Source organism: Phyllobacterium brassicacearum, assembly GCF_003010955.1.
Lineage (GTDB): Bacteria > Pseudomonadota > Alphaproteobacteria > Rhizobiales > Rhizobiaceae > Phyllobacterium > Phyllobacterium brassicacearum.
The window spans coordinates 1-44933 of record NZ_PGGO01000032.1 but is presented as its reverse complement, the minus strand read 5'-3'; the positions used below and the strand labels follow the sequence as shown (position 1 = coordinate 44933).

General features: G+C 57.2%; 39 protein-coding genes and 4 pseudogenes. 21 read left to right on the top strand and 22 right to left on the bottom strand.

Annotated elements, in window-relative coordinates; all coding sequences use genetic code 11:
• Positions 1-177: 177 nt before the first annotated feature.
• From aroQ to CU102_RS26135, 7 genes are all read right to left on the bottom strand, one after another.
• Positions 178-627 carry a type II 3-dehydroquinate dehydratase gene (aroQ, locus tag CU102_RS26165; RefSeq protein WP_106713992.1) on the bottom strand — a complete coding sequence of 150 codons (450 nt, stop codon included), beginning with the start codon at positions 625-627 and terminating at the stop codon, positions 178-180.
• Between the two features lies 1 nt (position 628).
• A complete protein-coding gene (locus CU102_RS26160; protein WP_106714002.1) occupies positions 629-1723 on the bottom strand; it encodes a Gfo/Idh/MocA family protein in 1095 nt (364 codons plus the stop codon).
• Between the two features lie 23 nt (positions 1724-1746).
• Complete coding sequence (locus CU102_RS26155) at positions 1747-2553, bottom strand: sugar phosphate isomerase/epimerase family protein (RefSeq protein ID WP_166648576.1); 807 nt, start codon at positions 2551-2553, stop codon at positions 1747-1749.
• 10 nt (positions 2554-2563) lie between these two features.
• Positions 2564-3280 carry an amino acid ABC transporter ATP-binding protein gene (locus CU102_RS26150; RefSeq protein ID WP_106714001.1) on the bottom strand — a complete coding sequence of 239 codons (717 nt, stop codon included), beginning with the start codon at positions 3278-3280 and terminating at the stop codon, positions 2564-2566.
• A gap of 70 nt (positions 3281-3350) precedes the next feature.
• Positions 3351-4187, bottom strand: a complete 837-nt coding sequence (locus CU102_RS26145) for a transporter substrate-binding domain-containing protein (protein WP_106713990.1) — start codon at positions 4185-4187, stop codon at positions 3351-3353.
• 41 nt (positions 4188-4228) lie between these two features.
• Positions 4229-4879 carry an amino acid ABC transporter permease gene (locus CU102_RS26140; RefSeq protein ID WP_106713989.1) on the bottom strand — a complete coding sequence of 217 codons (651 nt, stop codon included), beginning with the start codon at positions 4877-4879 and terminating at the stop codon, positions 4229-4231.
• 4 nt (positions 4880-4883) lie between these two features.
• The gene (locus tag CU102_RS26135) at positions 4884-5552 is read right to left on the bottom strand and encodes an amino acid ABC transporter permease (RefSeq protein WP_106714000.1); all 669 of its coding nucleotides are present in this window, start codon (positions 5550-5552) and stop codon (positions 4884-4886) included.
• Between the two features lie 378 nt (positions 5553-5930).
• On the opposite strand from CU102_RS26135, the gene CU102_RS26130 reads away from it, so the two are divergent.
• The 13 genes and pseudogenes from CU102_RS26130 (at position 5931) to CU102_RS26070 (ending at position 16111) form a co-directional block, all read left to right on the top strand.
• A complete protein-coding gene (locus tag CU102_RS26130) occupies positions 5931-6632 on the top strand; it encodes a TetR/AcrR family transcriptional regulator (protein ID WP_106713988.1) in 702 nt (233 codons plus the stop codon).
• A 279-nt stretch (positions 6633-6911) separates the two neighbouring features.
• A complete protein-coding gene (locus tag CU102_RS26125) occupies positions 6912-7133 on the top strand; it encodes a hypothetical protein (protein WP_133624700.1) in 222 nt (73 codons plus the stop codon).
• Between the two features lie 33 nt (positions 7134-7166).
• Positions 7167-7883, top strand: coding sequence for a GntR family transcriptional regulator (locus tag CU102_RS26120; protein WP_106713986.1), 717 nt, complete (start codon positions 7167-7169; stop codon positions 7881-7883).
• 240 nt (positions 7884-8123) lie between these two features.
• Positions 8124-9233, top strand: coding sequence for a sugar ABC transporter substrate-binding protein (locus CU102_RS26115; RefSeq protein ID WP_106713999.1), 1110 nt, complete (start codon positions 8124-8126; stop codon positions 9231-9233).
• 58 nt (positions 9234-9291) lie between these two features.
• Positions 9292-10818, top strand: a complete 1527-nt coding sequence (locus CU102_RS26110) for a sugar ABC transporter ATP-binding protein (protein ID WP_245425575.1) — start codon at positions 9292-9294, stop codon at positions 10816-10818.
• A complete protein-coding gene (locus CU102_RS26105) occupies positions 10815-11795 on the top strand; it encodes an ABC transporter permease (protein ID WP_106713985.1) in 981 nt (326 codons plus the stop codon). The genes CU102_RS26110 and CU102_RS26105 overlap by 4 nt, the downstream gene beginning before the upstream one ends.
• Positions 11792-12778 (top strand): ABC transporter permease, encoded by a 987-nt coding sequence (locus CU102_RS26100; RefSeq protein ID WP_106713984.1) that lies wholly within the window; start codon positions 11792-11794, stop codon positions 12776-12778. Before CU102_RS26105 ends, CU102_RS26100 begins: the two co-directional genes overlap by 4 nt.
• 166 nt (positions 12779-12944) lie before the next feature.
• The gene (locus CU102_RS26095) at positions 12945-13250 is read left to right on the top strand and encodes a hypothetical protein (protein ID WP_133624698.1); all 306 of its coding nucleotides are present in this window, start codon (positions 12945-12947) and stop codon (positions 13248-13250) included.
• A 386-nt stretch (positions 13251-13636) separates the two neighbouring features.
• Positions 13637-13978: an ArsR/SmtB family transcription factor gene (locus CU102_RS26090; RefSeq protein WP_106713982.1), complete on the top strand. Its 342-nt coding sequence runs from the start codon at positions 13637-13639 to the stop codon at positions 13976-13978.
• Positions 13975-14901, top strand: a complete 927-nt coding sequence (locus CU102_RS26085) for an SRPBCC family protein (protein WP_106713981.1) — start codon at positions 13975-13977, stop codon at positions 14899-14901. Before CU102_RS26090 ends, CU102_RS26085 begins: the two co-directional genes overlap by 4 nt.
• Positions 14902-14934: 33 nt before the next feature.
• Positions 14935-15090 (top strand): annotated as a pseudogene (locus CU102_RS26080) (dihydrofolate reductase family protein); the annotation flags it as partial.
• Between the two features lie 41 nt (positions 15091-15131).
• Positions 15132-15533, top strand: a pseudogene (locus CU102_RS26075) (dihydrofolate reductase family protein); the annotation flags it as partial.
• Positions 15534-15673: 140 nt separating this feature from the next.
• Positions 15674-16111, top strand: coding sequence for a hypothetical protein (locus CU102_RS26070; RefSeq protein ID WP_133624697.1), 438 nt, complete (start codon positions 15674-15676; stop codon positions 16109-16111).
• Positions 16112-16272: 161 nt separating this feature from the next.
• Here CU102_RS26070 and CU102_RS26065 read toward each other — a convergent pair.
• Positions 16273-16353: pseudogene (locus CU102_RS26065) on the bottom strand (IS6 family transposase); the annotation flags it as partial.
• A 139-nt stretch (positions 16354-16492) separates the two neighbouring features.
• Here CU102_RS26065 and CU102_RS26060 point away from each other — a divergent pair.
• From CU102_RS26060 to CU102_RS26050, 3 genes are read left to right on the top strand one after another with little or no spacing between them, the layout of a single operon-like run.
• The gene (locus tag CU102_RS26060; RefSeq protein ID WP_106713978.1) at positions 16493-17524 is read left to right on the top strand and encodes an NAD-dependent epimerase/dehydratase family protein; all 1032 of its coding nucleotides are present in this window, start codon (positions 16493-16495) and stop codon (positions 17522-17524) included.
• Complete coding sequence (locus tag CU102_RS26055) at positions 17525-19573, top strand: glycosyltransferase family 2 protein (protein ID WP_106713977.1); 2049 nt, start codon at positions 17525-17527, stop codon at positions 19571-19573.
• The gene (locus CU102_RS26050; protein ID WP_106713976.1) at positions 19573-21096 is read left to right on the top strand and encodes a DUF6212 domain-containing protein; all 1524 of its coding nucleotides are present in this window, start codon (positions 19573-19575) and stop codon (positions 21094-21096) included. The genes CU102_RS26055 and CU102_RS26050 overlap by 1 nt, the downstream gene beginning before the upstream one ends.
• A 624-nt stretch (positions 21097-21720) precedes the next feature.
• Here the strand turns inward: CU102_RS26050 and CU102_RS30000 are convergent.
• Complete coding sequence (locus CU102_RS30000; protein WP_166648574.1) at positions 21721-21867, bottom strand: hypothetical protein; 147 nt, start codon at positions 21865-21867, stop codon at positions 21721-21723.
• Positions 21868-22133: 266 nt separating this feature from the next.
• On the opposite strand from CU102_RS30000, the gene CU102_RS26040 reads away from it, so the two are divergent.
• Positions 22134-24083: an ABC transporter ATP-binding protein/permease gene (locus CU102_RS26040; RefSeq protein ID WP_425351607.1), complete on the top strand. Its 1950-nt coding sequence runs from the start codon at positions 22134-22136 to the stop codon at positions 24081-24083.
• Between the two features lie 49 nt (positions 24084-24132).
• Here CU102_RS26040 and CU102_RS26035 read toward each other — a convergent pair whose 3' ends face one another.
• Entirely contained in the window at positions 24133-26217 is a 2085-nt protein-coding gene (locus tag CU102_RS26035) for an adenylate/guanylate cyclase domain-containing protein (RefSeq protein WP_106713996.1), read from the bottom strand.
• A 148-nt stretch (positions 26218-26365) separates the two neighbouring features.
• Positions 26366-26539 (bottom strand): hypothetical protein, encoded by a 174-nt coding sequence (locus CU102_RS29995; protein ID WP_166648573.1) that lies wholly within the window; start codon positions 26537-26539, stop codon positions 26366-26368.
• A gap of 536 nt (positions 26540-27075) precedes the next feature.
• Between CU102_RS29995 and CU102_RS26030 the strand changes: the two genes are divergently transcribed.
• On the top strand, positions 27076-28071 hold the full coding sequence (locus CU102_RS26030) for an MBL fold metallo-hydrolase (protein ID WP_245425571.1): 996 nt from the start codon (positions 27076-27078) through the stop codon (positions 28069-28071).
• An 80-nt stretch (positions 28072-28151) separates the two neighbouring features.
• Here the strand turns inward: CU102_RS26030 and CU102_RS26025 are convergent, their stop codons facing one another.
• From CU102_RS26025 to CU102_RS25995, 6 genes and pseudogenes are all read right to left on the bottom strand, one after another.
• The gene (locus CU102_RS26025) at positions 28152-31538 is read right to left on the bottom strand and encodes an AAA family ATPase (protein ID WP_245425569.1); all 3387 of its coding nucleotides are present in this window, start codon (positions 31536-31538) and stop codon (positions 28152-28154) included.
• Between the two features lie 141 nt (positions 31539-31679).
• Positions 31680-33101 carry an FAD-binding oxidoreductase gene (locus tag CU102_RS26020; protein WP_106713995.1) on the bottom strand — a complete coding sequence of 474 codons (1422 nt, stop codon included), beginning with the start codon at positions 33099-33101 and terminating at the stop codon, positions 31680-31682.
• Between the two features lie 654 nt (positions 33102-33755).
• Positions 33756-34066: pseudogene (locus tag CU102_RS26015) on the bottom strand (DDE-type integrase/transposase/recombinase); the annotation flags it as partial.
• Positions 34067-34109: 43 nt separating this feature from the next.
• Positions 34110-35309 (bottom strand): NAD-dependent formate dehydrogenase, encoded by a 1200-nt coding sequence (locus tag CU102_RS26010; RefSeq protein ID WP_106713972.1) that lies wholly within the window; start codon positions 35307-35309, stop codon positions 34110-34112.
• A 604-nt stretch (positions 35310-35913) separates the two neighbouring features.
• Positions 35914-36849: a sigma-70 family RNA polymerase sigma factor gene (locus CU102_RS26000; protein WP_106713970.1), complete on the bottom strand. Its 936-nt coding sequence runs from the start codon at positions 36847-36849 to the stop codon at positions 35914-35916.
• Positions 36846-37604, bottom strand: coding sequence for an SDR family oxidoreductase (locus tag CU102_RS25995; protein WP_106713969.1), 759 nt, complete (start codon positions 37602-37604; stop codon positions 36846-36848). The genes CU102_RS26000 and CU102_RS25995 overlap by 4 nt, the downstream gene beginning before the upstream one ends.
• 564 nt (positions 37605-38168) lie before the next feature.
• Between CU102_RS25995 and CU102_RS25990 the strand changes: the two genes are divergently transcribed.
• A complete protein-coding gene (locus tag CU102_RS25990) occupies positions 38169-38411 on the top strand; it encodes a hypothetical protein (RefSeq protein ID WP_106713968.1) in 243 nt (80 codons plus the stop codon).
• 144 nt (positions 38412-38555) lie between these two features.
• On the opposite strand, the gene CU102_RS25985 is transcribed toward CU102_RS25990, so the two are convergent.
• Complete coding sequence (locus tag CU102_RS25985) at positions 38556-39266, bottom strand: methyltransferase family protein (RefSeq protein WP_208113895.1); 711 nt, start codon at positions 39264-39266, stop codon at positions 38556-38558.
• Positions 39267-39338: 72 nt separating this feature from the next.
• Positions 39339-39983, bottom strand: coding sequence for a GbsR/MarR family transcriptional regulator (locus tag CU102_RS25980; RefSeq protein ID WP_245425568.1), 645 nt, complete (start codon positions 39981-39983; stop codon positions 39339-39341).
• On the opposite strand from CU102_RS25980, the gene CU102_RS25975 reads away from it, so the two are divergent.
• Positions 39982-40317, top strand: coding sequence for a hypothetical protein (locus CU102_RS25975; protein ID WP_208113894.1), 336 nt, complete (start codon positions 39982-39984; stop codon positions 40315-40317). The genes CU102_RS25980 and CU102_RS25975 overlap by 2 nt on opposite strands.
• 350 nt (positions 40318-40667) lie before the next feature.
• Here CU102_RS25975 and CU102_RS25970 read toward each other — a convergent pair whose 3' ends face one another.
• Positions 40668-41570 (bottom strand): LysR family transcriptional regulator, encoded by a 903-nt coding sequence (locus CU102_RS25970; RefSeq protein ID WP_106713966.1) that lies wholly within the window; start codon positions 41568-41570, stop codon positions 40668-40670.
• Positions 41571-41749: 179 nt separating this feature from the next.
• Between CU102_RS25970 and CU102_RS25965 the strand changes: the two genes are divergently transcribed.
• On the top strand, positions 41750-42742 hold the full coding sequence (locus CU102_RS25965) for an NmrA/HSCARG family protein (protein ID WP_106713965.1): 993 nt from the start codon (positions 41750-41752) through the stop codon (positions 42740-42742).
• 255 nt (positions 42743-42997) lie between these two features.
• On the opposite strand, the gene CU102_RS25960 is transcribed toward CU102_RS25965, so the two are convergent.
• Both CU102_RS25960 and CU102_RS25955 read right to left on the bottom strand, forming a co-directional pair.
• Positions 42998-43186, bottom strand: coding sequence for a hypothetical protein (locus CU102_RS25960; RefSeq protein ID WP_106666194.1), 189 nt, complete (start codon positions 43184-43186; stop codon positions 42998-43000).
• Positions 43187-44107: 921 nt separating this feature from the next.
• Positions 44108-44500 (bottom strand): VOC family protein, encoded by a 393-nt coding sequence (locus tag CU102_RS25955; RefSeq protein ID WP_106713964.1) that lies wholly within the window; start codon positions 44498-44500, stop codon positions 44108-44110.
• Between the last annotated feature and the right edge of the window lie 433 nt (positions 44501-44933).

Here is a 44933-nt window from a genome sequence, read left to right as displayed (position 1 = left end):
CGTCGCGGGCGCTGCCATCAAAGGCGAGAAAGTCGTTCTCGAATATCTCGACACCGGCAAATCCCGCCCGCGCGATCGCGTCGAGCTTTTCCGGCAGTTCACCACTGAGCGATACCGTCGCTATCGAGGTTTTCATCGCAAACTCTCCAGAATGATGAGAAATCGGCAATGGTGCTGCTATGCCGCCTTGGCCTTGCCGACAAGTCGGGAAGCAGCCTCGAGAGCAAGCTCATAGCCGTCTGGGCCAAGGCCGCAGATCACACCTGTTGCAGCAAAGGAAATGTAGGAATGGTGCCGAAAGCTTTCACGCCTGTGCACATTCGTGATGTGGAGCTCGATGATCGGCCCCTCGAATGTCTTCAGTGCATCGTGTATGGCGATCGACGTATGCGTGAAGGCACCTGCATTAATGACGATGGCGTCGCCCGCATGACGCGCCTCGTGAATCCAGTCAATGAGTTGTCCTTCGTTGTTCGATTGCCGGAACTCAATTCCATGCCTTCGTCCCGCGTCGCTATCACGACACATAGCCTCGATATCGGCAAGCGTCGTACTACCGTAGATGTGAGTCTCACGCTGACCCAGTAGATTGAGATTGGAGCCGTTAAGGACAAAGATCGGTTTCATATCAGGAAGCTTTCCTTGTTGTGTTTGAATGGGAACCAGCGGCAACCGCCTCGTAGCGCTCACGCAGATCTATGCGGTTTGCCGTTTGCGCGGCTTCTGCAACCGCAAGTGTAGCGATCAACGTTCGAGCCCCGTCCTCAACTGTCTGCAGCGATTGCTCGGTGCCGCAGACGACGTCGCGAAAGTGATCGAGTTGGGCGACGTAAGGATCGACGAAGCTTGCAAAGAGACGTTGCGAAATGACTGGCTTGTTCCAGTTCTGATCGCCGTCGGCCTGGGACCAATGCACAAGGCTTGGAAATTCCAGGGATCCCTGGCTGCCGATAAACCTGTAGCTGCTCTCGCCGCTGAAGGGAAATTCTGCGGCCTCCCCCACGCCTTGCTCTGTGGTCCATGGAGAAACTGCGCTGTCGCTAGCAAAGAACGTGCCTATGCACCCGCCTTCGAACTCCATCAGAGCGCCCGCCGTATCCTCAACCGGAAAGTTCCTTTGCCTGTTGGAGGATGTAGCGCTGACGGCAACGATCTCGCCGGTCGTATAGCGAAGGAAGTCAATTTCGTGGATGAGATTGATCAGGATCGGACCTCCGCCGGGCTGCGTACGCCATGGTGCAATCTCAAAATACTTATCCGGCTTATAGGCTGCCCAAATAGCCGAAACACCTACAAGATTGCCGATAACATTATCGTGGATGTAGCGTCGCACCGCCTTGACTTGCTCATGGTGACGCCGATGGTGACCGACCAGCGTCCTGACATTGTTCCGGCGAACTTCGCCAAGCAGGGCGCTTGCCGCAGCAAGTGTGTCGGTGACCGGCTTCTCCATGAGAAAATCCACGCCCCTGCGGGCACATTCGATGCCGATCTCGGCGTGAATCTGGTTCGGTGATGCGATAATTACTGCTTGTGGCCGGGCGACATCCAGCATTTCCCGGTAGTCCCTCAACACCGGAACGCCTGGATATTGGGCCGAAACGCCTTCTGAATTGACATCGGCAATTCCTACGAGGTCGAAATCGGGATGCTCGCGGATCTTCATGATGTGTTTACGGCCGATCAGTCCTGCGCCGACCACGCCGATTGAAATATTTGCCATGCTTGCACTCGTTCCCATTTCAGTCAGATAAGGTGTTTGAGTTGGACCCGTGCTGAAACCGCATCGGCCAACGGATCTTCGGAGATAATTTCGATAACGATGTCGCCCTCGAATCCGATACGCTGGATGGTCTGAAGGATGTTCCGGAAATCGACCTGTCCCGAGCCTATCGGCGCGTGCTGCCATTTGCCTTCCATCGAGTCCGACAAATGGATGACACGGAGCCTGTCGCGAAGGAGTTCGAGACCAGTACAGGGACCTTCACCAATCGCCCGCGCATTCGCCACATCGTAGACCACATCGATCGTGTCGATCGCGCATTGCTCAAGCAACTCGTTCATCGATGCGGCGTCCGGAAACACCCCAAGCGGATGGTTCTCAAAGAGAATCCGAATGCCACGTTCGCGCGCATAATCGGCAAGCGTCATAAGGCTGTTGCGGAAAATCTCTTCAAGAACGCCCGACTTGGCTGGAATGAGCGCGTGTTTGCGTCCCGAACCGACGGTTATATGGCTCGCTCCCAGAAAAGCGGCCGCATCGACAGCTCGTCTGTGCGCAGCGATAGCGAATTGGGTCACATCAGGCATGGGGCTTGCCAGATTGTAGTCGCCGACCGGCAAGTCCAGCGCCAGCAAATTCCCGTCAATTGAAGCGATCTGGTCGCGCACTGCGACCCACTCGCTTGAACCGTGCTCGCGAATGTTGAAGTGCGGATCGCTCGCCAGGAGTTGAAATTTGCGGAAGCCCTGCTGTGCCAACTTGCCGAGTGCTTCGACAGCTGTCTCGTTCCAGACAAACCCGAAAGTATGAACGCCAAACGCGTGTTGCATGATCGGAACCTCAATGACCGAGGATCTGGCCAAGGAAGGTGCGCGTCCGCTCATTCTTTGGAGCCGTAAAGAATGTTTCCGGAGGAGCCTCCTCAATAATCTCTCCGTTCGCCATGAAGATCACCCGATCTGCAACTGCGCGGGCAAAGCCCATTTCGTGGGTGACGCAAATCATTGTTCTTCCGTCATTGGCCAGCGAGATCATCGTATCGAGCACTTCCTTCACCATCTCCGGATCAAGTGCGGAAGTCGGCTCGTCAAACAACATGACTTTTGGATCCATGCAGAGCGCGCGGGCAATCGCCACACGCTGCTGCTGGCCACCGGAAAGCTGGGCAGGATATTTGTGCATCTGGTCAGAGATGCGCACCCGCTCCAGATATGAACGGGCGACTTTCTCCGCCTGTCCCGACGTCATCTTGCGGACTTTCATCGGGGCTAGCATGCAATTCTGCAGGACCGTCATGTGCGGGAAGAGGTTGAACTGCTGAAAAACCATGCCCACTTCGCAGCGGATAGCGTCGATCGAGGCGCCTTTCGTCAATGCAATACCATCGACAACGATCTTGCCGCTCGCAAAGTCCTCAAGATAGTTGATGCAGCGGATCAGGGTTGATTTCCCTGATCCGGATGGTCCGCAGATGACGAGTTTCTCGCCCTGCTTGACCATCAGATTGACATTCTTGAGAGCGTGGAAGGCGCCGTAGTACTTGTCCACGGACTCCATGATGATCATCGGCTCGGTCAACGAGTCTTTCGAGAGTTTGGTGATCGAGTTCACGACGTCTTCCTCGTTCTTACTGGACAGTAAAGGGAATGTTGGGGAGCGAGTCCGGGAATTCCGGCATGTCCTGGCCGAGCCATTTCTGGTAGATCTTTTCGAGACGTCCATCGGCGCGCACCTTGTCGATGAAAGTGTTCAGCTCATCGACGTACGGCTTTTGCCCCGGGCGTACCGAAATCCCATTGTACTGGCGGTTGAATTGCAACTTCTTCTCGAATTTGAAGTCGGGTGCGATCTTGGCCATGCTCAGGAAGTACGTGTTGTTGGCGCCAAGTGCGTCCACCTGACCTGTGAGAAATGCCTGGATCGCCGTCGCATCGTCGTCAAAACGCTGGATCGTTGCACCCTGCGGTGCATTCTGGGTCACTTGCGTGTCCTGTGCCGATGCACGCGCCACGGCGATACGCAGTCCGTTAAGGTCGGTCGGCGTCGCGATGTTCGTCTCCGGCTTTGCGAGCAGTATGATATCAATCGCCGAGTATGGCTTGGTAAACTGCACGACCTTGGCGCGATCCGGATACATGCCCATGACGGCAATCAAAGCATCCACCTTGTTCGTCATCAATGTGGGTATGCGATTGGCAACGGCTACGCGCGTAAACTCAACCGGGACGCCAATTTCCTCGCCGAGCAGCTTGGCAAAATCTGCATCGAAGCCCGCGCTCTCATTGTTTTCGTCAACGAAGCCCCATGGCGGATTTTCCCCCTGGATGCCGATAACGATCTTTCCATTCGCCTTCAGTTGCTCAAAACTCTGGGCATTCGCCGCGCCGAGCGATATGAGCAGGCCAAGCGCAGCCGCGCCGGCACCCCCCCATGCGCGTTTCAGTATGCTGATGTGTACTTTCATGTCGGCTTCCTCCTTGCCTGATTGAATTGTTGACGGCTGCCCTAGCGGGCGTTCGCAAAGCGCTTTTCAAGATTGAAACTGAAGTGTGACAGTGGCCAGCAGAGCGCGAAGTAGAGTGCGCCAACGAGGCTAAAGACGATCAATGGCTGATAGGTCGCATTGGATACGATTTGTCCTGCGCGGGTCAGTTCGGTAAACCCGATGATCGCCGCCAGAGACGTCCCTTTGATAAGTTGGACAAGAAAGCCCACGGTGCTCGGCAGAGCCATGCGCAGCGCTTGTGGCAAGACAATGTAGACTGTACGGTCCCAATATTTGAGGCCAAGCGCTTTGGCGGCCTCCTCCTGACCCTTCGGCATGGCCATGATCGTGCTTCGCCAGATCTCACCCAGATAGGCGCTTGCGTGCAACGTCAGGCCGATCGCCACCGCAATCCAGGCATTGACCGTGACGTTGAGCAAGGGCAGTCCATAGTAGATCACAAAGAGCTGCATCAGGAGTGGGGTACCCTGGAAGACGATGATAAACGTCGCTGCAGCACGACGCAGAACTCCGAACACGGACGTGCGAATGAGGGCAATGCCCAAGCCGCCCACTGCTCCGCACACGAAGGCGATTGCCGCCAGAGCGAGTGTCCATCGAAACGCTTCGAGAAGGATAAGGATCTGGTTGAAGCCGAGTGTCTGAACCATTGGATTACCGTGTTGGATACGAGAAGAAGACCCGTTCGGTCGTGGCGAAGATGGCTGTCAACGTAGCCGACATGCCGAGGTAAAGGGCAGTCAAGGTAAGGTAGACCTCGAAGCTTCTGAAGGTTGTCGACTCAAGCTGCTGACCGATGCTCGCAAGTTCGGTCGCAGATATCGAAGCAACGACGCTGGACGTGAGCATCAGCAGAATGAACTGGCTCGCAAGGGCGGGAAAGCTAACCCGCAGGGCCGGCCGCAAAATAATGTAGCGAAAGACTTGAAAGCCATTCAATCCGAGCGCGCGACCAGCCTCTATCTGCCCCCGTTGAACGGATTCAACTCCGCCACGGATGATCTCGGCAGCATAGGCTCCACCATTGAGGCCGAGCGCAATGACGGCGGCCGTATCGGGGCTGAGGCGAATGCCGATCGTGGGTAGACCGAGATAGATGAAAAACGCCTGTACCGGAAAGGGCGTATTGCGGATAATCTCGATGAAAGCCTTGACCAGCCACACAAGCGGCCCGACGCCCGTTCGGCGCACAACGACACATATGAGACCAATGGCAAAGCCCATGGCCATTGCCTTGGCGGATATGACAAGCGTCAGCCAACAGCCATAAAGAAGCTGCGGCCAGGCGGCAAAGATCACACTGAAATCGAAACTATAGCCCACGGCGAGCTCCTCCCAGCTCAGACGGCGAATATCGCCTGACTTCAAAATGTTTAAAGACGTACATTTTTTACAGCGCATTAATGAGTCCTGTCAACTCCCGGCACTTACGTCAGAGACGGCGTCAATATCTTTTATTTTTCAATATGATACGCTACTTTTGCCTAATCATGTTGCCATTTTTGTTTGAATAATTTTTGATTTTGCGATGTTATCTAATTGTTCTGTATCGTACAATATTCAAATCGAACTTCCTGAGTTCTGCGATTTTACAATCACTTGACACTGCTGACACAATAAAATGTCCGACACAGAACATGCTTGCATCTACAGAGCGGAAGCGGGATAACGGCTGCAGGCGTTTACGCTCAGTGAGGAATCATGGTTGAAACTGCGATGGAACCGACAGGCGCTCCCAAGAAATATCAGCGGCAACAGCGCAACAATGACCCTGACCAAAGTCGGGCAGACATACTTGAGGCGGCCGAGGTCCAGTTTGCAAAGCGAGGCTACGCAGGGACGACCATTGACAGCATCGCGGCCAAGACCCGGCGCAGCAAACGAATGGTCTATTACTACTTCAACTCCAAGTCGACACTTTACGTCGCTGTGCTCGAAAACGCCTATGCCCGCATCAGAGCGGCGGAAGCAAATGTCAATTTAACGGAAGACGATCCAAGGCAGTCGCTAAAAAACCTTGTCAATTTCTGCTTTGATTTTCACTTCGAGCATCCGACTTATGTCAAATTGATCATGAGCGAGAACCTGAATGACGCGAAGTACTTAAACGCGTCATCATTAGTGGGCGAACTTCACCGGCCAATTATTCAGCGCATCGAGCAGTGCCTGCGCCTCGGCTATCAAATGGAATTGTTTCATCAAAACATTTCACCGGTCGAGCTCCACACTACTTTGAGCGGTCTGTGTTTTTTCAATGTCTCCAACCGTGCGACATTCTCTGCGATATTCGACGTCGATATGGCCTCTGCGGCTGCGCGACGTGCCCGCAAGCAGCAGATTCTCCTGACGATTCTTGGCAGGTTGAACACGGTTATGGATGGTTTCGTGTCGGACTTCACGTGAAGCAATCAACACTGGGGAACTCGTCTGTTCCGGCAAAGGCGAGCAAGGTTACCCGGATTGTTATTCATATCGACGACGGCAATGGAGGGCAAACCATCTGATGGGCGTTGCGCGGCCCATCAACCATCGGGAGCACAGCATGGACCTGGTCATCCGGGTGCACGGCGATGCAGATCACGTCTGGACAGCGAACGACTCCATGTGAGCGAGAAATGCCAAAAATGGCTGATTGAATCTATGCAGGGCTACTGGTGCCGTATGACAGTGGGGATCTCCTGGATGGCGAAACGGCCGAAAGGCGGTGCAAGCTCACTCAGCCCCGTTCGTATCGAGATATCTGCCGTTGTTCCCATGCGCGTTGAGCAGCTTTATGGCCTCGCCACTTGGGGCGGCCTGATCGCCGCGCTTGCCGTCAAGGCCTTCGCCCGTGCGATGGCAAGCTTCGACCGTGGCGTCGTTTGGGTTTTTGAAAGATTTGGGCACGGAGGGTCTAGGATATGATATCTTAGATATAGAGCCAATCGGAGGTGTATTTTGACACTGGCCGTTGCACGAGGACCGTCATTAACTGAACAAGCTGCAGCTTATATTCGCGGTCGTATCGTTCGCGGGATGCTGCAATGCGGCGAGCCATTGTCCGAACTGGCAATTGCGCAGGAACTGGGCATTAGCAAGACACCCGTACGTGAGGCCATTCTCGAACTGAAGCGTCAGGGTCTTGTCGATGTTCAGCCCCAGCGTGGCACTTTCGTCTTCGAAATGAGCGCTGACCAGGTAGTTCAGCTGGCCGAAGTGCGCTCAATTCTTGAACTCGCCGCCTTGGGTCTGGCCATGGACCGTGATCAGCGTGCTTTGGGCCGACGCTGGTCCGAGATTGTCTCAGCAATGGAACTTGCATTGGCAAAAGGAAATACGGAACGCTATCGGGTTCTCGACGGTGCATTCCACCAGGCGATGTTTGATGTCGCCGATAACCAGTATCTGACCGAAACTTTCACTGTTATCGCATTTCGAATTCAAGCGCTTCGCAATCGACTGTCGCTCGACCCTGAGCTGAACAACACATCATGTGATGAGCACCAGCGTCTTTTGCAACATGTCGGGAGAGGTGAAGTGGACAAGGCGATCAAGTTACTCGCTTGGCATATCGAATGGACACGGGACCGCTACATCAAGCTACTGCAAGCTCTTGCTACCTCACAAACCACGGTGCGCAACCATGAGCGGCGGCAAAGGGCTGGGAGAACATAGGGGTTCACCTGCATTGCCTGGCAATCACGATCGGCAGGGACGGATTATGGAGGTGGGGCGCGATTTTCCTGTTCATGATGATCGACGTTAGTGTCGTTCCGCAGGCAGCGCGCGCAAGGACTGCACCTCCTCGCGTGAGGAGCTTGATCTACGCACATGAAGGAACAAGTCAGACATAAAATTGCAAAAAGCATAACCAAGCAAGGAGGAGGAACTGAAATGAAAATGCCACTCAAGTGCATGCTGGTTGCAACTGTTGCCGGTCTGGCGATGTCAGCCACCGCATACGCCGCAGGACCAGAAATTGTGAAGGGTCCGAGCAAGGACGCGGAATGTTTCAAGCCGCTGACCGCGGAGACGAAGTATTTCCAATGGCCGAAGAAAGAAGGTCCTTACCGGATAGCCCTTGCCAATGGCTTCATTGGCAACACATGGCGCATTCAGATGATTCAGACAGCGAAGGCCTATGCAGCGCTGCCGGAAGTGAAGGCCAAGCTCAAGGAATTCAAGGTAGTTTCAACGGGTGACGATGTCGCCGCACAGATTGCTGCGGTCGATAACTTCATCAACTCCGGTTATGATGCCATCGTCGTCAATGCCCAAAACCCGACTGCGTTCAAACCGGTTATCAAGCGTGCCAATGCAGCTGGTATTGTTCTGGTGGCTTTCGATAACACACTCGATACCGACGAAGCGGTTAATGTGAATGTAGATCAGAAGGGGCTTGGCGAGCTCTGGGGCAACTGGCTGGTCAAGAACGTTCCTGGCAACAAGGGAAAGTTGCTTGAGGTGCGTGGTGTTACCGGAACTTCTGTCGATCGCGATCGTCATGAAGGTATTCAGGAGGTTCTGAACAAATCGGGAGGCAATTGGGAAACCGTGGAAGTCGTCGGCCGCTGGGACGATGGCACCGCGCAAAAGGTCGTGGCTGATGCGATCGCTGTGCACAAGCGTTTCGATGGCGTCTCTGTGCAGGGTGGATCGACCGGAACGATCCGAGCGATGATCGACGCCAAGCATCCCTTCGTGCCTGTCGGCGGTGAAACGGAGAATGGATTCCGCAAACTCTGCGCAGAATATTCCAAGGATGGCCTGAAATGCACCTCTGCGGGCACGGGGCCAGCACAGGTTGCCGTTGCCATCAAGACGGCAATCGCGGCGCTTGAGGGAGAAGTGGTCCCCCAATCGATCACGCTGCCCCTGTCGATTGTGGAAGATCCGAATTTCAAGGACGGCGAAAGCTATTATTCGAAAGAGACCGACAACTTCTTCGTCGGCAATTCCTTCCCCACTTGCGGCATCAATTTCAGCGCGCAGGAAATCATGGGCCAAACCAAAGCTGATCAGTAGATCGATCGTAACCGGGGTGCAGATACGCACTCCGGTTTTCTTTGGGAGGGGGTATTTCGTGTCGGACGCCGCGCCAATTCTGGAAATGAAACACGTCTCGAAACACTATGGCGGTATCGCTGCGCTGAACGAGGTGGATTTCGTTGCCTGTCCAGGTGAGATTCACGCGGTCCTTGGCGAAAACGGCGCTGGCAAATCGACGCTTATCAAGATCGCAGCTGGTGTAACTGATCCTAGCGAGGGCGAGGTCATCGTCGAAGGCCGACGAGTGAATTTTCGCAACCCGACGGAAGCAATGGCCGCAGGCGTGGTTTGTGTTTTCCAGGAATTGTCGCTCCTGCCTGACATGACCGTCGCGGATAATCTATCGATCGTCTCACCACCACTGCGTGGAGGTCTGATCAACGGGCGTGCACAGCGTGAGCGGGCACGTGAACTGCTGGCGTCGATCGGCTGTGAGGACGTTCATCCGCTTGAACTCGTACGCGACTTGCCGCTGTCTCGGCGACAAATGGTGGAGATCGCCAAGGCTCTGGCAAAAAAACCCAAGCTGCTCATCCTCGATGAAGCGACCTCGGCACTGACCGCCGCCGACGTCGAACATGTCTACACGATCATTCGCAACCTTAAATCCGCGGGCGTGGGAATTCTCTACGTTTCGCATAGGATGCATGAAATCGAGGCCCTCGCGGACTGCGCCACCGTCTTTCGCAACGGAAGGAGGATCGAGACTTTCAAAAAAGGCGAGCGTTCAGTAAGCGCCATCGTCCAGATGATGATTGGCCGCGAACTGATCCATCACTATCCGGACAAACCAGTTCCGAAGCCAGCAGCACCGGTGGCTCTTTCTGCAAAAAATCTATCCTGGGGTACGCAATTGCGCGACATCTCACTCGATATTCGCAAGGGCGAAATCGTTGGGCTAGGTGGGCTGGACGGTCAGGGACAGAGGTCCTTGCTGCTGGCGCTTTTCGGAGTACTCAAGGGCGTTTCCGGCACGGTGGAAGTAATGGGCAAGCCACATCGTCTTTCGGGACCCCGCGCGGCGATGCGTGCGCCCTTACCACTGGCACTCATTCCCGAGGATCGTAAAACCGAAGGTCTGATGCTCCCGATGAATATTCGCGACAACATCAGCCTTGCCTCGCTGTCTCACTTCCAGAAGGGGCTGCGGTTCGATGGCGGCAAAGAACACTCCGCGGTCGGGAAGATCATCGATAGGCTGAAGATCAAGATCTCTGATCTGGCCGCGGCGGTCTCGACCCTGTCGGGCGGCAACCAGCAAAAGGTTGTTCTGGCCAAATGGCTAATGACCAATCCCGGTATTATTCTTCTTAATGACCCCACACGCGGTATCGATGTTGGCACCAAACAGGAGGTTTATCAGCTACTCCGCGATCTTGCGGACAAAGGGGTGGCGGTACTTTTCTATTCTACCGACTATGCGGAACTGATCGGCTGCTGTGACCGCGTGCTCGTCATGTACAATGGCGGCATTGCGCAGGAATTGATGGGTCAGCACCTGAACGAGCGCACGATCATCGAGACAGCGCTGAACGTGGACGAGAAGGGACAGGTGGCATGAACGATCTTCGCCATCGTATCCATCACAATGGCGGACTGCTCGCCGCGATCGGTCTCTTCATCGTGATGTTCATCATCTACATCAGCAATCACCCCGTCGGGCTGACTGTTGCGGTGGCAACAACAGCGTCGAACAAGGCCGTCCTGCTAGCACTGGTCGCCATGGCGCAGACCCTGCCGGTCCTGACGCGCGGTCTCGATCTTTCGGTGGGAATGGTCTTCATCCTCGCCAATTGCCTGGCATCGGTCATCGTAATCGGCACGATCGGCGAAGGTTTACTCGGCATCACCGTGGTGCTGGGCGCGGGTGCGCTGGCGGGCTTCATAAACGGTGCAATTATTGTCTGGGGCCGGCTCCAGCCAATTATCACGACGCTGGCGACTGGCGCAATGTATTACGGGATCGCGCTCTACATCCGTCCCGGTCCCGGCGGCGATGTACAATCTGATATTGCCGACCTTGCAACGGGTCAGTTGTTCGGGGTCGTGCCCACGACCCTGGTTGTTCTCCTTGTCATAGTGCTGATAGTCTGGCTACCATACAGGAATTCAGTGCCTGGTCGTGCGGCCCTCGCCGTCGGGTCGAATGAGCAGGCTGCCTATATGTCCGGTGTTCCCGTGCAGCGAGCGAAGCTCCTGGCTTATACGCTTGCAGGTTTGCTTGCCGCCGCTGGCGGCCTGATGCTGACCTTCAACACCTATTCGGGTGAGGCATCTGCGCCGATCGCCGGGACCTATACGCTCAATTCTATAGCTGCAGTAGTGATTGGCGGGACGTCGTTGTTTGGCGGCTGGGGCTCAGCAATTGGATCGATCTTCGGCGCCTTCGTGCTACGCACCATCGAAGACCTGCTTTTCGTCTTCGACCTCGACCCACTCTGGCAACCCCTGTTCCAGGGTGTGGTTCTTCTTGCGGCCGTCAGCCTCGGTGCCCTGCGTGTTCTGCGTATTCGCAACCGCCTGGAGCTTTTCACATGAGCGAGCCAAAACTCCCGGTCAGCGCTTTTCCCGCCCTTCGGTTTTCATTCGATCGTTCGCTTATCATCGCGTTCACCTGCATCATACTCATGCTGTTTGGTGGGGCGCTCTATTCTCGTGAATTCCTCTCCCCCGAATATCTGCTGCAACAACTCCAGATCAGCGCTTTCCTCGGCATTATTGCTTCGGGCGTAATGATGGTCATCCTGATCGGCCATATCGACCTGTCGATCCCTTGGACGGTGACCCTCGGCGCGATGATGGCGACAGCCTTTGCGGGATGGTACGGAGATACCGGCAATCTTCTAGCGATCCCGGTTGGGATATTTTGCGGTGCGATGGTCGGATTATTGAACGGGATTGGTGTCGCCTATCTTCGACTGCCTTCGATGATCTTCACTCTCGGCATGAATGCAGTCGTCCAGGGGCTCATGGTGTTGCACACGGGTGGCTTTGCTCCGCAGGACCATGCCACGGACGCGATGCACTTTCTCGCTGTCGGGCGGCCAATGTTCGGCATCCCGAATGCCCTGCTCATATGGGTTGTCGTAGGCGCATTTACGACCTTCCTTTTGACGCATACGGCGTTCGGCCGACGCGTCTACGCGGTGGGTAATCGCGAAGCAGCAGCCTACCTCTCGGGCGTCAATACCAACGCCGTCATCATATGGTGCTTTGTTTTGTCGGGTGCCGCCGCCGCCTTTGCGGGCGTACTCCTTGCAGGCTATTCCACCAAGGCCTATCAGGCGATGGGCGATCCCTACCTGCTTCCGGCCATCGCCGCCGTTGTCCTTGGCGGCACCAATATTCTCGGCGGGCGCGGCAACTATCTGGGCACAATTGCCGGCGTTATTCTCATCACCCTACTGCAATCGATCCTCGCTGTGATGCAAATGCCGGAAGCCGGACGGCAGATCATCTACGGCATCGTTATTCTTGCTATGTTGCTTGCCTATGGAAGAGGCGAGATCAACCGAAAATAAGGCGCGCATTTTGGCGTAGGCAATTTTGATTTTTTGAGATTGTTCGTTTGAACATGCCGATAGTATGGACTGCTGCGGCGTCTCCATAAAAGATGCTCGCTTCCGTTGCGCTCTCAACAAAGCCTGTTGAAATGACCTGCCTGGCGAATGTTCAGGCGGCGGTGGCGTGGGTGAGATTGCTTTGAAGGTCTTGAGTTTCGGTGCCGCCGCGTCCTCTGAAATGGCTTATCGAGGAACCGGTCAAGGTCGCTTCGCTTCCCGGCGGATCGTGAGGCTGTACACGGCATTGTCGCGGGTTCTACAAACAAAGTTCGCGCCCGGGTTTCTATCGCTCTTCACCGTTCCCGTGATCTTTGCGCAGCAGCCATTCAGCCTGAGTTCCGTCGATATTGCACAAAGTCTGTCTGCCTTGATGCCTTTTTTTCCAATGCAGCTGTGCAGGCGGCAACTGAGCGTGGCTTATCCGAGGTAGCTTGCGCGCCGGTGCAAAGTAAAATGGTGCACAAGGGCCCTATGGCAATGAGGCGCTCGTTCATGAATCCCTCCATTATGCGTAAGTCGGATTATGCCGCATTGCCGAGCTTTGCGGCGAGCAAACCTGTTTCGGGCCATGCGGCAATTCGGCATAATCGAGCCATCGGGAAACGACGAGATTTGGTGGGAAGCGGACTGGCGGCTTCAGGAATTTGTCTTCAATTGCAGGCATCGGCGTGCGCTCGCACCGCTGCGAGCAACCTCTCAGCGGACTCGGCAACGGAAGCCGCCTGCTCCAAGAACTCGGTGCGTTCGGGCGGAAAAACTTAGCGACTTGACGAAGTTTTCGCTTGCGCCACCAGTAAATTGGCGATAGTTAGCGACATGACTAAGCATGATCCTGATCTCTCGCTGCTCTTCCACGCGCTCGCTGATCCGACCCGCCGGTCGATCCTGACCCGGCTCGCCGGAACACCTGCGCGCGTAACGGATCTGGCTGGGCCCACGGGACTACGGCTGCCCACGGTGATGCGGCACCTTTCCGTGCTGGAGGAGGCAGGGTTGATCACCACGTCCAAGGACGGGCGGATACGCACCTGCGCCATCGTACCCGAGGCTCTGGATCCGGTGCGGACATGGCTCGATGAACAGCGGGCCATCTGGGAGGCTCGGCTCGACCGGTTGGATGCATTTGTGATGAATGTGATGAAGGAAAGCGAAGAATGACACAGAACCTCGCTACAAACAGTGCGACCCGTGCGGCGCCTGATGATAGGAATGGCCGCTTTGCGACGCTCACCTTCGAACGGGACGTGGCCGCGCCATTGGCCGTGCTGTGGGAGGCATGGACGGCCCCGGCCGCGCGGGCGGTCTGGGCCGCGCCCATGCCCTCGGTCACCGTGGAGTTTTTGGAGGCCGACACCAGGGTGGGTGGACGCGAGGTCTCGCTCTGCAAGGTGGAGGGCCAGCCAGACATCCGCTGCGAGGATGGCTGGCTGGCGTTGCAGCCAGCGGTGTGCAGTGTGAACTACGAGGTGATCTCGTCTGGGGGCGTGACGCAATCGGTCGCGCTGGTGACGGCGGATATCTCGGGCACGCACGAACGCAGCCGGTTGGTCCTGACGGTGCAGCTTTCCTCGCTGGCGGAGGACATGGAGGCAGGCTATCGAGAAGGCTTCGGCGCGGGACTGGATAACCTCGCGGGCGCGGCTGAACGGACCATGGTGCTGCAGCGGGTGATTCAAGCGCCGCGAACCATAGTCTGGGGCGCGTGGATGAACCCTGAGACACTGCCACAATGGTGGGGACCAGACGGGTTCTCCTGTCGGACGAAGAGGATAGACCTGCGGACGGGCGGCGAATGGGTCTTCGACATGATTGCGCCTGACGGCACGGTCTTCCCGAACCACCATCTCTATAACGAGGTCCGGCCCGAGGAGAGGATCGGCTATACGCTGCATTGGGGCGAGAACGGGCCGAAACATGCCGACGCCTGGGCCTCGTTCGAGGATCAGGACGGGGCAACGAAGGTAACGCTGGGCATGGTATTCAGCACGGCTGCCGAGTTCCAGGAGGCGAAGGGCTTCGGTGCCGTGGAACTGGGACTGCAAACTCTGGGCAAACTGGAACGCTTCGTCGCATCCCGCTGAAATGCTGCGACATCCCGTCGGCTCGAATTAGGGCTTGTGGATGAGGTCCTCATCCATGTCGCGCCCGTCCTCATCGGCGATGGCATCCGCCTCTTCAGTCAGAAGGGCATGGAGCCGGTCAGGCTGGAGAAGACCGAGGTCTCGGAAGCGGGGCAGATCACCAACATGCGCTTCCGCTTCGCGGGATAGGGCCGAGAATTCACAAAGGGATACATGAAGAGGCGGGTTCTATGAGAAAACTGATCACATGGGATATGGTGACCGTCGACGGCTTCTTCGAAGGTCCGGACAGGGACATCAGCTGCTTCGTCTTCGAAGACGAACTCGAGAACTACATTCGTGAGACCCAGGAAAAGGCCGACACGCTGATCTTCGGCCGCGTGACCTACGAGCTCATGGCAGCCTATTGGCCGTCCGAGCAAGGCTGGATCGCGGACTTCATGAACAAGATCGAGAAGGTGGTCTTCTCGCGCACGCTGAAAAGCGCCGACTGGAACAACACGAAGCTCTTCAACGGCAATGTCGCGGAAGAAGTCTCCAAGCTGAAGACCAGGGACGGCGGAGACATCTTCGTGTTCGGCAGCGCCGACCTCACGGCGACCCTGACCGCTACTTCCGCGTTGATACAGTTTGGCGGTGTTCTTGTCGCGACCCCATCTGGAAGATGCGCCTAACCCAGCGTAGTGTAATGATCATTGTGAATCGTTTATAATTCGAGGAGTGTTCAGAGCGTACCTGCGTCAAATCCTTTGTTGAATCACAGGAGAACAGGATGCCGGACAGACATCAATTCTATAGAAATGAAATTTGCGGCCGTACTTTCATAGGTACGGTATGTGCTGACGGTCCATATCTGAAGATGCTGGAAAACCGAGCGTACGATCATCGCGTGCCACTTGGAAGCGCGCTCGAAATCTCGAAACCAGTCGGTCGGCACTACTATGCCATATGCAAAGACAACCAGCCGCGTATTGTACTGCCAATGTTCGACGACGAAGAGATCAATGTTGTCTCACGAGAATTCGGCATTCCCATCACTGGTCGACTGCAGGCTTTGTCATTCACAGAAAGCCCCGCTTGGAAAGCCCTGAAACGGTGGGTGAAACGGCATCCTGATATTGCTCGCGCTTGCTCACATACGGAGAGCTACGTTCCAGGCTGGCACAGTTTGGATTCCAATCCACAGGTTCAGGATATCCACATTGATTGAAGTTCAGTCTCCAGAAACCTTACTATTGGCGATTCTTCGAGGTAGCTCCGCAAGGAGGCGCTGCGATGAGTGATTTGTCCCCGAACTCGACCGCGTCCACGAACCTGTATGGTTAGAACGGAGCGTAGTCCCCGGGCGCCATATTCATTCTCCGGTCGCCGCCGCAGGCTCAGCTCATAAGTCAAGTACCAACGTACGCAAAGCAGGATGACAGATCGATCGAAATGCCGTCCTTTGAACATGTGACCGCTCGCGCCTTTCGTCGGGTTCAATGTCCCACACAACCGTAATCAAAGAGTTTGCAACACAACCGTTGTCTGTGCCCAAAAAAGCCCAATTCAGGTGATCAGTGCTGGATATAACTCCGGAAGGCGGGCGCCGATGAAACATATTGAACTTGAAGGGCGGCGGTGTCTTGTTCTGGGAGCAAGTGGCGTGCTTGGGATTAATCTGTGCAATGCATTGGTTGCGTGCGGGGCAACGGTGGCAGCCTATGGACGCGCCCTATCACGTCCGACGTCACTTCATCAGGACGTGAAGTGGATTTCGGGGCTGTTCGACGACGTTCGGACATTCAACCACGCCGTAAGGGGGCAAGAATTTGTCTTTCATTTAATCAGTACGACGATCCCGGAAGAGTCCAACCGGGACCCCGCTGCCGATTTAGCGGCAAACGTTCTACCCACAGTGCGCTTGCTTGAAGTTTGTTGCAAGGAAGGCGTCAAGAAGGTTGTTTTCTCCTCCTCGGGTGGAACTGTCTACGGTATTCCCTCGCAAATCCCGATTCCGGAGTCATCGTCAACGGAACCAATTTCTGGCTACGGTATCGGCAAACTTGCGATTGAGAAGTATCTTGCCCTGTTTCATCGGCTCTATGGTCTCGAATATCATGTCTGCCGTATCTCGAACATTTATGGGCCTTTCCAACAAGGTGATCGGAGGCAAGGTCTCGTTGCGACTACAATCCGGCGTGCGCTATTGAAGCAGCGTGTCGAGATATGGGGCGACGGGAAGGTTACACGCGATTTTATCTATGTGGACGATGTTGTGGCGGCAATGCTGTGTGGTTGCTTCTATCACGGCCCATATAGGGTCATGAACGTCGGATCTGGAATAGGTCTGACTGTCAACCAGGTGGTTGATGACATAGAGTCGGTGTTAGACGAGGGGGCGATCGAGAGATCCCACCATCCAGGCCGCGCAGTGGATGTCCCGAGGAACATTCTCGACATATCCTTGATTCAGTGCGAAACACCGTGGCGACCAATGGTCAACTGGCATGAAGGTCTGCATCGAAGCATCAAGTGGATGAAGGCAGCCAACATCGTCTCAAATCTACACTCCGCGCGCGATCGCTCCGAAGAGTCCCAAGACGTTCCACAACTCAAGAATTGGACGCTTAAATATGTTTGAATGGTCGATCCGCATTGGCGTGGAAGCCCGAACTTGAAACACGCAGTTGCCGATACCCGGGTTGCTGTTATTATTCCAGCTTACGGTCAGCCCTGGCTTACCTGCGAAACACTGCATACCGCACTGAACCAGATAGCCGATTTCAATTATTCCATCGTCATCGTCAACGACGGGTGTCCAACAACGGAAACACACGATGTGTGTCAGACCTTCGCCTCCGGTTTTCCGGAGCGTGTCTTTTATCTATCGAAGAGCAATGGGGGCCTTAGCTCGGCCCGCAACTGCGGAATAGAGTTTGCGCTTGCTGCATTTTCGCAGCTGGAGGCCGTTTATTTTCTCGACTGCGACAACCGGATCGGCCCTCATCTTCTTCAGCGTCTCCTTAATGCACTGCGCTCGTCCGGCCCGGAAGTCGGATGGGCATATCCGGATGTGAGCAAGTTCGGTTTCGCAGAACATGCGGATACATCCGGCCCCTATTCGCCATTGGAGCATTTGTTTCGCAATTTTTGCGAGGCCGGTAGCATGGCTTCGCGCCGAATGCTGGACGCCGGAATCCGTTTTGATACCGAAATGCGTCAAGGCATCGAGGATTGGGAATTTTGGCTTCAAGGCATGGAAAAAGGGTTTCGAGGCGTACACGTTGGAGATACGGGTTTTGCCTATCGAAGGCGCGGCGAAAGCATGCTGGTTGCTGCAGAACGGGACTTCGATTCAATTAAGCGTTATATCCGCCACCGTCATCCGCGGCTCTACAATCCGCGCAATGTTCTCACCTTGGAGGCGGATGCCCGATCTCGCTACGCAGTGTATCATCCCGACACCGACAGTGTGAGCTGCTTCACTGTTGCTGATCATATAGAGAAACTGACACGTAAAGAATTCATCGTACGTCTCCTTCAGGCGGGTCAACGACCCGCGTACGGCTCGTGCCCAGGCCAATTGATCGCAATGAACAGTTCTCTTTTCGACGGATTTCTGGCGAATGGCCAGCTTTTGGGTGTCCTGTGGACGCTGGAATGCGCGCTGTCGCGATCCACTGTTGTCGCATGTTCGGTCCGGCACAGCAGCGCAGCCAGGCCTTCCATTTCCTGGACCAGTGGAATAGACACCGATAAAGATCGGTGGCCTGGTGGTTGGCGCGAGACGATCTTTGCCATCGAGTGTTTCGAACTTATTCGTCATGCTCTCTCAGGAACGACAGATATCCGTGGCGGCGGGATGCAGAGCGGAAAACAGCATCACTATCTGCCGTTGCATATTCAATATTCCGGCGCGGCGATTCCTGATCAGGTTGATCATAGCCACGACAGTCTCCAAACATTATGCCGCGGAATCGTAGAAGTTGCAGAGTTGACACGGCACGGGCTGTGGGATGCGCTTCCCCTGGACCGCCACCGGGCTCAAACCGCATTGCCGCGCCATGTATATCCAGAACTCTTCAACCTGCCTTCAGTTCTTCCTTCCGGCGTAGAGCAGGGCAAACGATATGCTGCCTTGATCTTGAACGCGACAAATGCTGAGAAATTGACCGCTGCCGAACACCTTGCACAAGCTCTCAATTTCGAGGGGTTTATTGTGCACCTTTTCCTTTTCGCACCAGCTTGTCCCGAGATTGCCGCTCGATCTGCGTTTTCGCAGATTATTACGATGCCCCTGCCGCACCTCTTGTCCGGTGTGAGATCTGATACCTATCAGGCTGGATTGATATCGAGACTGGAGAAAAGACATATGAACGAAGCCGTTGGTGCCCTTGCAACTTATGATCGAGTGGTAAGTGTGGACGGTGGCTTATCGCATTCGTTGATGGGATCACTCAGACGATTGAAAGTGGAGACCTGGGCATTGCTCGGAAACGGTACCGGCAAAGTGACGAGCGCAGAGATCAATGCGTGCTCGGCCTTCGAACAGGCCTATAGTGCCATTATCCTTCCAGATCTCGAAACGGCACACCTCTGCAGGGCATTCGGGATTCCGGAAGCGCGACTGCGCCTCTGGTCAAGCGTCATTAACTCAGCCGATGAGTTCACCACAGCGGACATAACCTGATGCTGCGCGCGCCGACCCATATGTTATCAAGACTCCATGATGGCAATCCGAAGATAATCATTCTCACACTGGATTCCGCTCAACCGGATAACGAACTTCCTTTGGATCAGTACGTATTTCAGCTGGTCGACGATGATCATTTCACTTTAGTCCAGGCCGAAGAGGATGGTCATCCCAATGCGGACATCCATATATTCGATTTGCCGCCGTCAAATGTGTGGGCGTTTTGGGCGCCTGGTTTAGTCCAAGACACATCTCTGGACGCGCTGAAGACTTGGTATGCAAACACCGGTGGCAAAGATTTGGACGCTCCAATTGTGAAGGGAAGTCAGAAGGCAGTAATGGAACTGCTCCTCGCCCGGTCACTGCGGGAAGCACAAAGGCTGGGCAACATGAACCTTGCCTTGATGCGAGATCTGGCAGTTCTGCGTGAAAGCTGGCTCAATCACGTCAGGATCCCGGCGGAGATCGAGGAACTCCTTGCAAATCTGCGCCTCGCTTCGCCGCGACTGATCTTCAACAACTCTGACACTCCGGACAACGTCGCGATATCGATCGAATCGCGCATCATCCAGCCACTGCCAATCGGTGCGCGCGGGCTGCTTGGATTTGACCTCAATGTTATCGATGTGGGTGCTGGCAGCGGGATCCTATTCGCACAACTCCTAGCACGAGACACTGGCGCAGTGTTGGCAAGAGGGCAAATAGCGTTCGACGCACTTTGTCCGGGTTGGATTCCATTTCGTTTGCAGAGTGCATCTGCGGCATCGTCGCATTCACTGGAACTTCATATTTGGACTGAAAGCGAAATCGGGGCCACAGCGCCACAAATTGCAGCGACGCCAGCGGGTCTTCTGTCCCGATTTAGTTTTGATCCTCAAGCGAATGCTGTGCGAAGTTCCCAACTGCTAGCCCAAATGCTGGCACTAAAACTGTGGGGTGGTCTGCCGGGCGTGGCGATGTACACGTTCGAAGGAGAACTTGTGAACGACCAATTGACCGCGCTCGAAGTTCCGCTTCCAGATTCGCTTGTCGAGACGGTGCGATTGACGCGCGAAATGACAGCCCCCTATCCGGTATTCGGCTATATGGAGCGCGGAAAAGTGCTTCTGCGCCCTCTGAAGGCGATCCCCTCCGCCGCGGTCATACGATTACCTGCAACCCGTGGCCTTATCGAGATTTCCTGTGAGGTATTCATCGACGATAGGCGCTGCGAAGCGCGCCATCTTGGTACTCGGGTTGTCGTGACCTCGAGAGGTGTAGAAGCGGATGCAGCTGAGAGAGGTGAAGGAGTCCTTGCTGCCACTGACTGGGTCGAATTGACCGAACCGCTGACTCCATCGAGATTGATTGTTCGCCTTCCAGACATGCAAAACGAACCTGTTGATGTCCATCTTTTTACCCGGTTGCCAAAACCGGGGCCGGTGCCACCCCATGGACGCATCGTATTCAACCGATTTGTGGCAGAAGTTCACGCTGCATCGGCATGGAACGTGTCCCCGATCATGCTGCGTGAGCCCTGACTGGTTATTTTCTATGACATGCTTCGGCGCTATCATCTCCCGAAAGAGGCGTTACGCGGCCGCTTCCTGGAACTCGAGGGTGAGAAGTCGACGACCTGAATGGGCAGAAGGATCGAAAAGATCTGGATAGGATTAACCAGCTAATGGCTCTGAACCCGCGTGCTCGTAGTTGAGATTTGGAGCTTATCCGCAGATCACCATACCGCGGCGCCAGACAGGCCGCTTCCATGAGGCCTGACACAAGACCGCACTAGATCACATGTTCATAAAGGTTCAAGAAACTACTTGCATCCCGGGCGGCAACCACACAAGCCATTATGCAACTTCGAAGCACATATCGAGAACATTGGCATAGCGGGCAAACAGCAGACGTTGAGTTACCTAGTCGGCTAACACATCGAATTTGATCCATACGTGGCCTCAATGCATTTTCTGGCGGCAATCATTGAGGTGCAAGGATGTTTTGCACTGACAGCGGCTGTGGCGACGCCTTGGGTTTTAGAAGCGCTCGATGTAATCGAATACGGAAGCTCTCCATCGCTGCGTTGTCCCAGAGTTGCCCGATGCAGTGAGCAAATGCATGGCCTTCATTGGTGAAGATATGGCCTTTTTCGAAAAGATGAACTATGACGACTGGTACATCGCAATGGCAATCTCGCTGTCTGGGCGATCCTTCGGTTTGATCGTCGTTCGACCTTCGTTCATGAGTTCTTCGACCTTCTTGTCGAAATCCTCCTCCGCTCCAATGACGGGTTTAACGAGCTCCGTCATAGCCTCAAAACTCATTCTATTCGGGCCTATGACGATTTCGCCCTTCGTAAAACTTGTGAGGATGACATCAGTCAGATGTAGGTTAATGAGCTTTCTCCACGTTGCAACGTAACTGAGCTTGTAGGCCACAGCCTTACCAAGGTGCCCACGTGACACCCTTCTTGTTGGTCGGAAACATATGACCACACGACGCCTAAAATTGGAAAAGTTAACTGTTTATTAACCACGGTTTGTTGCAATACGTAACATTGTGTGACTAATAAGTGATGACTTTGACCAGCGGTATTCAATTGCAACACAGCAGTCAGCAGGGCAAAAGCCGCTCGCGGTGGCAATTCGGCGGCGGCACTGTGGCCTCCATGACGACCTTCTGGGGTCTGATGCGGGCGTATTGGTTGTCAGACAGATGGATGGAAGCCTGGCTCCTGACTATAGCGATCGCGGCTTTGACTGCAGCTGCTAGCAAGGCCAGCGTCTGGATGGCAGAGGCGTCGGGCGAGCTCCTCAATTCTATCGTCAATATTCATGATCCTTTCAATCAGAGTCCTCTCGGTACAATTCTGACCAATGGCGGAGTTCTCGTCGTCATAGTGGTCGTGAAGGAGTTTGGATTTGTCGGTTTCCGCCATCTGCTTTCGACAACGCTGCACCGCAAATGGCGCGGATGGCTGAATTCCCGTTTCAACGATGCCCTCCTCGACAGAAATCATACGCATTATCACCTCCAGCAGGGTGATCGCCCGGAAATGCCCGACAATATTGACCAGCGTCTGCAAGAATCGATCAAAGGGATGACAGGCGGCGCGATAGGTCTCTCAATGGGGATCTTGGGTGTCGCGATGTCGATCGTCTTCGTCGGACAAAAGCTTGTCGAAATGTCGTCACAGGTCAGCGGGCTCGAATTCCTCGGCGCATACGGCAGCGCCACACTCGCCTTCGTGGCGATCGCCCTTTACGTTCCTTTGAGCACATGGGTTGCGATGAGGATCGGCCGTATTCTCGAAAAACTAACGTTGGAGATGCAGCAGACTGAGGGCAGTTTCCGCAGTGAGCTGACAATATTCCTTCGCCGCAGCTTCCAGGTTGCCGCCTCAAATGGCGAATATGTGCAGCGGACCGTCAACACCCGCCTCTATGCGGGGGTGGACAGAACGTGGTCCAGGCTGAACTGCTTTGATGCCGCATATATGTCGTTCACGGCCGTCTATAATTTCTTTGCGGCCCGCGTAGTCGCCTATCTGCCTGGCCTTCTTCCCTATATGAGCAGTACGATCAGCCTCAAGAATTACATCACGGGTGCCGAGCTCGTTGGCTCGATGATCAATGAATGCTCGTGGTTCATCCAGGTGATGCCGGCAATTGCCAATCTGAAGGCCAATGCCAGGCGTGTCACAGGGCTTGCGGTAGCCGTTGAAGCAGTCCGGCAACCGACAGATTTCTATCGGTCAAGCGGTGTGAGCGAATTCTCCTATAGCACACAGCACGAACTCTTCGGCATGACGGTCCGCAATCTTGAACTCATGCATCGGTCGGATGATGCGCAGGCGTTCCTGTCGGCGTCCCATCTGCATTTCCACAAGGGTGAATGGGTCTATCTCAGGGGTGAGTCAGGCTGTGGGAAAACATGCCTGCTGAAGGCGCTGAACGGGCTTTGGGCATACGGCCGGGGTGACATTATTTATCCTGAAAGTGCAACGGCAATGTATGCCGCCCAGGAAGTGAAGCTGCCGGGAGTCTCCCTCAAGCAGCTCATTTGTCTTCCTGACGATGAATCAGCGTTTGGCGATGCGACCGCAGCTGCCGCGCTTCATCGAGCTGGGGTGGGTGACTTCATCGAGAATCTCGATCAGGAGGACCGCGATGGCGTTCCATGGGATCAGCTTCTGTCGGGCGGCCAGAAACAGAAACTCGTTCTAGCGAGAATCCTCCTACATAAGCCGGACATATTGTTCCTCGACGAGGCCACAGCCGCTCTCGATCCAGGGTCCAAAATTGCATTCCATCAGGCAATCAAGGATCATTGCAAGGGGATCACGGTCATCAGTGTGATGCACGAGCAGGAAACACCGAAATCGGCATGCGGATCCGAATTTTATTCACAGATACTGGAAATCAGGAACGGGCTTGCCGAACTCCACGACATTCAGCCGACGCTGGCACGCGTTGAGGTGCCGAACTTCGTGCAGCGAAAATATTCGATGGTAGCCGCTGAATAGCGCCCCGGATAGGTAGAGGGGCCGGCCGGCATAGATGGCGCTCACGGCCCTACAATCTCAAGAGCCAGGCCTCTACCTTCCCCTTGCCCTTGACTTCGATCGCGCCGCGCGGCTCGAAGGCGAACTGGCCTTTGAGCTTGTCGTAGACCGGGCGCGTCACCTGAATGGAGTCGGGGATTCCTCCCGATTCCATCCGGCTCGCGAGGTTCACCGTGTCGCCCCATAGGTCGTAGATGTATTTACTCGTCCCGATGACGCCGGCTACGACAGGGCCGGTGTTGATGCCGACCCTGAGCTTCATCGAAGCGTTGTGTTCCATGCCGTGCTCGCGTGTTATGTGGACCATGCGGATGGCCATGCGCACCATACGCTCGGCGTGGTTTGCGACCGGCTCGGGCAGGCCGCAGACCGCCATGTAGGCGTCGCCCACCGTCTTGATCTTCTCGATGCCGAGATCGTGGGCGGCGGCGTCGAAGCGCGTAAAGAGCTCGTTAAGCAACGTCACCACCTCGTGCGGCGGCATTTCCGATGTCAACTCGGTGAAGCCGACCAGGTCAGCGAAGGCCACAGTGACCTCCGCGAATCCGTCGGCGATCCCCTCCTCGCCACCGCGCAGCCGATTGGCGATCGGTGCCGGCAGGACGTTCAGCAGCAGTTGCTCGTTCTCGCGATTCTTGTTCTCGATCACGACATTCTTTTCGCGCAGATCCTCAACCATGCCATTGAAGGCTGAGCAGAGCTGGCCAATCTCGTCGCGCGTTCGGACTGGCACGCTGGCCCCGTAGTCGCCGGCAGCGAAGCGTTTCACCCCGGCAGTGAGCTCGCGCAGCGGTCCAAGCAGCGCTCGCGAAAGCCAGGCAGCGGTGGCTGCCACCACTAGCAGCGCCAGTCCCCCGACGACCAGCAGATCCTGTCGCAGTTGGTCGATTGGCGCGAGGGCCTCAGCGCTGTCGATCTTGGCGACCAGCCCCCACTTGACGCCAGGAATGGCGAGTGGTCCCCACGAAGCTAGCGTCGGGACGCCGCGGTAGCCGACAACCTCGCCCGTGCCCTCGACGCCGGCGAGCGCAGCCTGGGTGGCCGTGGTGTCGATGCGCTGATGCAGCACCGGCGTCCCGTAACGCCGAATCGCGGCGATCTCCTCCTCCGCGGCGCCGACGGACTTCAGTTCGGCGAAGTAGTTCTCACGATTTTCATAGAACGCACGCGGGCCAGAGCGGACCAGGTAATCGGGTCCGACGAGATAGGCCTCACCCGTGTCGCCAAACCCTTCCTGTCGCCAGCGGCGACCGCCGGTGACGACGTCGTCGATCTCCTCATTCGACAATTGCGCGACGAGCACGCCGATGACGACGCCCCGGTCGATCACCGGCGCTGCCATGAAGGCAATCGGGGCACCGCGCGACGGGCCGTAAGGCGCGAAATCCTCCAGGCACACGGCCGACGGGTCGGGGGTCAGGGCGCAGCGAGCGACGGCGGCGGCGGCGTTGGAGCTGCGATAGGGACCGACTTGGAGGGACGTGGTGAAATCCACCTCCTTCTCCACCGTATAGATCAGGCGACCTGATTTGGGGTCGGCCACCATCATGTCGAAGAAACCGACCGTTGCGGCTGCGGCGCGCATCAGAGGATGATACAAGGCGTGCAGCCGACTGTAGTCGCTTCCGTCGCCAGGATCGTCGATAAGCTTACGTCGGTCCTTCGGATGCGGATTGGCGACGATGTAGTGATATTGCAGATAATAGGGAGCGGCGCCGACTGGCAGGTACTCGGCCAGAGCCGGCTCCTTGCCTAGAACACGCGTAATTCCGGGGATGAAGTTCTCGGTGTACCAGTCGCCGACCTTCTGGCGCAATTCGGGTGACGTGCCGGCCTGGTCGAGCTGGTCGACTACGATCCGGAACTCGCGCGTGGCATCGACCACCATCTTGGAGGTGGCAAGAAGGCGTAACTCGCCATCGATCGTGCGGAAATAGTCTTCGACCTGGCGCGTTTTGGTCTGACGGGCGGCCGTGAGCTGGTCGAAGACTGCTTTTTCGAGGGCGTCGCGGGCGCGGAAGTAACCGAGCACCCCGGTGACCAGGACTGCGATCGCGCCCAGCAGTACGAGGGTCGTAAATAGCTTTGCGGCCAAGCCCCAACGCACGGGGCGGGATGAGCCGGTTACGTTTGTAGGAGACATGAATCAACTCTACCTGATAACGCGAACTGCCGTGCTTCGATATGCAAGGTTGCCCCCTAGCCTTTTCCTCCAAGATTCAGCTGCGAACGGTCAACGGATGCTACTGGATTCGCGGCCTGTTGGGCAGCGCATTCAAACCGGTGTAGAGGCCGCCAGCCGCGACAACATTAAAACCGACCACGGTCAATTGGTAGACTGCGCCGGTCGGCTTCTCAAGCGGCATTGCTTGTGGAAAATTCGCCCTGCCACCGAATCCACCGAATCTCTTCCCCATGCCCCGTTTCGCAGTCCTAGCACTTAAGGCGGAGCAGACGGCAAAGGGTGCCCCACCACCCTAGCCATTTCACTCCGCCTCTTTTTGAGATCCGAGACGCTCGCTTACTGTTTATTGTGTTTAGCTCTTCAAACGGGAATTACACAAGCTGCAGTAGCTTCTGTTATGAATGGAGCCAACGCAAACGTGGCCAATGAATGGATGGCAAAAGCCGGTTGCATGGTGGGATCCTGGAGCGTACCCTCGCTTCCTCTCGACGCCCGGCTGAGCGAGCATTCTCGCTTTGTCCCGCGCCTCTGATGACCATCGGTTCGTGAACCGGTCAGGAGGCCGCCATGCATGTTGATCGATCCAATACACGTTTCTGTCGCTGCAATTCTGCGCCACGGCAGTTTTTATGCGACGCCGTGGACCGGCGAGAACTCATCTGCGGCGGGGGCGCTGCCCTTGTCGCCGGGTTGTTGGCCGGGCTGCTTGGCGGGGCCAGTCCGGCGAGCGCCGAGAAGCTCACTGGCGAGGTTCCTGAGTTGGACCGAGTGACCGTCCGCGTGCTAATTGACAGCTATCAGTTCGCCGTGGCCCCCGGCAGGAAGATCGATGGTCTGGACATACAGCATTTCGGGTGGGGAATCGGTGATCATCCGCCCGCCAGGACATTGATCAGTGAATTTGGTCTTTCGATGCATGTCGAAACCCAGCGTGGTTCCGAGACCCGAAACACCTTGATTGATTTCGGTTTTACGCCCGAAGCGCTGAACAACAACATCGAACTTGTTGGCCTCAACCCCGGCGTACTGGATGCGTTGGTACTTAGTCATGGCCATTATGACCATTTCGGCGGGCTCGTTGGTTTCCTTCAGCGCACCAGCGGCCGGTTGAAGCCCAAGCTTCCGCTGTATGTGGGTGGTGAGGACTGTTTCTGTGCCCGTGAATGGACCGGTCCACCCGTTCAGGGCGATTTCGGGGTCCTCGACCGCAGGGCGCTGGAAAAGGCAGACCTCGTAGTGACCGACTCAGTCGGCCCTTCGCTCGTGGGGGAACATGGTTTCACGTCAGGTCGAATCAGCCAAAGTAGCTTCGAAAAGCTGCTTTCGCCCAGCGCCATGACGATTGGGATTGAAAATGGCCTTGGCTGCTTCCCGGAACGACTTGCCGAAGAAGATCGGAAGCCGGGGCTGGTGCCAGATCAGTTCCGTCATGAGCTTGCCACAGCGTTCAACCTCAAAGGACGTGGGCTAATAGTGCTCACTTCATGCAGCCACCGCGGCCTGATCAATACGATCAAGCAGGCCCAGGCGGTTTCCGGCGTCGACAAGGTCCATGCGGTGATCGGCGGCTTCCATCTGGCCCCATATCAGCCGGACTACCTGCGCCAGACCATCGCCGCTCTGAGGGAAATCGATCCGACCTATGTTGTTCCACTTCACTGCTCCGGCGAACCGTTCACCGATCTCGCGAAGGCCGAGCTTCCGATGAAGCTGCTGCGGGCGTACACCGGGACGCGTTTGGTCTTCGATAGTCGAAGTTCCTGAGGTACGCAGCGAACGGTTTCCGGAACCAGGCCATGCCTTCGAAACGCCAATGCAGCGGTCCGATCGCCGTTCCCGGCGCGTCATCGATTGCCAGAGGGGCATTCCGATCGCAGTTCGTCGAGAAGTGCTCGCCCCTCGAGAATATCCGGCGTATCGAAGCCCTCGCTGATCGAGGCGTAAGGAGATGCGAGGGTGTTGTACGCTTCCGCGGATTTACCCTCTGCACGCAGATGCCGTGCGAGCCGGATGGCTGCGCGGAGCATGAGGGACACAGCCCCTTGCGCCGCTGCGATCTCTACGGCACGCCGAAAGCAGTCCGCCGCCGGTCGGCATGTGGCGAGCGATAGCTCGCCCTCGAGGAGACGGAGCCGCGCGTTGGCCCACGATTCCCCGTGGCGCTCGGCGACGGCGTCGGCCTCAGCGAGGGTGGCGCCCGCCTCCTCCATCTGCTGCGTTTTGACGTAGAGCTCGGCGAGGAGCGCAAGGTAATGCGGCACTCTGAGTCCGGCGCCGGTCGCGCGCAGATCTCGCAGACCATCGCGCAGGCGCACGATACCCCGATCGAGATCGCCCTCTTCGGCGCACGCCCAGCCGTCCATGATCGTGGCCCAGGCAAGATAATAGCTGAACCCATACTCGGCACAGACTGCGTAAGCGGCGTCGGCATGCTCGCGTACCATCGCCGGTTCGCGGCGAAACTGGTGCAGCATCGAGGCGTAGGCGAGCGCGACGACGAGGCTGAACGGGTGGTCGAGTCGTCGGGCGACCTCGATCGCTTCGCTGATGGCCACGACTGCACGATCCGCGAACCCGAGATGCCAGTTGACATGAGAAGCATAGGCGCGGCCGTGGACGTGGATGTTGACGCCAGCCGCGAACGCATCGGCGGGATCGCCGGCACGCTCGATCTTGCTGCGGGCCGCCTCCAAGTGGGTCAGCGCCTGGCCATGTTGGCCCAGATGGAAGAGGTTGAATCCCAGCGCATGATGGGCGTCAGCCTGGCGCACGAGGTCGTCGCCCCGTTCGACCAGCTCGAGCAGTTCAGCGCTGAGCTCGCCCGCGTGGGTCAAATGACCGCGCACGTGATAGACGTGGCACAAGCCGCGCAGCGCTCGCGCGCGATAGCTCTCGTGCCCTTGCCGGCGGGCGAGCTCCTCGGCTCTGGCGTAAGCCGTCTCGACCTGGGGGGCACCGAAGCCCTCGGTTGCGATCAGCGGCGGCCCCAGTGCCACCTGGACCTCGAGCTCCTGATGCTCGCGCACCTCGCTCGGCGGCGCGTCCTCGAGCATGGCGAGCGCTCTCGTCAGGTGACCGATCGCTTCCTTGTTGGCCGAGCGCTGCCGCGCTAACCGGCCGGCGAGCAGCCACCAATCTATGGCCCGGTCGTGAATCCCGGCCTCCGAGAGATGACGGGCCAGAAGTTCGGGCTGGCGCTCAACGACAGCGGGGAATTGCGCCTCAAGCGTAGCGGCGATACGCGCATGAAGCTCCACTCGCCGGCTTTTTAGGAGGGTCGCGTAGGCGACATCCTGGATTAGGGCGTGCTTGAAGGTGTAAGTCGCGTTGGGCGGCTGGCCGCGCCGGAAAACCAAATCGGAGCCGACGAGCCTGACGAGCGCTTCGCCGAACGTCGGCTCCTGCAGCGGCGACACCGCGGCCAGGAGATCGTGATCAAACTCGCGGCCGATGCAGGCGCCGATCTGCGCCAGCTCCTTGGCCAATGCTAACCGATCCAGCCGGGCCATAAGCGAGTCTTGCAACGTCGAGGGAATGATCAGCTCCGCCGGCACGCCGATAAGCTCGAGGTGGTCACCCAAGTCTCGCAACAGACCTGATTCGAGAACCGTCCTGGTCAACTCCTCGACAAACAGCGGGATACCGTCCGTCTTGCTGGTGATCTGGGCCAGAACGTCCTTTGGCAACGCCTTTCCGCCGACGACGCGGCCGACGATCATCGCCACATCGCCACGGACGAGCCGGGAGAGCGAAAAGAAGGTGACATGCGCGTGGCCGGTCCAGGGAGGGCTGAACTCGGGCCGGAACGTGATCACCGTCAGCGCCCTCAGGCCCTGCACCCTTTCGATCAGAAGATCAAGGAGCTCCATCGTCGAAGGGTCAATCCAGTGCACGTCCTCATAGATGGCCAAGACCGGCTGCTGGCTGCAAAGGGCTTCAAACTGCTGGAGCAGGACCTCGAAGGTCCGCTGCTTCTGGCGCTCGGGCGTCAGATCCGGGGCCGCGCGGTTCTCGACCGGCAGCGATAACAATGCGGCCATGAGCGCCCTCGCGTCTTCGTCGAGGCTGTCGGCATAAGGGTTGAGGAATGTTTCCAGCTTGCTGAGTTTCTGCTCCGGCCCGTCCTCGCGAGCGAATCCGGCGGCCCTCTCAAGCTGCCCGATCACCGGAAAGAGCGCGCTGTCCATGTGGTAGGGCGAGCAGAAATGGTTAAGCACAGCGACCGGTTCCTGAGCGAGCGCCTCACGTAGCGCCAGGACAATCCGCGACTTGCCGATTCCGGGCTCGCCGGAAAGCAGGACCACCTGGCCCTCCCCGGCCTTGGCCCGTCGCCAGCGCTCGAGAAGCAGAGCCAGCTCCTCGCCACGTCCGACGATCGGCGCCAGCTCCCTGACATGGAGCGCCTCGAAGCGGCTCGCAGCGCGGCCCGGGCCGAGCACACGGAACGCCCGGGCCGGCATCGTTAGTCCCTTGAGTGGCTGGAGCCCGAGATCCTCGACCTCGAACAACGCGCCCAGAAGCTTTCGTGTACCCTCGCCGATCACCACCTCGTTGGGCCCCGCGAGCGTCTCCAGGCGGGCGGCAAGATTCGGCGTTTCGCCGACGACCGCCTCCTCCTGGGCCGCCCCCTCGCCAATACGGTCGCCCACGACGACCACGCCCGTGGCGATGCCGACTCGGGCCGCGAGCGGTTCGCCGGTCGGGCTCGCCAGGCGCCCGACCGCCTCGACGGCCGTAAGGCTGGCCCGCACGGCGCGCTCGGCCTCGTCCTCGTGCGCCCTCGGCCACCCGAAATAAGCGAGCACCCCGTCGCCCATCAACTTGGCGACATGGCCTTCGAAGCGAGCAAACCCGCCTATCACCGCGTTCTGGTAGGCGCGGAGGAGCTTGCTCATGTCCTCTGGATCGAGCCGTGCCGAGAGTGCCGTTGACCCGACCAGGTCGATGAACACGACCGTAAGCTGCCGCCGCTCGGCCACGGCCCGTGCCGGTTCCTCAGACGGCAGGGCCGACGGCTGCGGCTCAGCTGCTATGTCACGTGCCAAGCCTTCGCTACGCAAAGCCGCGATTGCCGCCAGCAGCTTGCGGCGATGACCGATCGAGGTGACGCCGAGGCCGACCAGGTCTTCCGCCGTCAGCTCGGGCAGGATGTCGGCGCCTATATCGTTGTCGCGAAACGCCTGCTCGTAGTGCGAGAGCTGCAAATTGCGCAGCCAAGTCCCGATGTCCACATCCATCCTCCACCAAACTGCCGGGGAGCAGGGTCCCAACAGACAAGAGCGCTTCGCCTGGTCTGAACGGCAAGCCGCCAGGGTCACGGATCTGAAAGCGACACTCCGGCGGGCAGGTTAGGCCCGTCATCAATTGCAACCTTACGCTGGTGGGACGTTCTGGTTCATGCGGAACAGGTTGGTCGGATCATAGCGGCGCTTGACTTCCGCCAATCGGCGATAGTTTGCACCATAGGCCGTCGCCACCCGGTCGGTCTCATCGGCGGGCATGAAATTGACGTAGGCCGTGCCTGCGGCGTGCGGCGCGGCAGCGCCGAAGAGTTTCTTGGCCCAGTCTATGCAGGCCCGGTCCATCTTCGGCTCGCGCCACCGGGCATGCACATTCATGACGAAATGCGCGTTGCGCTGCGGAAAAGCGGTCGCTTCGAGCGCGACGCGCCCTGCGACGCCGCCGACATGGCCGATGAAGATCTCGCATTCGGATCCGGGGAGTTCCCGGATGGCCTGGGTCAGGACGCTGATGGCGCCGTCGGACAGCTCGGTGAAGTCGTGGGTCTTCCAGTAATTGCGCGCGCCGGGCGTGAGCAGTGGATCAAACATCGCCTGCCAGCTCGTGAATGGGCGAGGCTCGACGACATCGACGATCGGACTGCCGAGCGAGCGCAATTCGGCCGTGGCATGTTTGCCCGCATTGATGTCACCGCTGTAGCACATCGCCAGGACGAGAATTTCACGGCCGTGCCATGCGCTCGGCAGGAAAGGTAGCGGTGGCCCCCGGCGCATTACTACCCAGCATGTCAGTTCATCCGGCGCCGTTTCAACGATACGGCGATATTCATTGAGGAGCTTGGCGGCATCATCGAAGGGATGAATGACCAGTCCGGCCAGCACCTGTGGCCCGAGTGCGTGAAGCTGAAACTCAAACGCCGTGACTACGCCGAAATTGCCCCCGCCGCCGCGCAGTGCCCAAAACAGGTCCTGGTTATCCGTGGTACTTGCCCGCACCAGCTTGCCATCAGCCGTCACCACATCGGCTGCGAGAAGATTGTCGATGGTCAGGCCGAATTTGCGTGTGATCCAGCCGAAGCCGCCACCAAGCGTCATTCCGGCCACGCCGGTGGTCGAATTGATGCCGGTCGGAACAGCCAGCTCGAAAGCTTGCGTCTCTTTGTCCAGCTCGGCCAACGTCACGCCGGGTTCGACCCAGGCACGCTGCGATGCCGGATCGACCCGCACCGACTTCATCTGCGAGAGATCGATCAGCAGGCCGTCGTCGCAGACCGCATTTCCGGCGATATTATGTCCGCCGCCGCGCACCGCGACCAGCAATCCATGGGTACGAGCAAATCGAACGGCGCTGATCACGTCCGCCGCTCCGGCACAGCGCACGATGAGGCCTGGACGCCGATCGACCATCGCGTTCCAGATGGTTCTCGCTTCGTCATAGGCAGACGTCCCCTGGTCGAGCACCTTGCCGCGCAACCCGCTCGCCAACGCGTCTACCTCGGCGGCATCGACTGTCGTCATACCGGACTCCAGGGTCTTGAGTTTGAGGCTGTCCATGGTCGCTTCCATTGCCGATTGTTCTGCGGCGGACGGTCATGGGAGTGCCGTCCGATCCCCTCGTTCAGCGCCTAGTTCACCCGGCCAAAGGAGCCGGCGTGGGCGCGACTGCCCTCGCCCGGGGACTTAACCCACGGCAGCTGCGAGCCGTCCTTGATCCAATAACTCGTGGCGGCATCGGCGCGCGGCCATGATTGGGGGGTGAGGACGCTCGTGCCAACCATGGCGTCGCGTCGAGCCAAGGGCATCAACCCCGGTGTTGCCAAGCCAACCGTCCCTCTCAGTGATTAGCTTGGCTGTCGCTCTGCCGAAAGCAATTCTGCTCTATCGGTATCGCTGCGCAACCTCTCAGCCGTTGATTTATGACGCCACGGCGCAATGAATGGTACGCCGCCGTAACAGCACTGTCACGCAAATTCGTGTGACGTGGTCGGGATCGGGGCCAAGTCGTCAGGTCCAGTCGACCGCAACCAGCGGGGCCACTATGCCCCCCAAAACTGATGCTCTACCTCATTTTGGTGACATACGCGAAAACCATTTTCTACGCCAAAAAATTTGCGACAGAGCCCTCAGAGCCCTATGATATTTTGATAGGTAGCGATGGCGATGTCACGGTAATCCGAATTGTGGGCAACGATACCCGCAGCTCCGATTTCAGGCGGTCGCTCCAGTTGCGGCTTTCCACTCTGCCATGGCTTTGAGCCTGTGTAGATAGATTGTTCTCGGCCCGGTTGTTCAGCCCTTGGTGAGAGCGGTGTTCGACATTGGGCATGATCTGCCGCTTCGCTGCACCATAGGATCGGATCGCAGCTTATCAGTGACGATGCGCTTGGGCGGCAAGCCTTGCTGTTTCAACAGGCGCATCAGCAATCGCCTGGCAGCTTTGGTATTGCGGCGGGTCTGAATGATCTCGTCAAGGACATAGCCGTCATTTGATCAACGGCGCGCCACAGATAGTGTTTCTTGTGGGCGGAAATCTTGGCCTCGCGCAACCCAGCCTATCGAAGATCATTTCTTGAAACGCTCTGCTTCTTCGGACCCGGCCGTTGCATTGCCGGCACTGTAGGAATGTGCACCAGCACCTGCGAGTTTCCCGCCGTCAACGATCATATACTCCTCACGAATGGGCCGCCCTTCGAACCAGCATTCAAGGATTTCTCGTGTTCCAGCCGCGTAACGCGCTTGGGCGGACAAGGATGTTCCGGAGATGTGCGGGGTCATTCCGTGATGCGGCATGGTCCGCCACGGATGATCTTTCGGTGCCGGTTGCGGAAACCAGACATCCCCTGCATACCCAGCCAACTGGCCGCTTTCCAATGCTCTGGCGACAGCATCGCGATCGCAAATCTTGCCGCGGGCGGTGTTCACCAGATAAGCGCCGCGTTTCATCTTCGAGAGCATTTTCTCGTTGAACAGGTTTTCTGTTTCCGGATGAAGCGGACAGTTGATGGTCACGACATCGCAAACCTTGACCATGTCCTCGACCGTATCGTGCCATGTCACGTTAAGTTCTTTTTCGACACCATCCGCAAGCCGGTGCCGGTCATGATAGTGAAGATGCATGTCAAAGGGCTTGAGACGACGCAGCACGGCCAGACCAATCCGGCCTGCGGCGACTGTTCCAACGTGCATCCCCTCGACGTCATAGGAGCGGGCGACACAATCAGCGATGTTCCAACCGCCTTTGACTACCCATTGATAGGAAGGAATGTAGTTTCTCACCAATCCCAGGATCATCATGACAACGTGTTCGGAGACACTGATGGAGTTGCAATAGGTGACTTCCGCGACGGTAATGCCGCGGTTGATCGCGGCCTGAAGATCGACGTGATCCGATCCTATTCCCGCCGTCAGCGCCAGTTTGAGCTTCGGTGCCTTGGCGATGCGCTCCGCAGTCAAATATGCTGGCCAGAATGGCTGTGAGATTACGATTTCAGCGTCGGGCAGTTCCTTCTCGAACACTGAGTCCGGACCATCTTTGTCGGAGGTTACGACAACTGTGTGGCCGAGCGATTCAAGATATTTTCGCAGACCCAATTCACCAGAAACGCTGCCGAGCAGCGTTCCGGGTTGAAAATCTATTGCCTTGGGAGAGGGGAGCGTTTGGCCGCCGGGATAGTGGTCGATGTTCGGAAGACCGTCGCGTGCATATGATTTCGGGTAGCCATCGACCGGATCATCATAGAGAACACAAATTATTTTGGCCATGATCGTTTCCTTTCCTGTACCGGAAACACACCTGACCTGAGCAAAGCCAGTTACATGGGATCGTCATGAGGTGAGCGAGGGGTTCTCAATCGAGCCCGAGAAACCCCGGCTCCTTGTGTTTCCTCGTTCGGAGGTTGCCGCGTTCCGCAGGCTTGTCTCACCGAACATTGGAATTCTCTCACGATAGGTGGATGCGTTCAAATCACTTCGAACAAACGGGTTCACAAGTTCGAATCTCTTCGGTGTCAAGGTCGATCTTTATAACAATGGGCATTGCAGATGGGATGACGCCTCCTCTTATGGTGGCGGTTGCGATCACCCCACCATGGCACGTCGATGGCACCGAGGGCGGCCAACCCATCTGCAATATCGCCAGTTACGATGTTGCAAGCGTTTTGCAAGGCTTGCTTCGCCCTTTGAGACAAACAAAGCCGAGACCTGGTGTTCAATTCTTCATGCCAACAAAGCCACAGATTTCAGCTGTTTTTTGGCGTTTGTTCGAACCCGAACCCTGTCGATAACTGTTCCTTTGAAAATGCCGATAACAGCACTTTTGGATTTGTGCCTGGATGTCCGGAATGCACTCAGCAAGTTTAGCCTTTGTTCAGGACGCGCCGCTCCCACCGATATCCAATGCCTCAGGCGCAAACGTTAGCTCAGCGTCTGCCATAACGTAGCGCACATACTTGTAGTCACGGATGAACGTGATCTCATCACCGCGCCACTCCAGCCACATGAAGTAGTTCGGCTTCGCATCCAGGCGATTTTCAAAGACCGCGATAACCTCTCGACCCTCGAGCCAGGCAGGTGCAAGCCACACCCCGTCGATCTTTGCGTAGATGCTGAAGAACATTCCAACGTCAGCGGAACCGACACGGACGGGATGGGTCGATTGATTTAGTTTCACGTCATCCGCAAGCAGACCGCGCAGGCCGTCCCAGTCTCTGCGGTTGAACAGGGCGACATAGCGCGCCACCACAGCGGACGGCGGTTTGATCTCGGAAAACTGCGACGCCTTCCCGTTGATGTCGCGAAGCCGAGCGCGTCCCCGCGCCAGATGGGCTTTCACCGAGTCCACTGTAAGATCGAGGAGTAGAGCGATGTCGGCGAGTGGCTCGTCGAGAATATCCTTCAGGATAAGCACGCTGCGCTGAGGAATCGGAAGCTCTGCAAAGCGTGACACCGCTGTTCTCACCGCTTCTTGACGCATCAACGCCTCCAACGGATCAGGATTTCTTTCATCGATGACATTTTGTGCGGCCTCTATCGGCTCAGAGACTCGGACGGCTTTGCTGCGCAACAAATCCAATGCTCGGTTGTGGGCAACTCGGAAGAGCCAGGCACGGAGTGGAGGAGTTTCGGACAGGCCGTCGAGGGCAATGAAGGCCTTGGCAAGTGTGTCCTGCACAACGTCTTCGCCCTCGATCACCGACCCCATAAGACGTGAACAATAGCGGTGGAGCTCAGGCCGTAACTTCCCGGCCAGGGCGAGAAGCTCAGCCCGCCGATCGGCATTCGGAAAATGCTCACCCTTGATCAAGCCGCCGCTCCCTCCATGATTGTCACACCGTCATCACCATTGAGACCGAACACCATGCCATCGGCGTATTGCGGGTCCTCCAGCACGGAAACCACACGATCGCCGAATGTTCGTGGGGGCATCGGCGCGCCGAATCGAGCCACGAATTGCTCGGGCGTGATGCCCATCGAACCCGCATAAGCGCCAGCGGCCGCATCTCCGGTTCCGGTTCCCAAGATCATCTGTCTCGGTACGATAGCTTGGAAGCGAATGCCCAAGTTGAGTTCCTGAGAGACACCGTTCGCGTACTTCGCCATGAACCACAGCATTCGTTTGGATCCGCCATAGCCGCCTGACATTTGCGAGCCGGTGACGGCGGCTCCGCTCGAACCAACCAAAACCCTGCTTCCGGGCTTCAGGGGAAGGTTCAGAGCTGCCTGAAGCCAAAACAGACCGGCTTTGACATCCGTTTCCCAAGCCACGGAGAAGTCCTCCCAGCTCAGTTGATCCAATCGACCCATCCGCGGCGTAACACCTGCGTTGAGCGCTAGGATATCGGGCTTGATATCGGCAAGGATGTGATTAGCAGCAGCGCGGTCGGTTACATCTGCCGAGATTGTAGCCACGCCAAGCCGAGCCTTAACGGCATCAAGCGCCTCCGCGCCGCGAGCGACCACGGTGACTTTCGCGCCTTCAGCAACAAGCGCTTCGACCAAACCCAGTCCAAGGCCGCGGCTTCCTCCCGTAACAACCGCGCATTTATCTTTGAGGCTCATCTGTATTGCTCCAACGTCTATCTGAAGTTAAGACGATTGACAGCCCGAAAAAGAGTCATTCCCCGATCCACGTCAGAGCCTCCTTTCAGGACTCGTCGGGGCGAGCACGCGTCAGCGAGCAATCTTCGGGACCGTTGCACCGCTAATCGAAAGGAGTCGGCCAAATTGTCGCTTCGAAAGACGTCGCGGCGACAGCCTAGCAGCCCGGGCCGCCCGCGTCGTCTCGTTTCAAAGGGGAATCGGAAAGGAATCTAAATTACTTCTCCAAGTCAGCGAGTTACATGCCTCACGGCTGCTTAGTTCCGGGATCATCGGGCTGACCCGACACGTTGACCCGGCTCTTCGGGGTTGGCTCGAACGTCATAGCTGCGGTAACAGACCAGCGTCGGAGCCTCCCGAAGCCTGGCTATACGAGCAAGATGTTCGCAGAACGGTGCGGGAGGACATATCGTTGACGCAAGCCACTACCAGGTTCTTAATATCCACTGTCGCTGGTTTATCAACGGCATGCCAGCGCTTGAGAGATGCTATGGGCTCCCGCCATTGGTGGAGGAGGAGCCTTATATGTTGCAGCATCTTTTCGACCAACTCAACTACAGCGAAGATGATTGGCAGATCATGATGTGCGCTCACATCAGGGCGTGCGAGATGCTCGGCGTACACCCAGGCTATTATGAGCACAAAGACCGTTTGGCACGAACGATTATGAAGCTTTTTGACAAAGGTGGCCGCGATCTTGAGATCATCGCCTCGATCGTCGCGCATCGCGAATCGATCATGGTTCGCTTATTATCAACACGTCATTGAAGTGCCCACCACCGGTAGCAGTGCGAACACGGCCATTACAGCGCCCCATAGTACCGACGCTCGGATGCCGAGCGTCCAAGGGATTAGCGCACCCAGCACTCCTGTACGAGCGCCACGACGGGGCTCTTAGCTGCAAACCCGCCTTCACCAGACGCCGGGGACTAGTCTCCACTGCACCCGACGGGAATATTCGTCATACCCAGGAAGCTCGGTCCGCAACAGATGGTCTTCCCATGACGTGCGCACGACGAGTAGCACCGCAGCCAGCGCGGCGGGAACGAGCGCCCAGTACGAGCCCAGCGCAAGCGCCATACCGAAGAACAGGAAGAGCGCGGCGATATATCCGGGGTGACGCACGATACGGTAGGGACCGACATCGATCACGCGCTGATGCCGCTCGGACTGAATTCGAACACCCGGCTCGAAAAACGGGTTCACCGCCTGCGCCCATCCGGTCACCGCGATGCCCGCCAACATAGCGATGTAGCCCGATAACACCACCCAAGCCGGAATAGCCGACCAGTGGTACCGCCCGGCATCGAGCGCAGCGACCGGCACGACCGCCGTCATCGCCGGCAGGATTATGGCAAGCAGTGCCTTGTCCCAACTTTTGGTACCCGCCTGCAACCGGCTGCGCGCGCGGTAGATGACAGGATTGACCCAGGCGAGCACGAGGGCCGAAGTGCCGAAGCCCAAAATCAGAACTGTAAGGAATATCCATCCGGGCCGCCAAGCGATCGTGCCGGCCGGTAGGAAGATCAATCCAAGCAGCGAAAGCGGCAGACCGATTGCATAGGCAATGGCCTTGCGGCGCGACATCGCGCTCGGCTCCCGTGGAGGTTCGGTCTGTTGCATGTTGCTCACTCCTTCGCCGAAATTGTTTCCAGGCCACTTTAGTCCACGGGGAAACGCCGATCGTCGGGTCGATCAGGATCGTGGCTTCTTCGCGCGCCACTGCCCGAGCGCTGTCTCCATCGTGTGGCGTATAGTCAGGTAGAACTCCGCCATTTCGTCGAGGCGATCTCGCGTTGCTCCCGATGCGACGGTACCTGCGCCGTTCTTAAGGAGATCGGCGAGCGCATCGAGCAGGCGGTTCTGCTCAGTCAGCATGCCGTCGTAATTGTCGGACACCGTGTACAAGGCGCGTTTGCTACCGCGCTCGCCGTGGCGCCGGGCAAGCATATATGCTTCCAGCATTCGCGCGGCGACGCTGGCGCTGCTCTTGCTGATCTCGAGGTCGGCCGTGATACGGTCGAGGCTGACTGGCTCGGCGCAGAGCAGCAGATAGCCGTAAAGGCGCGCCGCTGTCTGGGGCACGCCCCAGGGGATCAGCAACCGTGCTACATCCTCGATGAAGCGTTGCTCGGTGGTCGTCATGCGCTTGTTTGACATATTTGGCATGTCCCGAATATAATGCATATAGAACGCATTTCCACCGATCAAAAGCAGTCGAGGGAAATCCCATGCCCGCCGCACCAGAATCCAGAGCGCGCGGACGCGCGCGTTTGCACGCGTCATCGGGCCTTGGCTCGTCATTGTGCCCGGCATCATCGCGGTGCGGGCTCCAGACATGGGAACGCTGGCGTCCAGCTTCTTCGAGAATCCGCTGATCGTGTGGTTTGCTGGCGCGCTGCTGCTGTTCGGTGGGTTGCTGATCATCGCGTTCCATCAATATTGGTCCAGCGCCGCGGCGATCGTAATTTCCCTGTTCGGTTGGTTCCTGGCGCTTCGGGGCGCGGTGCTTCTGGCCGGGCCGCAATTGATCGAGCGTGGCGCGGCTGTATCAATGAGGGTGCTGCCGCTTATACAGGCGGGCTTCGGCGCCGCCGTGTTGGTTGGCATCTGGCTCACCTATGTCGGCTGGATCGCAAAGCCCGCCTCGTCGCCGGCAAAGAACAATCCGTAGTAAGTCGCGCTTATGGGTAGAATTGAGCGTGACGATCGTCTTGACGGGATCCGAACCTCCGGCCGCCACCGGCATTCGCCGCCGAATAGAGTTACCTTCGGAAATTAACTGGATAATTTCGCAAAAGCCGCTCAACCTTTCTGTGTGCCGCTATCCAGTTTCGCCAAAGGCAAAGGACCCGCTTATCCGTTTGGGTCGATGCAGAATATGTCGCGCCATGGAGGATGTGCGTGACCTTGATGCCGAAGCGCGGCTTAGCGGATTAGGGCGTCCTCGAAACGTGCGACTGAGGAGCGGGCATGCAACGCATCGACTTGGAACGTCGCTTTCGCCACCGGCCAGGCAGCCATTTATGTGTGCGCCATCAGCGACACAATAGCCTCCCGGATCCAGCGTTGGCCGCCGTGTCCGTGACAACGCTCGTGCCACACCATTCCCACTGCGAAACCTTCGACGGGAAATGGGCAGTCTATTACCATGAGCTTGTCGGCACGGTCGCGTACGAGACGTTCTGGAACAAGGGCAACGAAGTCCGAGTAAGACACGATCTCAGGAACGAACAAGAATGAGGCTGCAGATAACACCGCATTGCGTCTGTGTCCGAGGTCAGCCAAAGCGCTGTCCACTGGCGTCACAAAGCCACCGCCGTCCAAGGAAACAATTACCTGGTCCATCCCAGCAAACTCCTCGACCGTGATTCCCTCTCGTAGTCTCGGATGCTTCCGTCGGCCAATGAGCACATAGCGCTCGTTAAACAGGTGTCGAGTGCGAAGACTCGGCGAAGCGGCCTGCGGCGTCATGAGCGCCAGATCCACATCACCCCGCACCATCTGCGCGTCCAACTGCGTCAGGTCGAGATTGCGCAGCGCGACACGAACTCCGGGTGCCCGCATCCTGAGTTCCACGACGAGCGGCTTGACCACCGCCGCCTGCAGATAATCTGTACAGGCGATAGAGACGGTTAGCTTGGCTTCAGCCGGGTCGAAGTTCCTATGGGAAATAACCGTGGCTCGAACTTGGTCAAGGGCCTGGCGCAAAGGTTCGAGCAACTCCATTGCTTTAGCGGTCGGCGTCATTCCTCGCTGTGCAGGAATTAGCAGTGGGTCGTCGAACTCATGCCTGAGGCGGTTTAGCTGGGCACTTACCGCCGGTTGGCTCAGATTCAGGCGAGCGGCCGCCTTCGTCACGTTCTGCTCCACGAGCAACGTCTCAAGAGTGACCAGCAGATTGAGATCCAGGCGCTTGGTATCCATTGAATGGATAGTAGCCGAACATTCCTATGATTTCAAATATAGCTCGAAACAGGCGAGACTTCCTAACCTGAGGTCCGACCTTTTCCGCGGTCGCCGTTCCCTAGCACCTGGTGGACAGCAACCGGGCGACTATGGTTCACGACCTCAAGATCAGGAAACTCAACACTAGGAGAAGTTGCATGATCCAAGCCGATACCTCCAAACCTCTGATCACTGTTGTCGGTGCCTCGAGCAAGCAAGGCCGCAGTGTCGCCGAGGCCCTGCTCGACAGTGGGCGCTACCGGGTGCGTGCCCTGACGCGCCGCCGCGATAGCCAGCCCGCGCAAATCTTGGCGCACAAGGGCGCCGAGGTCGTGGTGGCACCCCTCGAACTCGGCATGGAGGCCGAGCTAACCGTGGCCATGAGCGGCTCGTACGGAGCGTTCTTGATGACGCCGCCCATCGTCAAGGTGCCGCCGGAGGAACTCGAGCTTACCCTCGGCATGGAATTGGCTAACGCGGCGGTGGCCGCTGGCGTCGAACATGTGGTTTTCAGCGGGCTCGAAAATGTCGAAGCGCGTACCGGCGGCACTAAGTGGGCGCCGCACTTCACCGACAAGGCGAAGGTGGAGGACTACATTCGCAGCTTGCCCGTTCGCAGTTCGTTCGTGTACCTGGCGTTTTACTACACCAACTTCCTGGAATACTATGTGCCGCAGCGCGGGGCGGACGGCATAACGTTCGCCATATACTTGCCGCCGCATATACCCATGCCGTTCTGTGATCCGCTCACTGCCGCCGGACCGGCGGTGCGCGAGATTTTCGATCACCCGACGCAATACGCCGGCAAAACCGTACCAGTGATCGGCGAGTTTCTCTCGGCGCAGGAAATGGTGGACACTTTTGTGCGGGTCACCGGGCAGCAGGCGCACTATGCCTCCGCTTACTCGCGCGAAGACTTGTTGCGCCACTTTCCGAATTTTGCCGCCGACGAGCATCTCGTGCGCGAATTGGTGGGCATGGTGGAATACGCTGTCGAGTATGGCTATTACGCCCCCGACCGTGACCTGACGTGGAGTCGGAAAATCGATCCGCATGCGTTGACTTGGGAGCAATTTGTGAAACGCAGCAATTGGCAAGGCGACCTGCTGTCCTATGGCGCCACCTCTGAGGCGGAGCTTTTGTCGACGTGACAGAGGCGACGCTGCAGTCGCGCTGTGAGTACGTTGTTGGCGTTTTGCGGACTGGCTGGACCCGGGCGTGCTCGTTCACGAACTCGCCCACTACATCCAGTAGTTCAACAAAGTGCCGATGTGTGAGGTAGAAGCCATTACCGGTCAATACAGATGGCTGCAATCAATGGGCGAGACTACATTTCAGAGGGAACCATACTCCGACTTACCGAAAATAGTGAGTTCTCGAAACTGGATTGGCTGGCGGCAGAATGATTAGCCACGGCCCGCGTATTGAGACATCAGGTTTACCCATCTCTGAGAGACGATGGTTAGGTCCTCTTTCACGGAGAACTCACCGTTGGTCGTGACGATATTCGTGGTCTCGCCGGCTTGGGTAATCGTGATGACGGCATACGGGTTCACATGCACCGGAAAGCCATTAGGATAGGTAAGTTCGAGCATAGCGGACTCCTTTCCCTCCCCGGTGTATCCAATTACTAACCCAACCGGAAAGCAAGAGCGCTTTAACTGATGATCATGATTCGTCCAATGCCGCCGGAAAGCATCACTGCCATTGATGCCAGAGTGGGCAGAGGGCGAATTTCACCGAAGAAAGTTTATTGTTCTTGGATTACTGCGAGAACCTTGGCGTTGGGTATGTCCGTTCGCAAGAGTTGCCGAGCGTCACTCGAGATATTTTCCCGTTCATCGCGCCATCAACATATCGCTTACAGTACAGTGGAATAGGATTTTTCTGGGTGGTCCTCATATACGAGGCGAGAATTCTATTCTGCTCTTTCGTTCGACCGGCGCTCGTACTCAGGCATGCATTCATCTTGGCCTTATGGAATGCTGGATTGGTGCGATACAGTTGCCGGACAGATCGAGAAGGCTAAACAAAATCGTTCGCTTGAAACAGCTCTGCCCGCAGGGCTGTGAGGAACTTGAAGGCCTGGAGAAGGCGATCGCCGGACAATTTCTTGCACGGTGACTTGCGCAGCAGATCTCGAAGCGCAGCCGCTCAAAAAGGGGCGCCACCCATCGTTCCACACAAGACCTTATGCGATTTTCGGAGCACATACTGAGAACATCGGGCGGTTTAGCGCTCAATAGTGGCGATGTTCAATGGGGATAAACGCTCTCCACAATATCAGATTCTCATTGGTTCCTGAGGTTCCTGAAATTGTACAATGCCAATCGTCGATCCTTTCGAGCGCTCAAGGAAAGCTGGTATCGCATTGGTGCGGGTGAGGAGACCGGTGCAAGAGAGTTCCTTGTCCAGGATCCCGACGGATATCTTGTTCGCTTGTCGCAGAACATTGGCAAACGCGCGATCGGTTGAACCACAGCCGGAAAACAAACATCACAGAATGGTGCGAACGATCACGGGTTCCATCCGCCGGTGCCGTATTGACGCGTAATGATCTCGAGAAGGTGACCGTTCGGGTCCTCGAAATAAACGCCGCGGCCGCCGTCGTGGTGGTTGATCTCACCCAACTGCATCCGACCAGGGTCAGCCCAGTACGGGAGATTCCGTTCACGAATCCTACCGAAGATCTCGTCGAATTCGGATTCGCTGACCAGAAACGCATAATGTTGCGGCGTTATTTCGCCGTCGGTGTCCATGTAGTCGAGGTTGGCACCGTTTTCGGTGGTGACCATCTGGAACGGCCCCCAATGCTGGGGAGCTGAAAGGCCAAGCATTTCTGCCAAGAATTTGGCCGACGCCTCGCTGTTGCGGGCCGACAGTATTGTGTGGTTGAAATCGATAGCCATGCCATCACTCCTGCTATATGTCCTCGCACGTCGCCCAGAGTTGTCCATGGACGAAGCGATGCGGCACGGGATGGGATCGAGGATAATCTTACCCCCAGAATATAGACGGAACACTACTCAAATTGCGGGCCGACCGAACTAGATGGATGGTACAGGCGGAAAGCTCTCAACGTCGTTCGGTTGCATCGTTTTCCTCTGCAGCCAAGCTTCGGCGCAAAACAAGCAGCACTACCCGGCAGCGCCGCGCTGTTGGCTGAGGAATGTGTGAGTGACCGATCAATGTCAGGTATACAGAAATGGTCAGACTAGAGCGGATCATTGCTTGTCGGAATCGCACCGGGATTCCCAAATCAGTTGATATGTGATTCATCATGGATGCTGGGATTGGAGGCCAGCATCCATGACGCGACCCTATTCCAATGATCTTCGTGAG

Excerpts from the sequence above, each read along its gene's own strand:
- aroQ (WP_106713992.1), bottom strand. The coding sequence starts at position 627 with ATGAAACCGATCTTTGTCCTTAACGGCTCCAATCTCAATCTACTGGGT.
- CU102_RS26160 (WP_106714002.1), bottom strand. The coding sequence starts at position 1,723 with ATGGCAAATATTTCAATCGGCGTGGTCGGCGCAGGACTGATCGGCCGT.
- CU102_RS26155 (WP_166648576.1), bottom strand. The coding sequence starts at position 2,553 with ATGCAACACGCGTTTGGCGTTCATACTTTCGGGTTTGTCTGGAACGAG.
- CU102_RS26150 (WP_106714001.1), bottom strand. The coding sequence starts at position 3,280 with ATGGAGTCCGTGGACAAGTACTACGGCGCCTTCCACGCTCTCAAGAAT.
- CU102_RS26145 (WP_106713990.1), bottom strand. The coding sequence starts at position 4,187 with ATGAAAGTACACATCAGCATACTGAAACGCGCATGGGGGGGTGCCGGC.
- CU102_RS26140 (WP_106713989.1), bottom strand. The coding sequence starts at position 4,879 with ATGGTTCAGACACTCGGCTTCAACCAGATCCTTATCCTTCTCGAAGCG.
- CU102_RS26130 (WP_106713988.1), top strand. The coding sequence starts at position 5,931 with ATGGTTGAAACTGCGATGGAACCGACAGGCGCTCCCAAGAAATATCAG.
- CU102_RS26125 (WP_133624700.1), top strand. The coding sequence starts at position 6,912 with ATGGCGAAACGGCCGAAAGGCGGTGCAAGCTCACTCAGCCCCGTTCGT.
- CU102_RS26115 (WP_106713999.1), top strand. The coding sequence starts at position 8,124 with ATGCTGGTTGCAACTGTTGCCGGTCTGGCGATGTCAGCCACCGCATAC.
- CU102_RS26105 (WP_106713985.1), top strand. The coding sequence starts at position 10,815 with ATGAACGATCTTCGCCATCGTATCCATCACAATGGCGGACTGCTCGCC.
- CU102_RS26100 (WP_106713984.1), top strand. The coding sequence starts at position 11,792 with ATGAGCGAGCCAAAACTCCCGGTCAGCGCTTTTCCCGCCCTTCGGTTT.
- CU102_RS26090 (WP_106713982.1), top strand. The coding sequence starts at position 13,637 with ATGACTAAGCATGATCCTGATCTCTCGCTGCTCTTCCACGCGCTCGCT.
- CU102_RS26085 (WP_106713981.1), top strand. The coding sequence starts at position 13,975 with ATGACACAGAACCTCGCTACAAACAGTGCGACCCGTGCGGCGCCTGAT.
- CU102_RS26070 (WP_133624697.1), top strand. The coding sequence starts at position 15,674 with ATGCCGGACAGACATCAATTCTATAGAAATGAAATTTGCGGCCGTACT.
- CU102_RS26060 (WP_106713978.1), top strand. The coding sequence starts at position 16,493 with ATGAAACATATTGAACTTGAAGGGCGGCGGTGTCTTGTTCTGGGAGCA.
- CU102_RS26055 (WP_106713977.1), top strand. The coding sequence starts at position 17,525 with ATGGTCGATCCGCATTGGCGTGGAAGCCCGAACTTGAAACACGCAGTT.
- CU102_RS26050 (WP_106713976.1), top strand. The coding sequence starts at position 19,573 with ATGCTGCGCGCGCCGACCCATATGTTATCAAGACTCCATGATGGCAAT.
- CU102_RS30000 (WP_166648574.1), bottom strand. The coding sequence starts at position 21,867 with ATGACGGAGCTCGTTAAACCCGTCATTGGAGCGGAGGAGGATTTCGAC.
- CU102_RS26040 (WP_425351607.1), top strand. The coding sequence starts at position 22,134 with ATGACTTTGACCAGCGGTATTCAATTGCAACACAGCAGTCAGCAGGGC.
- CU102_RS29995 (WP_166648573.1), bottom strand. The coding sequence starts at position 26,539 with ATGGGGAAGAGATTCGGTGGATTCGGTGGCAGGGCGAATTTTCCACAA.
- CU102_RS26020 (WP_106713995.1), bottom strand. The coding sequence starts at position 33,101 with ATGGACAGCCTCAAACTCAAGACCCTGGAGTCCGGTATGACGACAGTC.
- CU102_RS26010 (WP_106713972.1), bottom strand. The coding sequence starts at position 35,309 with ATGGCCAAAATAATTTGTGTTCTCTATGATGATCCGGTCGATGGCTAC.
- CU102_RS25995 (WP_106713969.1), bottom strand. The coding sequence starts at position 37,604 with ATGAGCCTCAAAGATAAATGCGCGGTTGTTACGGGAGGAAGCCGCGGC.
- CU102_RS25990 (WP_106713968.1), top strand. The coding sequence starts at position 38,169 with ATGTTGCAGCATCTTTTCGACCAACTCAACTACAGCGAAGATGATTGG.
- CU102_RS25985 (WP_208113895.1), bottom strand. The coding sequence starts at position 39,266 with ATGCAACAGACCGAACCTCCACGGGAGCCGAGCGCGATGTCGCGCCGC.
- CU102_RS25975 (WP_208113894.1), top strand. The coding sequence starts at position 39,982 with ATGGGAACGCTGGCGTCCAGCTTCTTCGAGAATCCGCTGATCGTGTGG.
- CU102_RS25980 (WP_245425568.1), bottom strand. The coding sequence starts at position 39,983 with ATGTCTGGAGCCCGCACCGCGATGATGCCGGGCACAATGACGAGCCAA.
- CU102_RS25970 (WP_106713966.1), bottom strand. The coding sequence starts at position 41,570 with ATGGATACCAAGCGCCTGGATCTCAATCTGCTGGTCACTCTTGAGACG.
- CU102_RS25965 (WP_106713965.1), top strand. The coding sequence starts at position 41,750 with ATGATCCAAGCCGATACCTCCAAACCTCTGATCACTGTTGTCGGTGCC.
- CU102_RS25960 (WP_106666194.1), bottom strand. The coding sequence starts at position 43,186 with ATGCTCGAACTTACCTATCCTAATGGCTTTCCGGTGCATGTGAACCCG.
- CU102_RS25955 (WP_106713964.1), bottom strand. The coding sequence starts at position 44,500 with ATGGCTATCGATTTCAACCACACAATACTGTCGGCCCGCAACAGCGAG.